We start from the raw sequence: 56,662 nt of genomic DNA, 5'->3' as shown, positions 1-56,662 counted from the left end.
GCAGAAGGCGCTGCCGGAAAGCTGGCAATTCCTCGCCATGCCGGACGCGAAACAGCGCCAGCAGGTGCTGGACACTTTCGGCATCGTCGTGCTGCCGGCCCCGCTGGGCGAGTTCGAGCACAACGCCGCCTTCCACCTGGTGGACCAGCAAGGCCGCCTGGCGCGCGTGGTCGACTTCACCGACGGCAAGGGCGCGCTCAACACCGCGCTGGCGATGGCTGGCGCGGGGCCGGGTTCAGCCCCCGTCGCCGCAGGCAAGGCTGCCGCAGGAGCCGCGCTATGAGCGGCACCATGAGCCAAGGCGCGGCTGCCCCGGCCAAGCGCGGCCGGCCGCGCCTGCGGCTGTTCGGCCAGGTCTGCGGCGCGCTGCTGCTGGGCGGCGCCTTCCTGTTCCGCGGCCTGCTGGAAGCCACCATGCTGGGCCACATGGTGCTGCAAATCCCCATCATCTTCTTCGGCGGCCTGCTGCTGTTCGGCCGCGCCGTGCGCAACAGCGAACTGTTCGCCAGCTACGACCGCCACGGCCTGACAGGCCTCACGGCGCTGCTCCTCGTCAGCAGCTACTGGATGATCCCGCGCGCGCTCGAATTCAGCCTCACCATGCCGGGCTACGAGCTGGCCAAATTCGCCTCCTGGGCACTGCTGGGCGCGGTGCTGCCCGCCTCCATCGCGCGCGCCAACATCGTCATCCAGCTGTTCTACCTGGGGAATTTCTGCGCCATGACCGCCATCGCCGGCATGCTGTACCAGGACGTGCCCGAGCAGCTCTGCAACGCCTACCTGAAGGACGACCAGGCGCTCACCGGCGCCTTCCTCATCATCCTCGCCGTGGCCGCCGCCGTTGGCTGGTGCATCTACCGCTTTCCCGCGCTGAACGCGCCCACGCCGCCCGCCCCTGTCCGAAAGTAAGCCATGCAGTACCAGGAACTGAACACCGCCACCATCACCGCCCTGGTCCACCAATTCTACGACGGCGTGCGCGCCGACCCGGAACTGGGACCGGTCTTCGACGCCGCCATCGGCGACAATTGGGACCCGCACCTGGCGCGCATGGTGGAATTCTGGAGCACCGTCATGATGGGCACCAAGCAGTTCCAGGGCAACGTGTTCGGCACCCACATGCAGCTGAGCGGCATCGAACCGCAGCACTTCCGCCGCTGGCTGGCCTTGTTCGAGCTCACCGCCACGCGCCTGTTCGCGCCCGCGCTGGCCGACGAATTCCTCACCGTGGCCCGCCGCATCGCCGCCAGCCTGCAATACGGCTTCTTCGGCAAGGTGGTCGCGCAATAGCGTTCAGCGCAGCCTGGCCAGCGATTGCTGCGCGCGGATGATGTTCACCAGCGTGCGCAACGCGGGATGGTTGTGCCGCCGGCTGCTGTAATACATGTGGAACGGTTCGCCCCTGGCGGCGTGCTCCTCCAGCACCAGGCGCAAGCTGCCGTCCGCCAGCTCCCCGGCAATGCGCTGCTCCAGGAAATATGCCAGTCCCACGCCCGCCTTCGCGGCGGCGATCGAGGTGGCGGTGTCGTTGATGGTGATCGCGCCGGGCACGCGGATGCGGCATTGCTTGCGCCCCCGGCCCAGCTCCCACTTGTAGCTCGAATTGTCCCCCAACAGCAGCTGCAGGCAATTATGCCCGGCTAGGTCGGCCGGCTGCGACGGCTCGCCGCGCGCGGCCAGGTAAGACGGCGCCGCCGCCACCACCCAGCGCTGCGGCCCGCTGAGCGGCACGGATATCATGTCCTCCGGGACGTAATGGCCGTAGCGGATGCCGGCGTCATACCCTTCCGCCACGATGTCGATGGGCCGGTCTTCCACCACCACGGTGAGCCGCACCTCCGGGCAGAGCCGGGCGAATTCAGGCAAGGCCGGGTTGATCAGCAAATGCGCCGCGTCGGCAAAGACATTGATACGCAGCTCGCCATAGCGGCCGGCGCCGGGCGCGTCCAGTTCGGCCAATGCCAGCCCGATCTTGTCGAACCCCTCCTCCAGGCGCTGCGCCAGCGAGCGCCCGGTATCGGTCGGCGCAACCGCCCGGCTGGAGCGGTTCAGCAGCTTGGCGCCCAGCCGCTCCTCCAGCCTGCGCATGGCGTGGCTGACCGCCGACGGCGTCAATCCCAGCTGGATGGCCGCGCCCTTGAAACTGCCGGTGCGCATGATGGTGAGGAACACCCGCAAATCGGCGAGTTCGATGCGGTCGAATATGGACATGATTTTTCTTCACTATGACGATGAACCAGTTTCATCTGAAATCCTATCACGGCGCTCCCGATACCAGCTATAACTATGAGCTCGCACATAGGAGCACGACATGAAACAAAGAACATTCGGCCGTACCGGGCAAAGCGTATCGGAAATCGGCTTTGGCGCATGGGCCATCGGCGGCGCCTGGGGCGACGTATCGAAGGACGACGCGAAAGCGGCCCTGCATGCGGCGCTGGACGAGGGCATGACCTTCATCGACACGGCGGACGTGTACGGCGACGGCCGTTCGGAGCAGATCGTGGCCGAAGTATTGAAGGAACGCGGCGGACCGAAACCGTTCGTGGCGACCAAGATCGGCCGGCGCTCGTCGCCGCACGTGGCGGAGGCCTACAACCGGGAGAACCTGACCGCCTACGTGGAGCGCTCGCTGACCAATCTGCAGACCGACTGCCTGGACCTGGTGCAGCTGCACTGCCCGCCGCCGGCGGTGTACTACCAGCCGGAAGTGTTCGGCTACATGGACCAGCTGGTCGCCGACGGAAAAATCCGCCACTACGGCGTATCCGTTGAAAAGGTGGAGGAAGGCCTGAAAGCCATCGAGTATCCAAATGTTCAATCGGTCCAGATCATCTACAACATCTTCCGGCAGCGTCCCGCCGGGCTGTTCTTCGCCGAAGCCCGGCGGCGCCAGGTCGGCGTGATCGCGCGCGTGCCGCTGGCATCGGGCCTGCTGACCGGGAAAATGCACGCCGCAACCGCCTTTGCCGCCGATGACCACCGCGCCTTCAACCGCAACGGCGAAGCCTTCGACAAAGGCGAAACCTTCTCCGGCGTGCCATACGACGTGGCGCTGGCCGCCGTGGAAGAGATCCGCAGCCTGCTGCCGGGCGGCGTGGCGATGGCACAGTTCGCGCTGCGCTGGATCCTGATGGAAGACGCTGTCGGCACCGTCATCCCGGGCGCGAAGAATCCGCTGCAGGCGCAGGCCAACGCGCGCGCCAGCGCACTGCCCGCGCTGGATGCCGACACCATGGCTGCGCTGCGCAGCATCTACACCCAGCGCATCGCGCCCCACGTCCACGACCGCTGGTAAAACATTCATTCATAATGAATGTTTATGGGTTTTCATCTACAATGGCTTTGACACCTCAACCAGGAGCCTCGGATGAAAACCCTGCCGGATAACGTCGCCTTCTACAAGAGCACCGCCGAATTCACCGAACACACGGTGCCGGCGGCCCTGCAGCGCAACCACAACACCGCCGCCGGCGTATGGGGCCGCATCACGGTGCTGGAAGGCGCCATGCTGTACCACATCAGCGAGCCGGAAAAGGAAACCATCCGGCTCACGCCCGAACAGCCCGGCATCGTCGAGCCGCGCATTCAGCACGAAGTGGAGATCATCGGCCCAGTACGCTTCAGGGTGGACTTCCACCGCTAGGGCTTACCAGCGCCCTCATCACCTCGGCGATCAAGGTGGTGCCGGATGTGGTAACGACGCGCGCCCCAGCTTTCTTGGCGTCTTCACCGTATCGATCGGCGGTTCGCCGACTGCAGAAGACCAGAACAGGCATTTCCGGCATCCGGCCCTTGATCGCGGTAATCAGTTGCACGCCCGCGTCCGGTCTATGAAACTTACCTTCGAGCCGCGCCATATCCGTAATCACCGCCTGGTATTTTCCCTCTGCAATGACGCCCATCGCCGCCTCAGTGCTGCCCACCTGGTCCACGCTGATCTGCTCCCTTTCCAACTGTTCGACCAACAGGGTATTGTTGTGCGGATTGTCATCCACCCAGAGAATGCGGTGCGGATGCGCAGCAGCAGCGGCGGCAACTTGACCGGAGGCGGCCTGCGCATCCAGAGACGCCGCCGGATCCCGTTCCATCACAAGCTGCGTCACGGTTTCTTGCAAGCCGGCGATGGCGTCCTGCTGAAGGCGGGTCAACTCTCCAACTTCAATCCGCTTGCCACTTCCGAGTTGGACCTCGTTCTGCTGCTTGACTTCGATGTCCGCCTTCTTGATAACAACAGCCAGATAGATGCGTGTGAGCAGATAGCCCGCAAGAAAACCGAACACAGAGAAAAATAGCATGATGCTGCCAGCAACGGGAATACCGATGTTGTCCGCAATGCCAAGGCTGGGTGCAACAAAGCTGGCCATATCCCTGGCATAGGTGGGCAGGTTTTTCAGCTCCACCAAGCCCACGCCAACAATAATCTTGGTCAACCAGTCCGAAACTTCCACCAGATTCGAATTGATTTCACTGGGACTGCTATCGGCTGCAGTTGCATGGCGCGGCGGCGGTGCAGGCGCTGGAGCGGGAACTTGGGCCTGCCCCGCGCCCGCAGCCGGGGCAGCCACCGAGACCACCGTCTCCGCCTGCCCTACGTTCACCGTGCCGGAAGGCGGCGTGCGCGGTATGCCGAATAAGAAGCCGAGCAGCACTCCCGAGATGGCGCAGCCGAGGCTCCAGACCATGGCGATGCCGAAGTGATAACCCGGCTGGAACCACGAACCCAACGCCACGCCGCAAAGTCCGGCAACCAGCACCACGAACAAGGTCCACGGCAGGACGTCCCTACGCTGCGAGGTGCTGTCTCCATCGCGTCCCAATTTCCAGCGTGAGTTCGGCTTGCTCATTCTGGCATTCCTTTCAAAGTGTCGTGCTGTATTTTGCACAACAACACGTACTAACAAACTCTCGAAAAGTCACACCTTTCACTGCCACTCGCAGTTTGCTATGCTTGCGGCACTCAACCTTGGAGATGCTCATGCAGATCAACGCGCCCGCTTATGGATCGGACCAATCCGGCCTGGTCTGCGGCTATTTGTTCGGACGCGATCATCAGCCCCTGCCGATAGAATCCGACGCCGCGCGGGAATGGCTGGCGCAGCCCGGCCACCACGAGGGGGAATTCATCTGGCTTCACTTCAACCTGGCCAACACCGCCAGCGAAAAGTGGATGAACGAGCACGTGGCGCTGGCCGAGGAATTCTATGAAAGCCTGCACGAAGGCCAGCGCTCGACCCGCATCGAACTGGCCGACAACGCGCTGATCGCCGTCGTCAACGACGTGGTGCACGACTTCTCGTTCGACCCCTCCGACATCGCCACGCTGTGGCTCAGCGTGGACCGGCAAGTGGTGATCAGCGCGCGGCGCCAGCCGCTGAAAGCCATCGAAGGCTTGCGCCAGGCGGTGCGCGCGGGCGAGCCGATACGCTCGCCGGTGGAGCTGCTGACGCACCTGCTGCGCGACCAGGCGGACGCGCTGGTGAAGATCGTGCGCGACGCCATCAGCCGCGTGGACGGCATCGAGGACAACCTGCTGCAAGGCAAACTGAAGCGCAAGCGCACCGACCTGGGCGCGCTGCGGCGCGTGCTGGTGCGCCTGCGGCGGCTGCTGGCGCCGGAACCGGCGGCGCTGTTCCGCCTGCTGCAAAAGCCGCCCGCCTGGGTGGCCGACGTGGACAGCGAGGAGCTGCGCGCGGCCACCGAGGAATTCGCCGTGGTGCTGAACGACATGGCCTCGCTGCAGGAACGCATCAAATTGCTGCAGGAAGAAATCGCCGCGCAGGTCAACGAGAGCAACAACCAGAGCCTGTACGTGCTGACCATCGTCACCGTGCTGGCCCTGCCCATCAACATCATCGCCGGCCTGCTGGGCATGAACGTGGGCGGCGTGCCGATGGCGGACGACCCGTCCGGATTCTGGGTGGTCGCCTTCATCGTCGCCGCCTTCACCGCCATCGCCGGCTGGCTGGTGTACCGCAAGCAGCAGGACCAGGAATAGTTAGCGGGCTCGCGATGGGCTACGCGGGCCAATCCACCTGTAGCGAAGAACCTAACGCGGCGTAGCAGGCGTAACCGTTCGCAAACCGATTTCCTCCAAAAGAGCTCCCAGATCCGAAATATCAAGCACCTGATGGGGCGGATTCTTAGCCATAAATGCAGCTCGATCAACCAGCACTATGGGGATAATCGTCATCGACGAGAATTTCTCAACCGTCTTCAGCCACTTGGCTTTCTTCTCCAGCTTGACGTGAAATCCCTCGCTGTCATCCTGCCCCAACTTGGACACGGTATTGCGCAGCGCGCTCTCCGGAAGCGGATCCGAGAGCACTTTGCATTCCGCCAGCACACAATAGGAGCCGTCCGGATGGCATGCCAACACATCGATCTCGCCTGGACACATGTCCCCGGTGGCAGAGACCAATTTCTCGCTGCCCACCGACCAGACCCCGTGTTCGGTCACTCCCCCCGCGAGCCACTGCGCGCCCCGGAACGCCATAACCGATTCAACCTCGAACGGTCCTGAAATGGCTGCCTTAAAGACCGCCGGGTTCAATTTGACGCCACCCAGCCCGGTGTACCCCAGCACGGAATGCTCAATGAAGCAATTAACGGAATCCATGACGGCAAAGGGCGTTGTGACGAAAGTCCGGCTGTCCAGGCGCAGCACGGGGCGCTCCACTATCATATTGGAGCGGGTGTATTCCGCCCGCTTCCGATACCAATCTTCGTTCCAGAACAGCTTGTGGATCTCACCCTGGAGAACCTCCGGATTGACATTCAGATTGCTAAGCGCGATAGGCAATTCCTCAAACAGTGCAATGCCGTGGATCTCATCGCTTACGCCCTGCTTGACCTTTTGCGCCATAACCAGCAGTAGCAAGCGGACATGCACGCCGAGCCAGAACTGCTGCAAACGAACGTGCTCAAACAAAGTGCCTTTCAGCTCGGGAATCGCCGCAGGATCCGCGCCATTGACAACGTCGGCTGCGATATCGAGAAAGCGCCGGATGTCATCCCAGACCACCGCAAACGAATCCTTGAGCGTACGCTGAATCTCGCCACGAGGACTTGCGTATTCGGCCCACCTTTCCGTCACTTGCTGGTCCTTGTCTTCGCACAGACGTATCCCCGAGTTATGCCAGTACGCGCGGCCATATCCAAATACTTCGGCATGCTCCCGGTGTATGCGCAACTGCTCAAAAGCTGCTGCGGCCTGTACCAGCTTGAGTAGCTGCACATTGCTTTTCGACTTGGCGGAAGGACTGTTCCGGTTGCTCCAAACCGCAGCGATCGCCGTCTTCAGGGCAATTCCGATCCAGGAGCTTTCTTCATAGCGAGGCCGTTCCGTGTAATAGAAATGATCCATCGCCTCCATCAATACCGGCACAGCGTGACGCATGTCCATGAGGCCAGCCGTTGCTTTCAAATGGGCCAGCGCCTTTTCAACGGCAAGAGTCCGGTCCTTTGTCGTCGCCAGCAAGACCTCTTCGCCATTTTTATCGTGGGCCATCAATGCGGAGCGCATGAATTCTTTGTCTGCATCCGCAGCATCGAGTAGCGTCACAGCCGCTTCGCTGGCCTGCCGGTACAGCCTTGAGGACTCCTGAAATACTGCCGCCGCACGTTTTACCATTTACTCCCAACCATCCTTTTCCTTGACATTATTTCCTTGGAGAATCATATCATTTCTGAGGAAAGCGTCTTGGTAAAAGCGCGGCGTTGCCTTCTGCGGAGTTACCTTGCGCCCAGCAGCCGGTCCACCACGGGTTCCAGCGCCGCCGGGCGGCAGCCGAAGGACGCCAGGCGGCCTTGCGCTGCGGGCGCCAGGTCCAGGTCGTACGGCAGGCGGCCGGCCACCACCCACAGCCGCTCCGGCGGCAGCGCATCCAGCAGGCGGCGCTGGCCGGACACCAGCATGGCGTTGTAGGTCTGCACCACGATCTGCTGCGCGCCCTCGGCAAACGCCAGCGCTTCGCCGATTTCATTGTCCGGCGCGTCGGCCGCCAGCGCGTACTCGCGCGCGGCCGCGCCGGCCCGCCGCAGCGCCGGCAGCATGGAGCTGCGCGCTTCCTTGTTGCGGCCCGTCGCCACTTCGTCGATCTCGGTGCGGTCACGCACTTCGAAGGTCAGCAGGACCACCGGCAGCGACAGGTCCAGCGGCCGGAACGGTCCGGCCTGCGTCAGCGCCGCGTACTGGATCCTGCGCGACAGGGCCAGCGCCTGCGGCGTCATCAGCGCCGGCGGCTCGGCCGGCCGTTCGCGCCATGCCTGAACCGCGCGCGCCTGTTTCAGCTTGCGCACGCGGCGCAGCGCCTGGTCGATGCGCGCCTCGGGAATATCGCCCTGCTGCACGGCGCGCAGCACGGCCGCGATGGCGTCCTGCTGGCGGTCTTCGCGGTGCGACACCAGCACGATGTCGGTGCCCGCCAGCAGCGTGGCCACCGCGCCCGCCGCCACGCCCACGCCCTCCGAAATCGCGCCCATCTCCAGGCAGTCGGAAATGACGGCGCCGTCGTAGCCCATCTCCTCGCGCAGCAGGCCGGTGAGCACATTGCGCGACAGCGTGGCGGGCAGGCTGGCGTCCGGCTCGAAGGCCGGGAACGCCACGTGCGCGGTCATGATGGCGTCCACGCCGGCGTCGATGGCGGCGCGGAACGGCGCCAGTTCGACTTCGCGCAGGCGCTGCTGGCTGTGCAGCACGGAGGCCATCGCATAGTGCGAGTCCACGGCTGTGTCGCCATGGCCGGGGAAGTGCTTAACGGTGACGATGGCGCCCGCGCGCTGCTGGCCGCGCATGGCGGCGATGCCGTAGCGGATCACGGTGTCCGCGTCCTCGCCGTAGGCGCGCACGCCGATCACCGGGTTGAGCGGATTGTTGTTCACGTCCAGCACCGGCGCGAGCAGCATGTTGACGCCGATCTGGCGCATCTCGTCGCCGTTGACGAAATTCATCTGCTCGCAGTCCGGCACCGAGCCGGCGGCCTGGAACGCCATCGCGGCCGGTATCGGCGTCACGCCCTGCTCGATGCGCATCACCATGCCGCCTTCCTGGTCCAGCGCGATCAGCAGCGGCTCTTCGCTCACTTCCGCATTGATCTCCTGCAGGCTGCGGCACAGCGCGGACACCTGCTGCGGCGTATGCACATTGCGCCGGAACAGGATCACGCCCCCCACCCGCTGCTCGCGTATCAGCCGCGCAATGGCGGCGTCGGGTTCCAGCCCGTCGAAGCCGACCATGAACAGTTGTCCGATTTTGTGCGCCACTTCGTCTGCCATTTCCATACTCTCCTCGTGTAAAAATTATTCGTTCCAGCCGCGCAGGCCGAGCAGCCGTTCACCCAGCCCGCTCAGCTGCGCGGTGGCGTAGCAGGTCTGCTCCTTGCGGCGCGGGTCGCCGTGCAGGCTGTATCCTTCCGGCGCCAGCCGCTCGCGCCAGGAACGGACGCGCCACGCGCGCAGCTCGGCGTTGTCTTCCTGCGCCGGCATCATCGAGATGTATTGCGCCATGCGCACCTTGTCCGCCGAGCGGTTCTGGCGGATGCCGTGACACAGCTTGCTGTTGAAGATCAGCAGGTCGCCCTTCCTCAGCGGCACCCGCACGTGCGGCAGCGCCGCCACCTGGGGGCGGTACCAGTCCCAGTCGTCCGGCTGCTGCGCGCGCCAGGACGCGTAGTTGCGGAACAGTTCGGGGATGCAGACGAAGCCGCCCACCTCCTCGTCCACCTGGTCGCTGATGGACAGCACGCCCTGTACATTCTGCGGGTCGGTATCGGGGTCGTAGTCCCAGTGCATGAAGCTCTTGAACTCGAAGCCAGGCTCCGGCGGCAGGTTCAGGTTCACGCGGTCTATCGACACCCAGAGGTCTTCGCGGCCCCACACGTCCACGAACGCGTCGTACACGCGCTGCGACTGGCGCGCGTCCCACAGGTGCTGGTGGTTGTACAGCTCCACCATGCCGGCGTTGAAACTCAGCTCGGTTTTGCGCAGGCGCGACTTCTCCGGCGGATACCAGGTCGACGGATCGCGCGGGTCCATGTCTTCAAAGTCCCACATCAGGCGTTCGATCTGCGCCACCTTCTCCGCAGCCACCGCCTGCCCGATCACCACGTAGCCGTTGTTCGTCCAGCATGCCCAGTCCCGCTCGGACAGCACCCGCAGCGGTTCGCCATGCAGGCGCTGGTTCAGCCGCGCGGCGCCGGTGCCGACGGTGGAAAGGTTGCGGCGCGCGATACTCTTCTTGCCGATGGATTCGATGCTTTGCATATCAGTCCCCGCGTAGTTGGTATTCAAGGAAATGCAGCTGGTCGAAGAACAGCTCGTAGGCGTAGCTGAAGCTGTCGCACACGGTGAAGCCGCGCCGCAGGTAGATCGGCATGGCGGCGCTGCTTTCCCATACCGTCAGCACGATGCGCGGACAGGCGCGGCTGCGCGCCTGCCGCTCGATCTCCGCCAGCATGTGGCCGAACCAGCCGCGCCCCTGGCAGCGGCCTTCTATCGCCAGGCTGCCGACGAAGTAGTCTTCGTCACGCGCGTTGCGGGCGATGAAGGCGTCGTAGGCGGCGTCCATGGCCTTTACTTCGTCGCGGTAGTGCGACACGGAGTGGACGGCGGCGAACTCGCGCACGGTGGCAGCGGTGAAAAAGCCGGCAAAGCCGCTATTGCCTCCGCTACCGCCTCCGCCGCCACGCTCCACCATCGCGTGCACGTGCCCGATGTAGGGCTCGATGTTCTGCAGGCGCTGCAGGTCGCGCAGCGGCAGGCGCAGCTTGTTCGCCGCCGAGCAGTACTCCAGGTAGCTGGTGGAGAACAGCAGCTCGGCCATGCGGTCGCGCGCTGCGTCACCCAGCGCGGCGCCGGGAACGAAGGCCACCGGCGCCGCGCCGGCAGCCGGGCCGCCTGCCGCGAGCAAGGCCGGGGTTGATCTCGGCCTCGGCACCGGCCCCGGTACGGCGCTCATTGCGCGCTCCTGCGGCCATCCGGCGGCGTGCCGTGGCGCGCCAGGCGCAGCACCACGTGCTCGCGCTGGCCGCTGCCGCGCGTGGGGCACCAGTAGTCGCCGCCGAGGATGCGGTCCGCATTGCGCGCCAGCAGATAGGCGGCGAACAGCGTATTCACGCGGTCCAGCAACTGGTCCTGCGACAGGAAGGAATAGTAGTTGCAGCTTTCCGGCTGCGCGCGCAACTGCGGCGCGTACGCCATGCGCGGCACTTCGCGGAACCAGGCCAGCTCCGCCAGCGTCTCCAGCTCCAGCGCGTGCTCCAGCCGCCAGCCGCGCCGCTCCAGCGCGGCCACGCAGTCCGCATAGCTGCGCTCCTCGTCGTCGCTGAAGGGAACGGGCTCACCGGTGATCGCGTCCACCCGCAGGCGCATGCCGCGCAGGCCGCCCACCACCGCCTCCGGCTGGCCGTCGTGCAGCACCGCGTGGCGCCGCGTCATGTCGTGGTAAGCCAGGAAGGTCTGGCCGATGTGGCGGTGCCATTCACCGTAGGTGGCCTGGTGCAGCAGCGCCGCGTAGTTCTGCAGCGCGCCGTTGCACACGCCGCTATCCGCGCTGACCGGGGGATGCGGCATGCCATCCAGGTTGCGGTCCATGGCCGTGAGGATCTGCCGCAGCGCGCCGTTGCCGCGCCGCGCCACCAGCATGCCGTTTTCATCCTTGATCAGATTGAGCCACGACACGAAGGTGGCGTTGATTTGCTGCGTTTGCGGGTCGAAGGCAAAGTTCACATAGTCCGGCACTTCCGGCTTGGCCAGGAAGGCCGTGGCGGCGCGGTAAGGCATGGTGTCCGCGTCCAGGTAGATGCCGCCCGCCTCGTACAGGATCAGCAGGCGGAAATAGTCCGCCAGGTTCACATAACAGCGCGCAGCGTGCAGCTGTTCGAACAGCGCCAGCCGCTGCGGCGCGCGCGCCTGCGCCAGCTTGCGCAGCGAATGCACGGCCAGCACGTCGCGCCCCACCACGTAGCTGCCGATGGCCCAGCCGCCGATATCGCGTCCGACGCGGAAGGACGGGTCGCCGCGCAGCTGGGCCGCATCCCACACCCACAGCACCAGTTCGTATTCGGGATCGTCCGGCGCCTGCACTTCGGCGATGGCCGATTCCCACTGGCAGATGGCCTGCCGGGCGCCGTCCGGCAAGGCGCCGCCCATCCAGATGCGGTGCATCAGCAGCTCTTCCGGCGCCAGCGTCTGGGTCGGGATGCCGATCAGCGACGATACGCGCCGCGCGTCGAACAGCGCAAACTGTTCGCGCACCAGCTGGCGCAGCTGCTCCAGCTGCCGCCGATAGCCCTCCTCCAGCAGATGCAGGCGGGCGCTGTGTTCGCACTGCGCGCTGGGGTCCTGGCGGCAGAATGCCTCCCATTGCTTGCAGGTGACGAAAGCGGACTTTAAATCTTTAATCAAAACTTCATACTCAAGATCGAAACTCATCAGATTCTCTCCAGGCAGTCGGTGACAAAAGAAAGCAGCGTTACGCGGTGTCCGCCACCGGTAACGCGGTTGGCGCGGTTGGCGCGGCACTGCCCGCAGCTTCGCGCGCCGCGTGGCGGCTGGCGACACGGCGCAGGGCGAGGAACAGGAACACGCCAAGCGGCGCGTTCATCAGCGCATAGGCGCCGAGCGCGTAGTCGAAATGCGCGCAGACCGCGTTGTACAGCTCCAGGCCGGCGGCCAGGTAGAGGCAGTACAACAAGCTCATGGCGCACGAGGTCAGGTTCATGGAGACACCGGTGGCGGTGAGCGCGATGCGTATCAGCGCGCCGTTGAACAGGCCGAAGCCGGCCGAGTAGACGAACATGCAGAGCACGAACACATGGCCCTGCCGGTACAGCAAGGCGGCGCCGGCCATGCCCGCCAGCGCCAGCGCCCCGCCCTGCCGCAGCAGGCGCGCCAGCGAGAAGCCCTCGCCCAGGCGCTGGATCGCCAGCGTGCTGCACACGAAGCCGCAGAAGATGGCGCACTGCCAGGCGATGTAGGTGCCGTAGGAAGCGTCCATGCGCTGCAGGACGATCGCGGGAGACAATCCAATCCACGCCGTCAGCGGCGTGATGGCGCAGGCCGCGACAAAGATGCCGAACATGAACGTGCGGTTGGTGAAGATGGCGCGGTAGCTGGCCGCGAGGCTGCGCGGTGCGGCCGGGACGGCGGCGCCCGCCGTGGCGGCGGCAGGGACGGTGGCATGCCCGGGCATGGTACGGAACAAGCCCACCCAGGCCACCGCACCCAGCACAAACGCGATGCCGAAAATCGCGCGCCAGTCCAGCACCGTGATGACGGCGCTGCCGACGACAGGCCCGATCAGCGGCGCGAACACGGTGGTGTTGCCCATCAGGGAAGTCATCTTCACTGCCCGCTCATCGTCCAGCAACTCGTGCACGGCGGCGTAGCCGATAAAAATGAAGCACGAGCCCATGCCCTGGAAGAAGCGGATGGCGAGGAACTGCGTGATGGTCTGCGCGAACGGCACCAGCAGCGTGGCGGCCAGGAACAGCGCATTCCCGGCCAGCATGACCTTGCGCTTGCCGATGCGGTCCGCCACCGGCCCCAGGAAAATCTGCAGCGTGCTGCCGCCCAGGATGTACAGGCTGAGCGACAAGCCGATCGCGTGGCTGGACGACTGGAACTCGCGCACCACCTGCGGCATGGCCGGCATGATCATGTCGTTCGACAGGTAGACCGCCATTTCATACAACAGGAAAAACAGGCAGAAATACAGCAACCGCTTATTCGTTTGCGCCATTGCGCCCCCTTTGCAAGTCAGCCACGGACAACACCAAGTCACTACAACTTTGCAATTTGGTATCTAACTGGACTGTATACTATCGCAATTGGTAATGCATTGGTATTTATTTTTTGCTATTCCTGCGAGGAATTAGCTGTGTCCGGACGGATCGTGCCGGGCCGCGTACGCATCGCGGACGTGCTGGGAGATGTAGGTGCTGAGGCCACTGCCGCTGCGCGCAAGGCGCTGCATGCGCTGGACATGGGCGCGCCCCGCGCTGGCGACGGTATAGGTATAGACCGCGCCGCCGGCGAACTGCACGTCGATGGCGTCGGGCCGGATGGCATAAGCGGTCACGCCGGAGGTGCCGCTGAGGTCTCGATAGCGCTCCATCGCGCCAATGTAGCGCGCGGCGCACCTGCACGGCGCGCAGATCGCGCCCTGCAAGAGCAAGCTCCGCCATTAACAGCGGGCGCCGGACGGTGTATTACGAAGCAGCCGCGTCGCCTTTGTGCACTTCATAGCGCAACTCCGCCATGCCGGCGCCCATCTGGCGCACCGACATCAGGCGCAGCACGGGGCTGAGCACCCTGCGCGGGAACAGCGGCTTGCCCTTGCCGAGGGTGGCGGAGCCTATTTGCAGGATCAGTTCGTCCAGCAAGCCGGCGTCGTAGAACTGGCCGGCGAGGTCGCCGCCGCCGACGATCCAGATGTTCTTGCCGCCGGCGGCAGCCTGCATCTCGGCGTGCACGCTGCGCACCTCGCCGCTGACGAAACGCACATCCGCGCCTTCGATCAAGGGCAGCGTGCGGCTGGTGAACACCCATGCCGGCTGCGTGTACGGCCACGCGGCACCCACTTCCGCGATCACTTGCCCGGCGTTGCGCGCCATCCACTCGTAGGTTGCAGACCCCATGGCCAGCGCGCCCACGTCCGCGATGAATTCGGGGTAGCTGGAATCGTTCACGTCGCCCAGCGGGAACAGCCAGTCGAGCGAGTCGTCCTCCGTGGCGAGGAAGCCATCCAGGCTGGTGGCGGAGAAGTACTGGGTTTTCATGCGCGCAGCTCCCGGTTTTTATTGCGTTGCCACTATCTTGAAGGTCCCGCCCGACGGCGCTTCTGCATCCTCGATGGCCACGTTTGATACCACGGCGGCAGGCGGGCCGCGCCTGGCCCAGGCGATGATGGATTCGACCGCATGCACGTCGCCATCCACCAGGGCTTCCACAGAGCCATCCCTGCGGTTGCGCACCCAGCCTTGCAGGCCCAGCGCCGCCGCTTCGTTGGCCAGCGTGGCCCGGTAGCCCACGCCCTGCACCCGCCCTTCAATGATCAGCCGCTTTGCCATCGCCATCCCCCATCGCCGCAAGATGGTTATTCTAACAAGATCGTGCGGGGACCCGCGCTCCCCACGCAGTGGCTTAGCGCGCCAGCGGGTTCGGCGTCGGCTCGGCCACCTTGTGCAGCAGGTTGCGGTCGATGTGGTGGAAGGGCTCGTCCTCTTTGCCGCGGATCAGCATCACGGTGTCTTCCTCGTAGCCCCAGGTGCCGTCGTCGTTGATGGTGACCTTGATGCGGTACTCCACCGTCTTGAAGCCGAACTCCAGGAAGGGGTTGGAACGGATACCGTAAGTATCGGACTCGCGGTAGGCCACCAGCTCGAAGCTCTTCGCGTCCGGCGCGGCGGTGCCGGAGGCCATGGCGATCTGGCCGCGCGGGATGGCCAGGGTCTGGATCACGGTGTTGGTGGCCGGTTCCCACAGCCAGTAGCCCACCTGCTCGTGGTAGGTCTTTACCTGGTCCGGCTTGGTGATCAGGATGACGTAGCGCAGGCCGTAGAACAGCTGCGGGCCGTTGGTCACCGGGTCGATCGGCTGCAGCTCGATGCGTTCCACGTAGGCCTGCTTGCGCGGGCCGTCCGCCTTGGGCTTGATGTCCAGCCCGCGCTGGCCTTCGAAGATGCCGGCCATCGCGGTCAGCGGCCCCAGGTTGGCCAGGGTGTTGACGTCCACATTGGACGGTTCGGTGTAAATATCGTTGGAGAATTCTTGGCTCATGGCTGCTGATGTCGGAAGATGCAATTCAGCAATTGTAGCGCATGGGGCAAAGGCCCTGCCGCCGCGCCGTCAGCCGGCCGCCTCGGCCTGCCCTTCCAGCATGGCCCGGATCAGTTCCGGCGCCACCGGGCGGCTGAACAGATAGCCCTGCATGTCGTCGCAGCCGCTCTCGCGCAGGAAGCTGCGCTGCTCCACCGTTTCCACGCCTTCGGCGATCACGCGCAGCTGCAGCTGGTGCGACAGCGAGATGATGGCGCGCGCGATGGCCTGGTCGTCGCTGCTCACGTCCAGGTCGCGCACGAAGGACTTGTCGATCTTCAGGCTGCTGATCGGGAAGGACTTGAGCGCGGCCAGGCTGGAGTAGCCGGTGCCGAAATCGTCGATGGACAGCGAAACGCCCATCGCCTTCAGTTCCCGCATCTTGTCGATGGCCTGCTGCAGGTCGCGCATGAGCATGCTCTCGGTCACTTCCAGCTCCAGCCACTGCGGCGCCAGGCCGCTCAGTTCCAGCGCGCGCTGCACCCGCATCACCAGGCGCGCGTCGTCGAACTGGCGCGCCGACACGTTGACCGAGATCGTCACCGGCGCCAGCCCGGCCAGCTGCCAGGAACGCGCCTGGCGGCAGGCTGTCAGCAGCACCCATTCGCCGATCGGCACGATGGCGCCGCTCTCCTCGGCCAGCGGGATGAACTGGTCCGGCGCCATCATGCCGCGCACCGGATGCTGCCAGCGCAGCAGCGCTTCCACGCCGAACACCAGGCCGGTGTCCAGGTTCACCTTGGGCTGGTACTGCACGCGGAACTGCTCCTCGGCCAGCGCGGTGCGCAAGCCATCCATCAGCTCCAGCTTTTCCTCCAGCGTGGAATTCATTTCCTGCGTGTAGAACTGCACATTGTTCTTGCCGGTATCCTTGGCGCGGTACATGGCCGCGTCCGCGTTCATCAGCAGCGTGTCGGCGTCGCTGCCGTCGCGCGGATACATGGCCACGCCGATGCTGCAGCTCACCTGCACCGGCTGGCCGCCCAGCACCACCGGGCGGATCACCGCCTCGCGGATCTTCTCCAGCAGCAGCATCAGCGCGCCGCCGCTGTCGCGCTGCTCCGGCAGCACCAGCACGAATTCGTCGCCGCCGAAGCGGCCCACCGTGTCGTGGCGGCGCACGCAGCCCACCATGCGCGCCGACACCTCGGACAGCAGCTGGTCGCCGGCGGTGTGGCCCAGGCCATCGTTGACCAGCTTGAAGCTGTCCAGGTCGATGAAAGCCACCGCCACTTCCAGGTCGTTGCGCTCGCCGTGCAGGATGGCCTGCTGCAGGCGGTCCGCGATCAGGCTGCGGTTCGGCAGGCCGGTCAGGCTGTCGTGGTGCGCCATGTGGACAATGCGTTCCTCGGCCAGCTTGCGCTCGCTGATGTCGCGCACTATGGCGACCACGCCGCCGTCCACGCCCACCACCTGCCAGTGCAGCCAGTTGGCGTGCAACTGCGGCATGCCGTTGCGCTGCTCCTCCTGATACACCCCGCCCACCTGGGCGATATGGGCCAGCGTTTCGAATTTGCCGCTCACGCGCACCTGCGGCAGCCAGGAGCAGAAGGTCATGGCCTTGAGCTGCGCGCGGGTCAGGCCGGACAGCGCCTCGGCGCGGCCGTTGGCGTCGGCGATGTCGAAGTCGGTCACCATGCCGCGCCGGTCGCGCACGGCGCGCAGCACGAAGAAGGCGTCCATGCTCGCCTCGGAGGCGGCGGCGTAGGTTTCCTGCGCATTGCGGATGCGGCGGCGCGCCATGGCGCCCTGCCAGATCCACACCCACAGCAACCCGGCCAACAGCAGCAGCACGGCGCTGGCCACGCCCGCTTCCCACAGGCTGGCCACGCGGCGGCGCTCGAATACCGCCAGTTGTTCGCGTTCCGACAGGCCGGCCAGCGCCGTCAGCGCAAAGCCGTGCAGCGGACGCGCCATCGTGTAGCGCGCCACGCCGTCCCAGGAATTGGACAGGCTGGCGCCCACTTCGGCGCGCAGGTCCAACTGCTGGCCCCAGGTCACCTTGTCGCCCACGCGCAGCGCGCGCACCACGCCGTCGTTGCCCACCAGCGCCAGCGCGCCCTGCTCGCCCTGGCGGCGGCGCTCGTAGCCGCTGGTGAAGTAGGCCGGATCGACTTCGATCACGGCCACGCCGGCGAACTGGCCGGCCGCGTCGTCCAGGCGGCGCGTGAAATGCAGGCGGGCGTCGCCGCTGGCGGCGTCGCGCTGGGTTTCGCCGACGATGGCGGATTGTCCCGGCGTCTCCCGGTGCAGCGTGAAATATGGCTGTTCCGCCACCGACACCGGCCGCGCCACCGGGCTGCGGGCCACCACGCGGCCCTGCGCGTCGGCAATACTGATGGAGAACACCAGCGCGGACGGCAGCAAGCCATGCCGGTTCAGCTCCGCCAGCGCGTCCGCCGCGCCCTTGCGCTCGACCGCGTAGGCGATCACCTTCAGGCTCTGGTCGATGCCGCCCAGGTTGCGCGCCACCTGCGCCTCGTAGGTGTCCACCAGTTCGCGCACCGAATCGGCGGCGCCCCTGGCGGCCACTTCGCGCTCGATGCCGATGAAATGGAAAGTGAAGGCCCAGATGGCGCCCAGCAGCAGCACCGTAAACAGCGGCAGCGTCACATAGGTTTCCAGCCCGAGGCGCAGCCAGCGCGCGCGCTTGGCGGCGCCGCTCTTGTGATCCTGCGGCGCCATCACTTCACCACCAGGACGGCGCGGACGCTGGAGTTCAGCGCGGAGCGGTCGATATAGCCGATGAGCGCGGGGTCGGCGGCAACCATGCGGCGCACGGCGGCGTTGCCGGCCGCCTCGCGCGGCGGCTGGCCACGCCCGGTGAACATCATCTTGGTCCAGTGCGCCTTCATCAGCTCCGGCGTGCGCGCCGCCACTTTGCCGTAGAACTCATTGCGCGCGGGCGAGCCCAGCTTCTGGTCCACCGCCACCGCCTCGCGGCCGTCGGGGTAGCGCGCCGCCTCGGCCAGGAAAATCTCCGCCACCTGCCGCGCCTGCAGCGCGGTGACCGGGCTGCGGGCCGACACGATCACCACCAGCTCGCGCGCCCCCGCGTGCGCCGGCCACGCGCAGGCGCATAGCAGGCAGCATAGCAACCTCGTAGCCAGGCGGCGGGCGGACGGGACTTTCAACATGATGTATTTTTGTATTTCTGCGACAGAGCAACATGCCAGCCGCCTGGGCGGAGGCTAACCAAAGGTAACCGGCGAGGACAGGCGCATGAGAGGCCTGCCGTGGGGAATCCAGCGTGAAACCGGCACTTTATCGCAGCTGCTAGTAACTGTCGATCACTTTCTCCGTAGAACTACTTATGTTTATTATGTAAATATTAAGCTGCTGTAAAACACCATGTCCTTAATGGGGTGCCTCTTATCAGAAACCTAAGTTATACTAAGGGAAACGCCTACAGGGACGACGACACTATGCAAGCCTCACTGAAAGACATTTTCTTATCGGTGCTGAAATATTGGCCACGCCGCAAGGGCGCGGCGGCCGCCAAGCCTGCCCAGCCGGCTGCGGCGCCCAAGCCACCAGCCATTCCTCTACGCCTGATCGGCGCCGCCATGGGCGAGCAGGTGGACGAAGACGCGGTCCGCACCGAAACCACGGCCTGGATGAAAGCCAGCGGCCAGGGCAAGCTGGACGCCAGCCCTGAATTCTGGCGCGCCCTGGCGCGGGCCACCTCCGCCACGCGCGAACTGGCCGCCGTAGCCGGCGCGCACCGCGGCCTGGCGCAGCCGTCCGAAGCCGCGCTGCCCAAGCTGCAGCTGATCGCGCTGCTGCCGGCGGAGTGGAAAGGACCCTGGCGCGACGCCGCCGGGCGCTGGCTGCAGCACCAGTTGGTGAGCGCCGGCTGGCCGCTGCAACAGGTGGAGCGCAACGCGCGCCGCAACCAGCATCCCACGCAAGTGCTGTCTGCCCTCAAGCACAGCACCGAACCCTGCCTGGCCGTGCTGCTGGCCTGCGGCGCGCAAGCCGACGAAGGCGCTGCCGCCTTGCTGCTGGCGGACGGCGAACAGGCCGCGCTGCTCGGCCCTGGTCCCTACCCCTTGCTGCAATCGGTAGCCGAAGGCCGCGAGGGCCAGGTGCCGCCAACCCCGGCGCCAGGCTGCGCCGTGCTGCGGGAACTGGCCAGGCAAGCCGTCCCTGCGCGGCCGGTGCCGGCGCCGGTATCCATCGCAGCCGAGCTCGGCATGCAGAACGCAGGCTCCGCAGTTTCCTCCCCAGCCTGATCCCTGCCACGCCGCCGCGCGAGCGGCGGCATGCGCCCCCCCCGATTCAATTGAATCGCGCTTGCAACGGCTGAGCTTCTAAGGTGTAATGCCGGACGAAATCATGTTTTATTTACAAGCATAAACCCATGAGCGCGTCCCCCGCCGGCCTTTACACTCAACAAGCGCGATTACTACGCCTTACCACACCCATCGGCGGCGAAACGCTGCTGGCCGAATGCGTGCGCGGCGAAGAAGGCGTGGACCGGCCGTTCCGCTTCGACGTTTCCACGCTGTCGCTGCAAGGCGATGTGGCGCTGCGCACGCTGCTGGGCCAGCCCGCGCTGCTGGAACTGCAAACGCCGTCCGGCCCGCGCCACTTCCACGGCCACGTCACCAGCGCGGAAATGAGCGGCGCGGACGGCGGCATGGCGCGCTACCGCCTGCTGATCGAGCCGTGGACAGCCTTCCTGGCCCACACGCGCGACAGCCGCGTTTTCCAGGACATGACGGTGTTCGACATCCTGGACGCCGTGTTCAGCCGCTGGCAAGGCCAGGGCAAGCTGGCGCCGGCCTGGCGCTACGACCTGCGCGACCGCTCGGCCTACCCGCGCCGCAGCCTCGCCACGCAGTACCAGGAAAGCGACTGGGCCTTCGCCCAGCGCCTGATGGCCGAGGAAGGCCTGTTCCACTTCTACCTGCACAGCGGGGACGCCGCCTCGCCCATGCTGGGCAGCCACGAATTGCTGATCGCCGACCACAACGCCGCCTTCCTCCCCAATCCGCAGCCGCTGGTGCGCTACACGCAGCCCGGCGCGGTCATGCGCGAAGACAGCATGGACCGCTGGCGCACCGAATTCCGGCTGCAGACCAACGCGGTGGAGCTGCAAAGCTGGGACTACCGCACCTTGGACAGCCGCGCCGCCGGCGCCAGCGGCGCGCAGGCTGAAGGCGTGCCGCTGGTCAGCCGCGACGTACCGGGCGCCTACTCCTACGCCACGCGCGAGCAGGGCCAGCGCCTGGCCAACGCCGCCCTGGAGGCGCTGGAAGCGGGCACTGAAATGTACGTCGGCGCGGGCACGGTGCGCACGATGGCGCCTGGCACCACCTTCACGCTGCAGGAGCACGCGCTTGCCGGCGGTGGCGGCGGCAGCGACACCTATGCCGTGCTGCGCGTGGTGCACCTGATGCACAACAACCTGGGTGCTGAGATAACCGGCGGCGCCGTGCAGCGCCTGGGCAGCAGCCTGCTGTCGCTGGCCATCGGCGACGAGGAGCAGGCCAGCATCCACGCCGCGGGCGAAGGTGCTGGAGAGCGGCCGCTGTACCGCAACCGGGTCGAAGCGATTCCCGGCGCCACGCCCTACCGCACGCCGCACAGCGGCGCCGACGGCCTGCCGCTGCGGCCGCGCCCCACGGTGCGCGGCCAGCAGACCGGCGTGGTGGTCGGCCCGGCCGGTGCCGTGGTGCACACCGACCGCGACCACCGGATAAAAGTGCAGTTCCACTGGCAGCGCGGCGACGCGGGCCAGAGCCGCCTGGCCCACCCGGCGCCGGACAGCCACGGCGGCGCGCCCGGCGACGACAGCGCCGGCACCTGGCTGCGCGTGGCCACCCCGCTGGCCCCGGTGGCCGGCGCCAACTGGGGCGCCGGCAGCCTGCCCCGCGTGGGCCAGGAAGTGCTGATCGACTTCCTGGAGGGCGACATCGACCGCCCGGTGGTGATCGGCGCGCTGTACAACGGCCAGGGCAGCGACAACGCGGCGCAGAACAAGGTAGCCCAGGGCAGCTCGCCGGCCACCGGCAACGCGCCCGCCTGGTTCCCAGGCAGCGGCGGCGCGCACGCCCACGCAGCCGTGTTCTCCGGGCTGAAAAGCCAGGCCATGCAAAGCAGCCAGGCCGGCAGCGGCGCCTACAGCCAGCTGCTGTTCGACGACAGCGAAGGCCAGCCGCGCGTGGCGCTGCAGCAGCACGCCGCGCCGCACACCGGCACCGCCGAACTCAATCTCGGCCATCTGCGCCACCAGAGCGACAACGAGCGGCTGCAGCCGGCCGGCTTCGGCGCCGAGCTGAAAACCGCCCACGGCCTGGCCCTGCGCGCCGCGCGCGGCATGCTGCTGTCGGCCGACCGGCGCCAGGACGCGGGCGGCGCCCAGCTCGACTCGCGCGAAGCCGTCACGCAGATCGAAAGCAGCCACCAGCTGGCCGCCGCGCTGGCGGACAACGCGCACCAGCACAATGCGGACAGCAAAGCCGGCGCCGGCAAGGACGCCCTGCCCGCCATCGGGCAGCTTGAACACAGCGCGAAGGTGGCCTCGGCCGCCGAAGGCGCCAGCGGCGGCGGGGCCGGCGGCGGCAGCGCCACCGCCTACAGTGAAGGCCAGCTGCAGATTTCCGCGCCCGCGGGCATTGCCGCGCTCACGCCCGCCAGCGCCGTGCTGGCCGCCACGCTGACCTCCAGCGTCACCGCGCAGGACGCCGGCTTCGCCGCGCAGGGCAACGCACTGCACGCGGTGCGCTCCGGCATATCCCTGTTCAGCTACGGCAAGACGGACAAGCCCGACAAGCCGAACCAGGAGACCGGCCTGCGCCTGCACGCGGCGGCCGGCAAGGTCAGCGCCCAGAGCCAGTCCGGCCCCACGCGGGTGACGGCCGACCGGGCCATCACCGTGGCCAGCAGCGGCAAGTCCGTCAGCGTCGGCGGCAAGACCCGCGTGCTGATGACGGCGCAGGGCGCCTGGATCAAGCTGGAAGGCGGCAATATCGAAGTGCACAGCCCGGGCAAGGTGGAGTTCAAGGCCAGCATGAAGAACCTGGCCGGGCCGCAAAGCGCCAGCGCGCGCCTGCCCAGCTTCCCGGGCGCCTCCCTCAAGGATGCGGCGCCCTGGATCGGCCTGGAACGCAAATACTTCGACGGCACGCCGGTCAAGGGCGCGCCCTACAAGGTCACGTTCGCCAACGGCTCGGTGCGGCGCGGCAAACTCGACGACGACGGCAAGGCGCGCCTGGAAGGCGTGGATCCCGGCACCGCCAGCATCGACATCGGCGAGGATGCGCGCGAGTGGACCATCAGCGAACCCGATGAGCATATCGCCAACCCGGCGTACGGCCAGGACCTGAGCGCCGAACAGGCGATCGAACTGGCCCGCCTCTTGAATCCAATGAAATCATGAACGAGCTCGAAGCGGCAATCGACTGGTTCTGGGGTGTCCTCAAGGGCGACTTCGAGGAAGAGCAGACCACCAGCCAGATCATCGTCGGCACGGTGATCTCCATGATCCCCTTCATCGACCAGGTGGCGGACCTGCGCGACATCGTCGCCAACCTGCTCAATATCCGCAAGGACCCGGGCGACGCGTGGAAATGGGTGCTCCTGGTCATTACCCTGATCGGCCTGGTACCGACATTGGGCAGTGCGCTCAAGGGCGTGTTCAAGGTGGTGTTCAAGTTCGCCAAGAGCGGTGGCAAGGACGCCGCCAAGGCGCTCGAATCCATCCTCGCCATCCTGCGCGGGGCCGGAAAGGGCGACCCGGTGGCCTACCTGCGCAAGCTGCCGTTCGACCAGTACGCGCGCGACGTGATGAAGCACTACAACGACATCATGACCGGCTTGCGCAGGGGCATCAACAAGGCGGTCGATTATATGTCGTCGCGCTGGCTGCGCTGGGCGCTGGGCAGCACGGCGCGCAAGCTGCGCCTGGTGGAGGCGGAGCTGCAGCGCCTGCAGCAGATGGGCCACGACCGCATCCCCGAAGCGATGAAAGCGCTCAAGCGCAAGGTGGACGAGCTGCTGGCGCATGCCCAGCCGGCGCGCGTGGAAGGCGGCACCGGCAAGGTCAATACGCTGGCCCACAGCAGCAAGCCGCTGATGCGGCTGGAATACGAGGTGGGCGTCAAGCGCATCGGCGACGGCGTGGCCGGCATGCGCAAGGCGGGCAAGTCGGAAGAAGAGATTGCGCGCTGGGCGCACAACCAGCGGCGCGCGCTCGGCAAGCGTTTCAAGGACCAGACCGACCCGCAACTGCGCGAGGTGATCTACAAGCGCAATCTGAAAACCTACGGCGACGAGCTGGGACCGAGCTACGACGACCTGAAGCGCGGCTACCGCATCGACGCCAAAGGCAACCACATTCCCATCGGCCGCACCGGCAAGCCCAAGACCGACGCCCAGATCGCCGAAGGCGCCGCCAGCGCGGGTGGCGACGACTTCCCATGGGATAAGATACTGGAGTTCGGCAAACTGAAAAAAAGCGGCAACCAGCGGGCAGCCGACGCGCTGCTGGCGGAAATCAACGCCATCGTCAACCCAGTGAAGAAATAGGAAGCACAGCATGCAGATTTACCGCCACCACACGGCCGACGACGTGATCGAGCTGGATCAGGCCAGCGGCATGTGGCACTACGTGGAAGAAGACGACGCGCTCGCGCCGGGCGAACTGGCCATCGCGTGGCGCCACAGCTACCCCGTGGCCGGCAGCTACACGATCGAGGACGGCCACCGCTACTGCATGTACTGGAGCGCAGCCAAGGTGCTGCTGCTGCGTACGCCCGACGAGAAGGAATACCCGCTGTTCCGCTACCTGGGCGACGAGCGCTACGAAGACCTGCGGCATGGCATGCGGGTGGAGCTGGGCGCGGCCGAGGAGCGCGACGGCGCTACGCGCGCCGGCTACAACACCCTGCGCCTGACAGCGGCCGACGGCAGCGTGCTGCACGAAATGAGCTACCACGCCCAGCCCTACCTGGACCTGTATCTGTCGGACTTCACGGCCGCCGACCGCGACCTGGGCAGCTGGGACTTCTTTGTCGATCTTAAGCGCGGCATCGAGGAAATGGAAGCCATGTCCGTGTCCGGCACGGACGCGCAGGCGCTCCCTGCCGGCAGCGCCCTGCCGGACAGCGGCGGCGCCGCGCTGCTGCAGGCGCGCTCAGGGCAGCCCTGCCCGCGGGCCGGCAGCTGGGTGATAGCCGACCGCCTCGCCGCGCGGCGCCGCTTCGCGCAGGGCGAGACCCTGCCGGAACACGGCGGCCAGCCCGCCACGTGGCTGTGGGTGGACGCCTGAGCGGCCCCCTGGGGCCCGCCCTGGCGGGCCGGCCGCTCAGCCCTTCAATTTCCCAAGAATCTGTATCTTCAGGTCTTCCGGGCTGAAGCCCTGCAGCAGCGGAATCATGCCGTCCGGTCCCGTCACGCCTTCGATGCGCGCGCCGTTGGCCTTGGTGATGGCGTAACGCATATTCTTCACCGGGTCGCCGGCCGGATCGAGCAGCTGGAACTGCTCGTCGAACTTCATGGCGCCGCGCGGCAGGGCCGGCATGTCCGCGCCCATGCTGGCCGGGCCGGAAAAGCTCTTCTTGCCCGCGTGGATGGTCAGCTTGGCCGGGCACGCCACCAAGATATTGCCGTCCGCGATGGTGATGCTGGCGCCGCCCGCAGTTGACAGCTTGATGCTTTTCGCCGCCGACCAGTCCACCTGCGCGGCGGCGCTGGCGATGGTCAGGTCGTCGCGCGCCTGCGCCGCCAGTGTGCCGGCCTGCGCCTGCACGTCGATGGCGTCCTTGGCCGCGATCAGCTGAAGGCCAGCGTTGCCCTCGCCCGCCTTCACCGCCCCGCCCAGCACGCCGATGGCCTGGCCGGCGTGCACGCGCAGCTTGCCGCCGGTGCTGAACTGGCTGTCGGCGCCGCTCATCACCGTGGCGCTCTCGCCGCTGGCCAGCTGCAGGCTCTGGCCGGCCGTCACGCCCAGCCCCGCTTTCGCGCTGATGGCCGCCAGCGGCGCGCCGCTGTACGGCAGCTTGCCGTCGCCGGGCGCCGTGCTTCTCGCCTGTGCGTCCGCTTCGGCCTGCGCCAGGCTGGCGTCGCCCACCATGCAGGACAGCGCCGTCTGCAGCGCCTTCAGCGGCGCCGCGCCTTCGTCCAGCAGGCTGGCGCCGGCCCGCGCCGCGCCCGCATGGCTGGCATAAGCCACCGTCTGGTGCGTAGCGGCGGCCTTGCTGAAGGCCTCGCCCAGCTGGACCGCCTGCTTGATCAGCGCGATGCCGGCCGCGTTGTCGCCGGCCGGCTCGCGCGCGCCGGCCGCGTGGGCGATGCCGTAGCTGCTCACCAGCAGGCCCGCACCTGCCCGCACCGCACCGCAGGCGTCGGTGCGCAATTCGGCGCCCAGGCCGCGCAGGCTGCCCCGGTAGTTGTCCGCGCCGTGCACCAGGTGGCCCAGGTTCAATTCGCTGGCCGCGTGGCTGCAGCGCAGCTGCACGCGACCTTGCGCATCCGTGTCGTCGAACAGCAGCTGGCTGTAGCCGGCGCCGCCGAATTCCTTGCTGCGCACGCCCCACTGCGCGGCTGCGCTGCGGTGATCCGCACTGGCAGCCGCTGCGCCGTGCCACAGCGGCGCGTGGCCGCCGGCCAGGTTGCCCTGCGCGGACGGCGCCAGGTCGTGCGCGCGCGTGAACACGCCGCCGGCATCGGCGCCGGCACCGGTGCCTGCCAGGCCGCCCGGAGTGGGCGACACACCGCCCTCGCCCTGGCCGTTGTACAGCGCGCCGACGATGACGGGACGGTCGATATCGTTCTCCAGGAACTGCACCAGCACTTCCTGGCCTATGCGCGGCAGGAACTGGCTGCCCATGCCGCCGCCCGCAGAGCGCTGCGCCACGCGCACCCAGCAGGCGGCGCTGCCGGACTGCCAGTGGAAGCGGATGCGCACGCGGCCCAAGCGGTCGCAATACAGTTCATCGGCGCCCTGCGCAGAGCTGCCGCCGTCCGGCCCCACCACGATGGCGCTCTGCGCGCCCATCGCCGTCGGACGCGGATGGGCGCGCCCGCCGCTGCCTGGCAGTTGCGGGCGCCACGGCGTCTGCATGGCCACCGCCTCGAAATGGTTGGCGTAGCCGGTCTGGCGCGCCTGCGCCACGGTCGACGCAAAGCCGTCCGGCCAGTCCTGCGCCGCGTATTCCTGCAACAGCTCGGGGATGGGGCCGAACAGTTCCGCCAATCCTTGCTGCACCGGCGCCGGCAAGTTGTTGACGCCCACGCTGAGCACGCGCAGCACCGTGTAGCCTTCGGGCGCCCCCGCCAGCGGCGACTGCGCGATGCGCAGCATGCTGCCGGCGCGCAGCGTGCGCACCGTGGAGCGGCCCTGCCACAGCTGGCTGCGCGCTTCGCGGCCCTGCATCTGGATCTCCGCGTAGCGCTGCGCCAGGCCGGCGTTGGCCCATGCGTACTGGCCGGGGAAGTCGTAGTCTTCCAGCGGCGGCAGGCTGGCACTGGCGGGCAGCGTGGACGGCGCGGCCGCGCCCACGGCGCGCTTGCCTTTGTAGTCGTAGCTCAGCAAAGTCGCCAGCGACGAAGCCACCTTGCGCCGCGATTGCAGCGCCTGCACCGTGTCCTGCTGCTCGCCGGGACGCACGCCATGAAAGCGCACGCCCCCGCCCGCCGCGCTGCTGGCGTCTTCGGGAATCGCGCTGCGCTGCAGGGTATCGGCATGGATGACCACGGTACAACCGTCAACGCTCTCTTCAAAGCGCCAGCCCAGGCCCTCCTCGGCCAGCAGGCGGCGCACGAAACTGAAATCGGATTCGCGGTACTGGCAGCAGTAGCTGCGCGGCGGCACGCCTTCCATGAAAGGAGCCGTGTCGTCGCTGCAGCGCCACAGCGCGGCGGCGCCGTAGGCGTCGAACACCTCGGCCACGATATCGAGTACCGGCGCGTCCTGCCATACGCGACTGTTGCGCACCTGGGTCAGGCGCCACAGCCATGGCGTGAGGCGTAGCCGATAGCGCGCCAGGCCGCCTTCGCTGCCCAGCATGGCCGCCTGCGTGATCTCGCCGCCGAAAGCGGCGCGGCTGCCGTCGGCCAGCGACACTTCCAGCGCGGCCGGCTTGCCGAGCAGCTTGCGCAAGTCCACGAAGGCGCTGGTGGAAAGCACGATGATGTCGCGCGCGCCGGTTTCCTGCATCTGCTCGTCGGACACGAAGGCTTCCACCAGCAGTTCGCCGGCGTCGGGCAAGGCTGCGTCTTCCGGCAGGCGCAGCGCGTACAGCCGCGTGGCGCTGGAAAACTGCGCCAGCCCCGCAGCGACTTGCGCCACGGCGGCCAGTGTCATGGGAACGCTCCTTCAACCGCTGCGGTCACCACCGGTTTGCACAGCGGGTCGTCCTTGGCGCTGGCGCAGGTGCGGGTGCGGCATTGCTCGGCGCCCTTGGGGCCCAGCTGGCGGCACTGCTTCAGCTTGGCCGACAGCGTCTCGGGCTGCTTGAGCGGGCGCGTGGTGTGCGTATGGGCCACCAGCGCGGCCAGCAGCGCGACGTCGGTGTCGGGCGCGGAGGCGGGAGCCGCAGCGGGCTTGGCCTTGGCCGATGCGGCCTTGCTGTTGCGGGCGGCAATCCTGGCGGAGGTCTTGTCGCCGGCGCGCGCGGCCTTCTCCTTCTCGCGCGCCTTGCTGTCGTTCTTGGCCAGCTTGGGCGCGGAGGATTTGGCTTTTGCCGGCGAGGGAGCGTTCAGCATTTCGCGCAGCGACTGCTGCGGCGCCGGCGTTTCGTCTTGTATGGTGGCGGCGGTGCTGGCCTTGGAAGGCGCCGCCAGCGCGGCCACCAGGTCGGCGCTGTTGCCGGGCGCGGGGCCGGGCGCCGCAGCCGCGTTGGGCGCGGCGCTGCCGGCGGCCAGCGCGACAGCCGTTGCGGCAGCTGTAGCAGCAGCGGTGCCCGCATCGGGAGCCGGCGCGACCGGTGCGGTGGCGGCATCGGCCGCGAGGGCTGCGGCTGCGGGCGGCGCCGGCGGTGGCACGGCCTCAGCCAGCGCCTGGTCGGTGGCGCTGCCGGGTTCTGCCGCCAGCCAGGCGGCTCCGCCGCCGAGCAGCGCCACGATCAGCGCGGCGCCGCCCCACAGCATGCCCTTGCCGGCAGGCTTTGCGCCGGAGGCAGGCGCGGCAACGGGCACGGGCTTCTTCCCGCCATCCAGATTGCCCAGGATATTGGTCCGGGCTGCTTCCGCCTGCGGCTCGGCAGACAAAAGGCTGGGCCGGGCTGCTCCCGGCCTACGCGGCTCGTCGTGTTGCAAAGTTGCCTCCTTGGTAATTTTCGCGACTTTACCTGAAACAAGAAAATCGTGGCGCATAGCAGAACGGCAACGGAACGCACCCCGCGCACCTTGGATATTTCAATCGTGCGCGGCATTGTCAGAAACTAAATATATACTCACAGCAATGCTTTTAAGATAATTTTTGACCAAGCGGCGAGGTACAGCGTGTTTCTTCTGGCGGTGGCGATGTATTTCCTACTGGCATGCCTGCTGAGCTGGCTGGTGCTGTTTCCCGCCGGTCGGGAATTGCTGATGGGCACGCTGGAACGGGCCGGATTGCGCTGGCGCCGCCGGCTTGCGGCGCTGGCGCAGCGCCAGGAAGACGGCGCGCTGGCATTGCAGCGCACCGGCCGCGCGCAACTGGCCGAATGGGGCGCCTTGCTGCGCCGCCACTATCTGTTGTGCGGCGCCGGGCTGGCCCTGGTGTGCGTGCCGCCGCTGGTGGCGCTGCTGGCCGGGACAAATCCCAGCCTGAGGGGCTTCGAAGCATCCACGCGGGAGATCAATCCGCAGGTGGCGGGCCTGCTGGAAGGCGAGCAGCTGGTGCCGCCGCCCGCGCTGCCGCCGCTGGCCTTCACCACCGCCGAAGTGCAGCTGGCGCGGCCGATGATCGCCAGCGCCAGCCGCGACTGGGCCATGCTGGACAAGGCTTACGCGCAGCGCCTGCTGATGGCGTTCCGCATCATGAAGGAGCGGCACGGCTACGACATGGCGCTGCTGGAAGGCTACCGCAGCCCGGAGCGCCAGAACACGCTGGCCGCGCTGGGACCGGGCGTGACCAACGCGGCGGCCTTCCAGAGCTGGCACCAGTACGGCCTGGCGGCGGACTGCGCCTTCGTCCGCGACGGCAAGCTGGTGATCAGCGAGCAGGACCCGTGGGCCATGCGCGGATACGAACTATATGGAGAAGTGGCCGAATCGCTGGGCTTGACCTGGGGCGGCCGCTGGAAGATGCGCGACTTCGGCCACACGGAACTGCGTGTCGCCGGCGTCATGAAACGATAGACAGGAGAACAAGATGGCCGGGCCATTCATCAGGTTGGGAGACAAGCACTCGCACGGCGGCGCCGTGGTGGAAGCGTCGCCGCACAGCGACAGCGGCGGCATCGGCATCGCCCGCATCGGCGACAAGGTGGTGTGCCCGCTGCACGGCGCCATGGTGATCGCCACCGGCGACGCCACCATGCTGGTGGACGGCAAGCCGGCCGCGCGCCAGGGCGACCTGACCAGCTGCGGCGCCACGCTGATCGCCAGCCAGCAAGCCACCACCGACAAGGTATAGCACGCATGAACGCCTGGCTGAAAGGGATACTGCTGTCCGCGCTGGCCTTCGGCGGCAGCTGGTCCGGCGCCGTCTGGTACTGGCGCAGCACCAACCGCATGCCCGACACCGGCGACCTGGCGGTCTACCTGGTGGCGCTGCCGCTGTCGCTGCTGCTCGGCTACTGGCTGGTGCGCAAGGGCGCGGCCGCCTGGAGCGCGCGCGCCTCGGAGCCTGCCGCACCGGCGGGGGGCGGTGCCGGCGCCGGCGCAGATGCAGGTACCGCCACGGCGGACGGCGGCGCAGCATCGGCAGCAGCGCCGGCGGCCAGCCTGGCCATCGCCGCCGCCGCGCTGCACGCGCCGCACGGCGAGAACGCCGCCGCGCTGGCCGGCGCCATGGCGGACAACAAGGCCCGCCCTGACCTGGACAAGGAGCTGTACGACGACGACGGCTACCCCGTCATGTGCGCGCGCGCCGCAGGCATCGACGAGAAAAGCGCCGAACAGGAAATTACCGAATGGCTGGCCGCGCAAGGCCTGCCCGTCTTGTATGCGCGCGACGAATTCTGGCGCGCCATGGCGCTGGCCACGCCGGCCATCCGCCACCTGGCAGAAGCAGCCGCGGCCCACCCGCGCGTGGCCGAAGCCGCGGAAGCAGACGACAATGCCCGCAACGGCCGCGCCACCGCTGCACAAGCCGCGCGCGCCCTCAACGCCGTGCCCATGCTGCAGCTGATCGCCCTGCTGCCGCCCGAGTGGAACAGCCAGTGGCGCGACGTGGCGGGCCGCTGGCTGAGCCATCATATCGAACAAGCCGGCTGGCCGCAGCAGCGCATCGCCGTCAACACGCGGCCCGGCCAGCATCCCGGCCCGGTGCTGGCCGCGCTGCAGCACAGCACCGAGCCATGCGTGACGGTGCTGCTGGCCTGTACCTCCCACCTCGGCGACGCCACCGTGGACGCCTGGGCCTCGAACGGCAGCCTGTTCACGGCCGCCCGTCCGCAAGGCGCCATGCCGGGCGAAGCCGCCGCCGGCCTGCTGCTGCTGGACGCGGAACAAGCCGCCCTGCTGGATGGGGCCCCCTATCCCGTGCTGGCCGCCGTGGCCGCAGGCCAGCGCCCGAAGGACGCGGACCAGGCGCGCAGCGGCAGCTGCACCATGCTGAAGGAACTCGCGCAGCAAGCCCTGAAGCCGCTGCCGGAGGGCGCCGAAGTGCCGCTCATCGTCGCCGACACCGGCCACCGCAGCACGCGGGTGATGGAGCTGATGGCGGCGGCCCACGCCGTGCAGCCCAAGCTCGATCCGGCGCAGGACATCCTCGCGCTGGGCAACGCCACCGGCCAGGCCGGCAGTGCGGGCTTCCTGGCAGCACTGGCGCTGGCCCGGCACGAAGTGCAGGAGCGCGGCGCAGCGGTGCTGTGCATGGCCAATGAAGATCCCTACCTGCGCTGCGCCGCCCTGATCCGGCCGGCGGCAGACGACATAAAGAATGCAATGTCCGCAACACCAGCTTGACCTCAACCAAGACCAATATGACTACCCAAACACTCCGGCAATTCTTCACCTCGCGCGCCTTCCTGCTGCTGGTCGGCTGGATCGCGCTGGCCGCCTTCCTGCTGATCGGCGCGGCGCTGCTGCAGCAGCCCGCCTCGCTGGCCTGGACCCTTTACGCGGTGGCGCTGGCCATCGGCGCGGTGGTCTGGCTACTGAGGCGACAGCGCCATCAGCGCAAGTCGCGCCAGCTGGGCGACATGCTGGAGCAGCAGGTCAACCAGGCTTCGCCCAAGGCGGACGCGCTGCAGCGCCAGGAAACCGACGCGCTGCGCAAGCGCATGCTGGACGCCATCGCCACCATCAAGCAGTCCAAGCTGGGCCAGTTCTCCGGCAACGCCGCGCTGTACGAGCTGCCGTGGTATATGGTGATCGGCAACCCGGCGGCGGGCAAGAGCACCGCCATCGCCAGCTCCGGTCTGCAGTTCCCGTTCGCCGACAGTAAAATCGTGCAGGGCGTGGGCGGCACCCGCAATTGCGACTGGTTCTTCACCACCGACGGCATCCTGCTCGACACGGCGGGCCGCTACTCGGTGGCCGACGAGGACCGCGCCGAGTGGTTCGGCTTCCTCGACCTGCTGAAGAAATACCGCAAGAAGGCGCCCATCAACGGCGTCATCATCGCCGTCAGCGTGGCCGAGCTGGCGGGCAACCGCCCGGAGTTCGCCATCAACCTGGCCAAGAACCTGCGCCAGCGCGTGCAGGAAGTGACCGAGCGCCTGGCGGTGCACGCGCCGGTGTACGTGGTGTTCACCAAGGCCGACCTGATCAACGGCTTCAACGAATTTTTCCAGGACAGCGAACTCGGCGAGCGCGACCGCGTCTGGGGCGCCACCCTGCCCTACAGCCAGCACACCACCAGCGCCCAGGTGCTGGACCAGTTCGACGCGCGCTTCGACGAGCTGCACGACGGCCTGAAAGACATGAGCCGCGCCAGCATGGCGCTGCAATGGCGCGAGCGCATGCCGCCCGGCGTGTTCACCTTCCCGCTGGAATTCGCTTCCATCAAGGGGCCGCTGCGCACCTTCATCGCCACGCTGTTCGAGGAAAACCCGTTCCAGTTCAAGCCGGTGTTCCGCGGCTTCTACTTCACCAGCGCGCTGCAGGAAGGCGAAGCCGTGTCGGCCTCGTCGCAGCGCGTGGCGCAGCGCTTCGACCTGAAACTGCAGCCGCAGCACGCGGACGGCGCCTATCAGCAAAAGGGCTACTTCCTGCTCAACCTGTTCCGCACCGTGATCTTCGCGGACATGAACCTGGTGGCGCAGTACGCCAGCCCGGCGCAGACGCGCATGCGCTACGCCGCCTTCTTCGCCGCCACCGCCTTCGTCGGCCTGGCGCTGGGCGGCTGGAGCTGGTCGTATATGAACAACCGCCAGCTGGTGGCCAATGTGGAAGCGGACCTGCAGCAGGCCGTGCGCCTGCAGGACAAGCGCTTCGACCTGCAATCGCGCTTCCAGGCGCTGGAAGTGCTGCAGGACCGCATCGAGCAGCTGGACAACTACAAGCAGAGCCGCCCGCTGTCGCTCAGCCTGGGCCTGTACCAGGGCCAGACGCTGGAACGCAAGCTGCGCGAAGAGTACTTCCACGGCGTGCGCGAAGTGATGCTGACACCGGTTGGGCAGTCGCTGGAAGCCTTCCTGGCGGAAGTGAACAACAGCACCGAGCCGATGCAGCCGTCGGTGCGCACCGCAGCCCCCGCCGACGCGGCAGCGCCGGCAGGCGCAGGTACTGCTGCCACCGTGGCCCAGGGCTCCCAGCAATTCAAGGACGCCTCGCCGAACAACGCGGAAGACGCCTACAACGCGCTGAAAACCTACCTGATGCTGGGCGATAAATCGCGCGCCGAAGCCGGCCACCTGAGCGACCAGCTGACCCGCTTCTGGCGCGTATGGCTGGACGCCAACCGTGGCGCCATGCCGCGCGAACAGATGATACGCAGCGCCGAGCGCATGATCTCCTTCCACCTGGCGCAGATCAACGACACCTCCTGGCCCACGCTGGACAACAAGCTGGCCCTGGTGGACCAGAACCGCGACAAGCTGCGCCGCGTGGTGCGCGGCATGCCGGCGCGCGAACGCGTGTATGCGGACGTGAAGGCGCGCGCCGCCACCCGCTACCCGTCCATGACGGTGGCGCGCATCGTCGGCGAGCAGGACAAGGAGCTGCTGCTGGGCAGCTACGCCATCCCCGGCAGCTTCACGCGCGAAGCGTGGGAAGGCTATGTGCAGGACGCGTTCCGCGAAGCGGCCAACCGCGAACTGCAAAGCGCGGACTGGGTGCTGAAGACCGCCTCCAAGGACGACCTGACGCTGGAAGGCAGCCCTGAGCAGATCCAGAAATCGCTGGTAGACCTGTACAAGAACGACTACGCGAAGGAATGGCAGAAGTTCGTGCAGGGCGTGACCATCCGCGACCTGGACGGCTTTGACACCGCCGCTTCCGCCATGAACCGCCTGGGCGATCCGCAGCTGTCGCCGCTGAACAAGCTGATCTCCACCGTGTACCAGCAAACCTCGTGGGACAACCCTTCGCTGCTGGACGCCGGCATGCAGCGCGCGCAGCGCGGCGTGTCCGGCTGGTTCCGCGAAACCATCCTGCGCCAGAAGCCGTCGCAGATCAATGTGAACCTGCCGGCCGCCTCGGCGCAGAACGCCGCGCTGCCGCTCGGCCCCGTCGGCCGCGAATTCGCCGGCGTGGCGCGCCTGGTGGTGGCCAAGGACAACGACGCCTCGCTGATGCGCGGCTACATGGAGCAGCTGGCCAAGCTGCGCGGCCGCTTCAACCAGATCAAGAACCAGGGCGACCCCGGCCCCGGCGCCAAGCAGCTGATGCAGCAAACGCTGGACGGCAGCGGCTCCGAGCTGGCCGACGCGCTGCGCTATGTGGACGAGCAGATGCTGACCGGGATGACGGACGCGCAGAAGCAGTCGCTGCGCCCCATCCTCGTGCGTCCGCTGATGCAAACCTTCGCCGTCATCGTGCGTCCGGCCGAGCAGGAGATCAACAAGGTGTGGGCGGCGCAGGTGCTGACGCCGTTCCGCCAGAACCTGGCGCTGAAGTACCCGTTCGCCACCGAATCGAAAGCCGAGGCCAGCAACGCCGAAATCGGCGAGATCTTCGGACCGGACGGCGCCATCGCCAAGTTCTTCACCACCACCGTCGGCCCGCTGGTGGTGCGCCGTGGCGACACGCTGAGCAGCCGCACCTGGGCCAATATGGGCATCAACCTGGCGCCCACGGTGTCGGCCAGCTTCCCGTCCTGGGTGGCGCCGCTGAACGCGGGAGGCGTGGCCAATGCCGCTGCTTCCAGCGAAGGCGACGCGCAGACCCGCTTCGACCTGCAGGCGCTCGGCTCGGTCGGCGCAACCGAATTCACCATCGAGATCGACGGCCAGGCGCTGCGCTGGCGCGGCCAGCCGCAGCCCTGGGTGCACATGGTGTGGCCGAACCCGCAGGGCGTGCCCGGCGCGCGCATCACCGCCATCACCCCGGAAGGCCGCCCGGTGGTCCTCCTGAACGAAACCGGCCACTTCGGCCTGAAGAAAATGATAGACGCATCCACCCGCAAGAAGAAAGACGGCGGCGTGTTCGAACTGACCTGGATTAACGCCGGCGTCACCGTCACCGCCAACCTGAAAATCAACGCCACCCCTGCGCCGCCGCCGGCCCCGGTGCCGCAGCAGGCCTCAGGGTTCAAGCGCCTGCGCCTGCCGGACGCCGTGGCCATCCCGGCCGTGGCGGAAGCGCCCGCCGCCGCACAGGACGCCGCCCCGCGCGCCGCGCCGGCAGCAGCCACCGGCGCACCTGCGGGTTCGCAGGGCGCGCCTGCCGCTGCTCCCGTCCCGGTTCCTGCCCCGGCTCCCGGCACGGCGCCGCCGCAGCCCGGCCAGCCCGCCCCGGCGGCCCGTCCGCGCATGACCGCGCCGCAGCAGGCGCAGCCCCAGTCCACCATGGCCGCCAACGGCGCGCGTATCGCGGAGGTCCAGCAATGAGCCGCAACGTCACCCCCGCCGCTATCGGCTACTTCGGCAAGATCCCCAGCCGTGGCGACTTCGTCAAAGGCAGCGACAACCCGGCCCTGATCAAGGTGCTGGACGACTGGCTGGCCCAGGCCATGGACCTGCTCAGCGCCGACGCCCGCTGGAAGCTCACCTACGACGCCCTGGCCCCGCTGCATTTCGCCTTCGTCGGCCCGCGCCGCCGGCATGCCATCGGCGGCCATATCGTGGCCAGCAGCGACCAGTCCAGCCGCCGCTTCCCCTTCCTCATGATGAGCAGCATGGAAGCGCCCGAACCGGCCGGCTTCGTGCCCAATGCGCCGCTGGTGCTGAGCCGCCTGTGGACCCGCCTGGAAACGCTGACAGCAGGCGTGCTGCAGGCGTCCGAGCCCACCTCCGCGCTGCAGGCCGCCGCCGCCCACATCGTCGAGCTGGACCTGCGCCCCGCCGCCTACGACGCGGCCTTCAACGACTTCATGGAGATGCAGACCATCGGCGGCCTGGACGCCATGCTGTCGCAGGCCGGCTTCGCCGGTTCGGTACGCCAGATGCTGCTCGCGCTGGGCATGCTGCTGCAGCCGGTGCTGGCCAGCAGCTCCAGCCGCCTCGAAAAGAGCCTGCTGCTGCCGCTGCCGAACGACCCCATGTACCGCAACCTGGTGGCCGCGTACTGGATGCACCTGATCACGCCATTCCTGGTGCGCGCCGACTTCGAACTGGCCATCTTCCTGACCCGCGTGGCGCAGCGGCCGGTGCTGGTGCTGGGCTTCAGCGGCGCCTCGGCGCAAACGCTGCAAGCCATCATGGACCCGCAGGTGGGCCTGGAGCACCACATCGCCTTCGACCAGCTGGACTGGGTGGAAGACCATGTGGACTCGGACTACGCCAGCAAGAAGGCCTCCACCTATCTGTCGCAACCCAATCTGTCACTCAAATCCGCGCTCGACTCGCTGCACGCGGCATTTATCGGAACCTGATCATGCGCTACACCGCTCTCCTACTCCTGGCGCTCGCCGCCGCAGCGCAGTTGCCGGCCCAGGCCCAAGGCCAGGCGCCCGCCCCACAACCGGGCCAGGTGCTGGCCACCGGCACCGTGGCCGACGAAGCCAGCAAGGCCAGCGTGCTGGCCAAGCTGCGCGAAGTCTACGGCGCCGACAAGGTGGTGGACCAGATCTCGGTCGGCCAGGTGGTCACGCCGGCCAACTGGAACGCTTACGTGCAAAAGCTCATCACGCCGGACCTGAAGCAGATCAGCCGTGGCCAGCTGAAGATCGACGGCAGCACCGTCACCCTGCGCGGCGAAGTGGCCAACGAAGCGCAGCGCCAGGCGCTGGCCAGCGCGGCCGCGCTCAGCCTGAACCCCACCTACACCGTCAACAACGGCCTGCGCGTGTCCGCCAGCGACCAGGGCATACTGGACAGCGCGCTAGCCAACCGCATCGTCGAATTCGAAAGCGGCCAGGCCAGCCTCACCCCGTCCGGCCGCAAGGTGCTGGACGAAATGGCAGCCGCCATGCTCAAGCTCAAAGGCCGCAAGGTGGACATCATCGGCCACACCGACAGCGTGGGCCTGCGCGCCACCAACCAGGGCCTGAGCCAGGCGCGCGCCGAGGCGGTGAAAGCCTACCTCGCCAGCCATGGCATCAATGGCGACCTGCTGAGCGCCTCGGGCCAGGGACCGGACCGGCCCGTGGCCAGCAACGACAGCGCCGAAGGCCGCGCGCGCAACCGCCGCATCGAATTCCGCCTGGCGCAGCAATAAGTTAGCGATTAGGACAGCCACCATGTTTTCAGCAGAACAAATCCTCAAGCCCGTCAGCGACGCCCAGCCCGGCGGCTACGACCTGGCCTTCTCGCCCGAACTGGACGCCATCGCCCAGGCGCGCATTTTCGACGACCCCTCGCTCGACCAGGGTGAATGGGTCACCGACTTGAAAGAGGCCGACTGGGGCTTTGTGGTGGAGCGCTGCGCGGTGCTGCTTGAAACGCGCAGCAAGGACTTGCGGCTGGCCGTCTGGCTCGCCGAAGCCGGCGCCAAGCGGCACCAGCTGCGCGGCTTGGCCGAAGGCTTCCGCGTGCTGGCCGGCCTGTGTGAACAGTACTGGTACAACGGCCTGTTCCCGGAGGCGGACGGCGACAACGAGCAGCGCATCGGCAACCTGAGCTGGATACTGGCGCGCACGCCCGCGCTGCTGCGCGCCATTCCGCTCACCGAAGGCCGCGGCAGCGCTTACTCGATGGTCGACTTCGAGACCGCGCGCAAGCAGGCCGGCAACGGCGGCCCGCCGCCCGGCGGGCTGAAACTGGCCGACCTGGAAGCGGCCCGCCGCAACAGCTCTCCGCAGTTCCGCGAAGCGCTGGCTGCGGACGCCGCCGCCTGCGTGGAAGCCTTGCGCGCCTTCGAGCAGGCCGCCGACGCGCGCCTGGGCGACGACAGCCCCGGCTTCTCGGCCGCGCGCGAAGCGCTGCAAGCGCTGATCCACGTGCTGCCGCCCAGCGCCGCCACCGCCGCCGTCCAGCCAGCCACCGAAGGAGACACCATGAACGATGCGGGCCACGCAGCCCACGGCGAAGGCCTCGCCAACGGCCACGCGCAGAACGGCCACACGGCGCACGGCGCGCCGGTGCAGCTGGCCCCGTCCGGCGCGCCCGGCGCCATCCAGAACCGCGCCCAGGCCGTGGCGCAACTGCGCACGGTGGCCCAGTTCTTCCGCCGCACCGAGCCGCACAGCCCCGTGTCCTACTTCGCCGACAAGGCCGCCGACGCCGCCGAGCAGGACCTGCACAGCTGGCTGCGCTCCGTCATCAAAGACCCCGCCTCGATGGACCACATCGAAGAACTCCTCGGCGTCAAAGGCCGCCCGCAGGACTGAGCACCTCCAGGTCCGCACCTCCAGCTCCCCATTTCGATATATTGATCTACAATGTATCTACAATGAGGATGGCATATGGAACTATCGGTTCAAAAGTGGGGCAATAGCGCAGCCGTGCGGCTGCCGTCGGAATTGCTCGGCATGCTCAAAGTCGCGCTGGGCGACAAGCTGGTGGTCGACGTCAGGCCGGACGGAGTACTGTTGAAAGCGAAACGTCCCACGTTTTCGCTGGACGAGCTTGTCGCACAGTGCGACAGCGCTGCGCCGGAGCCTGCCGACATGGCGGCCTGGAGCAATACCAAACCGGCAGGCCGCGAAACATGGTGAGACGCGCCAAATTCGGCCGCGGCGACATTGTGACGGTGGGCATGGAACCGGTTGAGGTGCGCGAACAGCGAGGCGAATCCCGTCCGGCACTGGTGCTGTCCACCAGCGTATTCAATGCGCTAGGCCTGGTTCTGGTTGCGCCCATCACCCAAGGCGGCGACTTCGCGCGCCACGCCGGATTCGCCGCATCGCTGAGCGGCGCGGGAACAAGAACGCAAGGCGTGGCACTCGTCAATCAGATCCGTATGCTCGACCTCGAGGCGCGGGCCGCCAAACGGATTGAGACCGCTCCGGAGTTCGTTGTTGAAGACGCGTTGGCGCGTCTTCGGGCCATTATCGACTGACAGGGGGAGTGCCATGCTACACGGCAGCTGTTTATGCGGGGGGGTGATTTACCGGGCCGAGGGGCCGGTGGAGCGCGCCAGCCATTGTTACTGCACCATGTGCCAGAAGCAGCATGGTGCGGCGGCGGGCTCGTACGCGAACGTGGCCAGCGCCGGTTTCGTCATCGAACGCGGCGCGGAGCTGGTGACCGAGTACGCATCATCCGACCATGGCCGGCGCGGCTTCTGCAGCGTCTGCGGCTCTAATCTGTACTGGCGCAGCACCCAGGCGCCGGACCGCATCGCCGTCACGCTCGGCACGCTGGAGCCCGAGTACGACGGCCCGGTGGAACGCGAATGGTATCCCGAGAATAAGCCCGGCTGGCTCCCGGCCAGGCAAACCTAGGGCGTCTTAGCGGATGGTGTACTTGAACTTGCCATCCTTGTTGGCGCCCACCTTGATTTTACCGATCGCGGCGCCCTCCGCCATCTTGGCCAGGACGGATTCGGCGATCTCCGGCAGCAAGGTGCCGTTAAGGATGTGATCGACGTTGCGCGCGCCGGAGTCCACTTCGGTGCAGCGCGCCAGCACGGCGTCCACCAGCGCTTCGTCCCAGTTGAACTCCGCCTTGTGGTTGGCGGCGATGCGCTGGCCGATGCGGCCCAGTTTGAGTTCGATGATCTCGGCCAGCACGTCATCCGGAATCGGATAGAACGGGATCACCTTCAGCCGTCCCAGGAAGGCGGGCTTGAACTGCTTGCTCAGCTGCGGGCGGATCATCTCTTCCAGCGCGTCCGCCTTGGGCAGCTCTTCGGCGCTCTTGTTCAGGCAAGCCTGCATCAGCGTTGAAGACGCTACATTCGAAGTGAGGATGATGATGGTGTTGCGGAAGTCGATCTCGCGGCCTTCGGCGTCGTCCATCACGCCCTTGTCGAACACCTGGAAGAACAGCTCCAGCACGTCCGGGTGGGCCTTCTCCACTTCGTCCAGCAGCACCACGCTGTAAGGATTGCGGCGCACCGCTTCGGTCAGCACGCCGCCTTCGCCGTAGCCCACGTAGCCCGGCGGCGAGCCTTTCAGGCCCGACACGCTGTGCGCTTCCTGGTATTCGCTCATGTTAATGGTGACCAGCTTGCGCTCGCCGCCGTACAGCACGTCGGCCAGCGCCAGCGCGGTCTCGGTTTTGCCCACGCCGGACGGGCCGACGAACAGGAACACGCCCTTCGGCTTGTTCGGGTCGTCCAGGTTGGCGCGCGAGGTGCGCACGCGCTGCGCCACCGCTTCCAGCGCATGCGGCTGGCCCAGCACGCGCTCTTCCAGCATGTCCTTCAGCTTGAGCACCGTCTTGATCTCGTCCTTGACCATTTTGCCGAGCGGGATGCCGGTCCAGCCGGCCACGATGCCGGCCACCACGTTGCCGTCCACCTGCACCGGCACCATCGGCGTTTCGCCCTGCAGCGCCTTCAGCTCGTCCAGCAAGGCCTGCACGTCCTTGCCCTGGCTTGCGTCAACCTGGCCGCCCGCCTCCAGTACCACGCGCGCCGCCTTGATCTGCTCCGTCAGCTGCTTTTCCTGCTCCCAGCGCGCCGCCAGTTCGGCGTGCTGCTTGCCGGCCGCCTCGTTGTCCCCGCGCAGCTGCTTCAGGCGCTCGCAGTGCACCGCGCCGCCGCCCGCAGCCTGCTCGCGCTCCAGCGACGCGATCTCCGCGCTCATGCGCTCCTGCCTGCGCGCCAGGTTCTCCAGCAAGGCCGGCGTGGCGTTCTGGCCCAGCGCGACCTTGGCGCAGGCGGTATCGAGCACGCTGATGGCCTTGTCCGGCAGCTGGCGGCCCATGATGTAGCGGTGCGACAGGCGCACCGCCTCGGTAATGGCCTCGTCGTACACGCGCACGTTGAAGTGCTTCTCCATCAGCGGCGCCATGCCGCGCAGCATGGCGCAGGCCAGCTCCTCGCTGGGCTCTTCGACTTTCACCACCTGGAAACGGCGCGCCAGCGCGGCGTCCTTCTCAAAGTATTTCTTGTACTCGCCCCAGGTGGTGGCGGCGATGGTGCGCAGTTCGCCGCGCGCCAGCGCCGGCTTGAGCAGGTTGGCCGCGTCGTTCTGGCCGGCCTGGCCGCCCGCGCCTATCATGGTGTGGGCTTCGTCGATGAACAGGATGATGGCGTGCGGGCTCTTGCGCACTTCGTCGATGACGTTCTTCAGGCGGTTCTCGAACTCGCCCTTGACGCTGGCGCCGGCTTGCAGCAGGCCCATGTCCAGCGTGTGGATCTGCACGCCCTTCAGCACGTCCGGCACGTCGCCTCCGGCGATGCGCAGCGCCAGGCCTTCCACCACGGCGGTTTTGCCCACGCCCGCCTCGCCGGTCAGGATCGGATTGTTCTGGCGGCGGCGCATCAAGATGTCGATGGCCTGGCGGATCTCGTCGTCGCGGCCGATCACCGGATCGACCTTGCCGTCGGCGGCGCGTTGCGTCAGGTTGGTGGTGTACTGGTCCAGCGCCGGCGTCTTGCCGGGCGCGTTGGCGGCGATGTCGCCCACCGGGTCACCGCCTTCCATCTCCGGGCCGCCCGCCTGCGCGGCCGGCACGGCTTCCTGCGAACCGTCCGCGATCTCGTCCAGCTTGTGGCGGATCTGTTCCAGCTCGAACTTGGCGAACAGCTTGGAGCTGCGCTGCGCCAGCTGCGACAGCTCGGAATCGGTCAGCAGCGCCTGCAGCAGGTGCGCGCTGCGGATCTGCACGGCGCGGCCGGACTGGATGTCGAGCGACGCGATCAGCCAGGCATTCTCCATCAGCTTGGGCAGGCGCGCCGAGAACACCGGCGTGCGCGTGTTGCCATTCTTGAAGCGGCTCAGTTCAGACTGCAGGTCCGCCTCCAGCATGCTCACGCTGATGCCGCTGCGGCGCGCGATCACCACCAGGTCGCTCTTGGGCTGTTCCAGCAGGGCCAGGAACAGGTGCTCGATATCGACTTCAAACTGGCCCAGCGACACGCAGATGCCGGCTGCGCGCGTGGCGGCGATGCGGCAGGTATCGTTCAATTTGCCGATCAGCGTTTTCAGGTTGATGCTCATGGTGCCCTACTCCTTTTTGTAATGTATGTATTTCGTACCGCACGTCGCTGCGGTCCTGCGCCTGGCCGCCGGTCAGCACGAAGCTGTCCCAGCCCAGGCGCCCGCCGCTGCGCTCATCGCTCAAGCTGGTGCCCTGCACGTCCGCCGCGCGCAGCACCAGCTGCACTTCGTACTCCAGGGTCAGCCCGGTAAACATGGCCAGCATGCTTTTCAGCGCCCTGGCCGCCTTCCCGCCCGGCAGGAAGGATTCGAAACTGGCGCGGTCCAGTGGGCCGATCACCAGCCGCATGCGCAGGTCGCGCTGCCACACGCGCGCCCCCGCCAGCGCGCCGCCGCCCAGCACCGCGTTGCTGCCGCCCAGCGTGCTTTGCTGGGTGGGCGGCACGTCGTACCAGCAGCCGATGAACTGCGTGATGCGCACCTGCTGGTTGAAATACTCGGACAGCACCCGCGCCACCTGCGAGGCCGAGGCGGGCTTCTGCCGCACGGCGCTGGCGAAATAGCCCAGCGACTCGTCCAGCACGCCGTCGCCGTGGTCCGACATGCGGCGCCGCAGCGAGGCGTTGCCCAGCCCCGCCAGCGACAGCAGCAGCGGCAGGAAACCGTCCTTGCCGCTGCCCTGGTACTTCAGCTCCAGCCGGTACTTGCGCCACGCTTCGTAGAACAGGGCCAGCGCGCGGCTGGAGAAGGTGTCCAGGAAGGCGCGCGGGCCGTCGTCGCGCTGGTACAGCGCGTGCGCGGCGATGCGTTCCGTGTAGTGCGCCGGCAGCGTGCCGCTGCTGCCGAGGAAGCCCATGAAGGTGGGCGTCATGCGCACGTACTTCAGCTCCGACGTTTGTAAAGCTTCGCCCAGCGCGCGCGCGTCGCGCGGCAGCTCGCGCGGCTCGGGGTGCAGCGACTCCAGCTCGCTGGCCGGGAAAGACAGCGAGGTGGAATTCTGGAAGCGCAGGAAGTTCGCCACCGCGCCCTCCTGCGGCACGCCGCGCTTCCTGAGCCACAGCTCCAGCATGCGCACCGCCTGGAAGTACTCGAAACGGTAAGGCTCGGCGAACAGGCGCTCGATTACAGCAGGCTCAAATCGCCGCTTCGTGGCAAGCATCGCAGCAGTTCCTCTCCGGTTTTATGAGACAGCACGACAAGCTGCGTGAAGCTGTTGGCGTGCACGTAGAGGCCGAGGAAGCGCTCTATCACGTGCGCAAAAGCGTGGATGCCGCTGCCGACGAAGGCTTCCTCGTCGATGGTGAGCCGCACTTCCACGCCGCGCACCAGGCAGGCAAAGGGATTCCCCGGCAGCCATGTGTTGGCCGCCTTGTGGGCGATACCGAGCACGCCGCCGATCTGGCGTTGCGTGGCCGGGGAACGCGGCAAGTCGTACAGGGTAAGCATTTCGCGGAAGGCGTCCAGCCCGTCCTCGTCCAGCGACAGGTGGTTCAGCGACAGGTGCGAGATCAGGCGCCAGTGCGCGCCGCGCCCGCGCTCGAAGCGCTGCGAGGCGGTCGGCTTGCGCAGCAGGCTGATGGCGCGCACGCTGGAGCCGCCTTCCATGAACAGGTCGCCGCCGCGCATGCCGTAGGACAGCATGGACGGCAGGTCGCGGTTGGTGCAGCTCAGCTCCAGGCTGAGGGTGTCGGTTTCCACCTCGGCCGGGTCGAAATCGATATCGACGATGGTGATCTCGGTTTCAAAGCCGGGGCTCTTTTCCGCAATGGTCTCGTTGCGGCGCGCCACCCAGTAATGGCCGCTCTTTTCCGGCGCCTGGCCGTGCTTGAGCGAATAAAAGGGGCGGAAGGTGGTGATGGATTCGCCCTGCGGCGTTTGCCGCACCAGGCGCACCGAGTCGATGGCCTGCACCTCGTAGGCGAAGGCGCGGCGCGCGTCGGCCAGCACCGGGTAGCTGGCGGTGGTGTGCGTCAGGCGGATCGGCTCGCCGCGCTGGCGGAACAGGTTCACCACCGGCGTGCAGCCCAGCAGCACGTTGTTCGGGTTGAGCGTGCCGAGCATGCGCGCCACGTTCGAATCGGTGCGCAGGCCGGACAGCGCCAGGTGCAGCGTGACGCTGCGCGCGCCGGACGGCAGCGCGGCGCCGAGCTTGGCCAGGTCGATGTCGAAGAAGTTGAACTTCTCCGGGAAGCAGAAGTACTCGGTCAGCAGGCGGTAGGCCGCGTGCGAGCGGGCCGAGAAATCGATCAGCGATTCGTCTTCCTCGAAGCCGGCCGGCGTCAGCGGCGAAGCTGGCAGCTGCACCCAGCGGCCGCTGCCGTCCGCTTCCGCGTAGGCCGCCACGGTGCGCATGAACAGCGCGTCGCGCAGGGCCGCGCAGAAGGACGGCTCGCCGTCGATGAAGAAGCGCAGCTTGCCCAGCCCCAGCTGCAGCGGGCCGGCCTGCTCGGAGGTGGCGGCCAGCGTAATGCTGATGCTGGAGGTGGCGCCGGGCGGCGCGCGCAGCGCTTCAGGCAGCGCGATGATGGGGTCGAACGACGCCTGCGTGAGCGCCAGCGGCGCCACCGTCACCGGGTAGGCGGTGCGGAAGGTGCAGGCCGCGCCGCGCACCGGGCGCGACGTGAGCTGCGTGCCGCGCGGGATTTCGCTGGCGGCGGTGAGCTGCGCGGCGGCGCCGCTGTAGTCCATGCGGGCGATCGAGCAGGAGGGGAATGGCCGCAGGTAGTGCGGGTACATCACCTCGAACATCGCTTCGGTGAATTCGGGGTAGTCGTCGTCCAGGCGCTTGGCCACGCGCGAGTTGAGCAGCGCGAACGATTCGATCATGCGTTCGATGTGCGGGTCTTCGCAGACCTCGCCGCCGACCAGGAGCCGGCCGGCGATTTTCGGGTAGCGCTCGGCGAATTCGCGCGAATAGCGGCGCAGGAAACCGAGCTCCCGTTCGTAATAAGGTAACAGCTGTTCCAAGTCAGGCTCCCGGCGACGCCGCGCGGCGCGCCTTGCTGATGGTGTAATGCAGGCTCGATGGTTGCAGCACTGCGTCGAAATTGACGGGTTCGTGGGTGGCGCTGGCAACCAGCAGCGCGGTGATGTTGAAGCCGAGGCGGTTGATGGCGCCCTCGCGCACTTCCAGCGAGGCCTGCACGTTGCGCAGGCGCGGCTCGTGGCGCAGGATGGCGCGTTCCAGCGCGCGGCAGATGTAGGCCCGGTCGTCGGTGCTCGACAGCGACAGGCCGGCGAAGTCGCTCAGGCCGTAGCTGGCGATGGAGCGGCCGCACTCCGGAAAGCGTTTCAGCAAATCCTCGCGCACCACGGCGCGGGTGTTGAGCAGCGCTTCTAGGTCGCGCGCCACCGCATCCTTCATCTCCTCGATGGACAGCCTCGCAACGGTGCCCGAGCTGCCTCCGGCACCGTGCGCTGGCTCGTCAAGGAGCCGGTCGAACAACCCTGGCGTGTAACCCTTTACTGCCATGACGGTCCCTGGCTAAGTTGTTCGACCATACTGCACATGCTTAGGCCGTCTTGTTGGCCGACAGATCCCAGCCGCCCGAGGTGTTGCCGCCCGAACCGCCGCCCACTTTTTGCTGGGTGTACTTCCACTTCACTTTCGAGTACTTGATCGACACGTCTTCGCTCAGGATGTTGCCTTCAGCGATGGCCGGAGCGACGGAGCCGATCAGCACGTTTTCCAGTTCGATTTCGAAGTACTTGATGCGCTCGCCCTGGCCGTCGGCGCGCAGGAACTCCAGCTTCGCCTTCGGAATGGTTTTGCCCGAAGAGCAGGTCTGCAGCAGGATGGGCGTGGCCAGGTCGGCCAGCTTGTGCACGACGATGTCTTTGTGTTCGGTACGCTCGGCGGTGTGGCCGCCGCCGGTCGACGCGGTGGCCGACTTAGGCTGCAGCACTTCGAACTGGACCGATTTGACTTCGATCCAGTCTTTGTGTGCGTTGTCGGTGGACTCGCCTTTGATACCGTCGATTTGCAGGTAGACGTCGATTGCCATGGTATTCCTTTCAGTTGGTGATGGACTTTAAAAAAATCAGGATTTGGTCGAAGCAGGCAGCTCCGCGACCAATCGGAGCGAAACAGAAAGCTCGTCGAGCTGGAAGTGGGGGCGCAGGAACGACACGGCGCGGTAAACGCCAGGCCGTCCCGGCACCTCCGACACCTGCACCGACGCTTCCCGCAGCGGGAACTGGGCCTTCTGTTCCTGCGTTGCGTTATCGTCGAGCAGCACGTACTGCGTCAGCCAGCGGTTCAGGAAGTCCTCCACGTTGGAGGCGGCAGCGAAGCTGCCGATCTTGTCCCGCATCATGGCCTTCATGTAGTGCGCGATGCGCGACACGGCGAAGATGTACTGCAGCTGCGCCGACAGCACCGCGTTGGCGTTGGCCGAGTCGGTGTTGTATTTCTTGGCCTTTTGGGCCGACTGCGCGCCGAAGAAGGCCGCGTAGTCCGTGTTCTTGCAGTGCACCAGCGAGATGAAACCGAGGTCGCTCAGCTCCTTCTCGCGGCGGTCGGTGATGGCGATCTCGGTCGGGCACTTGAGCGCCACTTCGCCTTCGTCGGTCTTGAAGGTGTGGGTCGGCAGGTCTTCCACCAGGCCGCCGCCTTCCACGCCGCGGATCGCCGCGCACCAGCCGAAGTCCTCGAAGGCCGCCGTCAGCTTGGTGCCGAAGGCATAGGCCGCGTTGCACCACAGGTATTTCTGGTGGTCGGTGCCGTCCACGTCCTCGACGAAGTTGAAGCCCTCGGTGGTGGCGCCGTCGGCCGGATTGAACGGCAGGCGGCCCAGGAAGCGCGGCAGGGTCAGGCCGACGTAGCGCGAGTCTTCCGATTCGCGGAACGACTTCCACTTGGTGTACTCCACGGTGTCGAACACCTTCGACAGGTCGCGCGGCTTGCCCAGGTCGCTGTAGCTGTCCAGGCCGAACAGCTCCGGCGAGGCGGCGCTGATGAAGGGCGCGTGCGCGGCAGCCGCCACGTGCGACATCTGCTCGATGAAGTACATGTCTTCCGGCTGGCGGGTGATCTCGAAGTCGCCCAGCAGCGCGCCGAACGGGGCGCCGCCGAAGGTGCCGAATTCCTCCTCGTAGACCTTCTTGAACATGGTGCTCTGGTCGAATTCGAGCGCGCTCTGGAAGTCCTTCACCAGCTCCTTCTTGGTCGCGTTGAGCAGCTTGATCTTCATGTTGGTGCCGGTGGCGCTGTTCTTGACCAGGTAGTGCAGGCCGGTCCAGCTGCTTTCCAGCTTCTGGAACTCGGGCGCGTGCATCACGGCCGACAGCTGCGCCGAGATCACGCGGTCCAGTTCCGCCACGCGGGCGTCGATGGTGGCGGCCAGGTTGTCGGACACGACCACCGTGCCCTCCATCACCTGGTTCACCAGTTCAGAGATCAGGTCCTTGGCGCGCGCGTGCTCCACGCTGGACTTGGCCACCTTGCTCTGCTCGACGATCTGGTCCAGCAGCGCGGATTCGCTGGCGTGCGCCGGCGCGGCGCTCAGTTCGGTGCTCAATTGGGCGGACATGGCTTATTCCTTCGCTTCAGGCTTGGCGCCGCTCAGCTGCGCCAGTTTCTCGGTGCTGCTCAACACATCGTTCAGGATGTCTTCCAGCTTGTCGTTGCCGGCCAGCTTGTTGCGCAGGTCGGCCAGCTTGGTGCGCGCCTCCAGCAGCTTGCGCAGCGGCTCGACCTGCTGCACCACGGATTCGGGACGGAAGTCCTCCATCGACTTGAACTTCAGGTCCACCGCGAACTGGCCGCCGTCCTCGCCAAGCTCGTTGCTCACGCGGTAGGCGGCGCGCGGCTCCACGCCCTTCATCACCTCGTCGAAGTTGTCGCGGTCGATGCCGACGAACTTGCGTTCCTTCAGGCGCTTTTGCTCCACTTCCGAGTTGCCGCCGAAATCGCCGACGACGCCCATCACGAAGGGCAGTTCCTTGCTCTCGATGGCGTCGCCGATTTCAACGTCGTAGCTCATCTGCACGCGCGGCGGACGGATCTTGGTCAGGCGCTTCTGGACACTTTCACTTTTAGACATGGTTTTCCCCTGTTCGACTGGTTACGGGTTATTTCAGGCCGCTGAACGGATCGGCGCTGGATTCCTGGCGCGCCTTGGCGCCCTTCTTGGCGGTGCCGCCGCGCGCCGCCGGCGGCTTAGCGGCGGAGGCCTGCGCCGGCTGCGGCGGCACCAGCACGGTTTCGCCCAGGCTTTCGCGCAGCAGCTTGGCCAGGTCCTGCGATTCGGTGCGCAGCGGTCCGCTCAGATTGTTCTGGCGGCTCAGGTCGGCCAGCGCGCGGGTTGACAGCCGCAGGCCGCTGATGGCGATGATGCTGTTGGCCAGCTGGTCGTTCGGATCGCGCACCAGGATTTCCTGCGCGCTCACGATGGCTTCGCCGTACTGGCCGGCGTCGTAGCGGGTCTGGGCGATGCTGACCCAGGGTGCTTTTTCAGCCGGGAAAGCGGCGGCGGTCTGTTTCCACAGCGTAACGGCCTGCTCCTTTTGGCCGGACGAGGCTGCCTGGCTGGCCTTTTCCATCAGCGCGCTGACGGTCGGCTTGGGGATCTCCGGCACTTGCGGCACCGTGTTGCACGCGCTCAGGATGACCGCGCAGCTGGTAGCGCCGGCCAGGCGGCGCAGGGTATGTACAGGTTTCATGCTTTCCTCGGACTGACTTGCAAAAAAGAGATATTCAATTGCTAACTTGTTACTTCGGCGACACATTATCAGAAATTTATTTTTGTGCGCGTTCAATTGAATTTCGCCTGGAAACTTGCTGATCGTGAAGGCCGCGCACGATTGCCGTGCTCGCTTGCGACATGTTTCCTAAAGAAATGTTAGTGTTCTGCTACTTATAAAATTTCTGTTTTGATAACATGACAAACAAGGTACTTTGGGGCGAAGGATTGTTCCTGCGGCCGCAGCATTTCCAGCAGCAGGACCGCTATCACGAGCACCGCCTGCACGAGAGCGTGAAGGCGCTGCACCCCTACGCCTGGGGCGTGAACCAGATCGAGATCGACCGCGAAGCGCTGGCCAACAACGCGCTGCGCCTGCTCGAACTGTCGCTGCGCTTCCAGGACGGCGAGCTGTACGACGCGCCCGGCGTGGACGAGCTGCCGGACACGGTGGACCTGAGCCAGCTGCCGCAGCACCAGCAAAGCGTGACCTTCTACGCCGCCCTACCCGCCTTCAAGCCCTTCGGCGGCAACTTCGGCATGGCCGGCCAGACCGGCCCGGGCAGCAACGGCGTGCGCTTCGTGCAGTCCAACGCGGACACGCCGGACCTGTACACGCAAGCCGCGCAAGCCCAGCTGAGCTACCTGAAAAAAGCCGTGCGCCTGGTGCCCGACCACGAACCGCGCGACTCCTACACCCACTTCCCGCTGCTGCGCCTGCGCCGCGCCGCCAGCGGCGGCTTCGAGCTGGACCCGTCCTTCGTGCCGCCGTCGCTGTCGATCCGCAGCGCGCCGCTGCTGTTCCTGCAGCTGCGCCGCCTGATCGACGCGCTGCAGGCCAAAGTCAGCGCGCTGCAGGGCCACCACCGCGAACCGAGCCGCCACGTGATCGAATTCCGCTCCGGCGACATGTCCTCGTTCTGGCTGCTGCACACCGCCAGCACCGCCTTCGCCGGCCTGACGCACTACTTCCACCACCCGGCGCTGCACCCGGAACGCCTGTACGAGCAGCTGCTGTCGCTGGCCGGCGCGCTGATGACCTTCTCCAAGAGCTGGAACCTGTCCGACCTGCCGCCCTACCAGCACGCCGCCCCCGGCCCGGCCTTCGCGCGCCTGCACCAGATCATCCGCGAGCTGCTGGACACGGTGATCTCGTCCAAATACTTCGCCATCGCGCTCAACGAAATCAAGCCGTCCTACCACCACGGCATGCTCGACAGCGGCAAGATCGACGACAAGACCACCTTCTACCTGGCCGTCTCGGCCGACCTGCCGGCGGTGGAACTGGTGGACGTGGTGCCGCTGCGCTTCAAGATCGGCGCGCCGGACGACGTGGAGAAATTCGTGCTGTCGGCCATGCCGGGGGTGCGCATCCAGCACGCGCCGCAAGTGCCCGCCGCCATCCCGGTGCGGCCGGACGCCTGCTATTTCGCCATCGAAGGCAAGGGCCAGATGTACGAGCGCATGCTGCAAGCCCAATCGATTTCCATCTATGTGCCGTCCGGCCTGCGCGATTTGAAGCTGGACCTGCTGGCCGTTACTTCCTGAGCGGAGACCAAACAACATGAGCAACGTGGCTGCACCTTCCCTCGCCCCTTCCCTGTTCTCGTCCGGCGCACCGGCCGCGCCGGCGTCGAACAAACCGCAATCGCTGCAAGACCTGATGTATGACGGCTTCTACGCCCTGTTCATGCTGAAGAACGGCAGCGGCCCGCAGGACAACGCCGACTTCGCCGCGAAGATGACCCAGTTCCTGGACGAATTCGGCCGCAACGCGCGCAAGCACAACGCCTCGCCGGACGACATCGACGCCGCCAAGTACGCCTTCTGCGCGGCGGTGGACGAGATCATCCTGCGCTCGCCCTATTCCATCCGCGACGCGTGGGAACGCCGCCCGCTGCAGCTGCAGCTTTTCGGCGACCAGCTGGCCGGCGAAAACTTCTACATCCGCCTGGAAGCGCTGCGCGCGCGCGGCGCCGCCCACGTACAGGCGCTGGAAGTGTTCCATATGTGCTTGCTGCTGGGCTTCCAGGGCCGCTACATCCTGGAAGGCTCGGAAAAGCTGACCTACCTGACCAGCCGCCTGGGCGACGAAATCGCCCAGATGAAGGGCAAGCGCGGCGGCTTCGCGCCGCACGCCGAGCGCCCGGACCAGGTGGCGCACAAGCTGCGCAGCGACCTGCCGCTGTGGGTGCTGTGCTCCGTGTTCGCGCTGGTTTGCGTGCTGGGCTACATCGGCCTGCGCACCTCGCTGGGGCGCCACACCGACGAGCGCCTGCACGCCTATAACGACGTCGTGAAAATGGCGCCGCGCGTGGCCAACCTCACCATCACGCTGCCCTGATGGCACCGGCATCCCCGCTCAGCCCTGCGCTCGGCGTGTTCGGCACGGGCCTGAGCCAGCACGCCCGCCTGCTCACGCTGGCCAGCGCGCAGGAACGCGCCCTGCCCGAATCGCTGATGGCCGAGCACTTCACGGCGCGCGAGGGCGTGAACGAACTGTACGCCTTCGAAGTGCACGCGCTCAGCACCTCCACCGACCTGGAACTCGACCAGTTCATCGGAGAAGAGCTCACCCTCACGCTGCTGCAGCCGGACGGCAGCCGGCGCGCCTGGCACGGCCTGTGCACCGAAGCGGCCTGGCTGGGCGCGGACGGCGGCGTGGCGCGCTACCGCCTGCTGCTCGAACCGGCGCTCGCGCTGCTGCGCCTGCGCCGCGACAGCTACATCTACCAGGACAAGAACGCGCAGGACATCATCACCGAACTGCTGCAGGACTACCCGCAGGTGCGCTTCTCCTTCGACGTGACGCAGGAACTGGCGCCGCGCCCCATCTGCACCCAGTACCGCGAAAGCGACTTCGACTTCTTCGAACGCCTGCTGGCCTCGGAAGGCCTGAGCTGGCGCTTCGAGCACGACCCGCCCGGCGCGGAAAGCGACAAAGGCGACGGCCAGTCCAAGCACAAGCTGGTGATCTTCGACAGCAAAGCCCAGGCGCCCGCCATGCCCGGCGGCGCCGAACTGCGCTTCCACGGCGTGCGCGCCACCGACACCGACGACGCCATCGACCGCTTCGCCGCGCGCCGCCAGGTGCAGCCCAACGCCGTCAGCATCGCCAGCTGGGACCCGGCGCAGTTGCTGGCGCCGTCGGCCGAGCAGCAATCCAGCCTGGACGCCGGCGAACTGCCCGCGCTGGCCATCTACGACGGCAGCGGCGAGCGCATCGCCAGCGGCAAAGAGACCGGCCACGGCGCCGCCGACCCGCACAGCCTCCTGATGCTGCAGGCGCTGGAACTGAACAACAAGGTCTTCGAAGGCAGCGGCGCCGTGCGCCGCCTGGCCCACGGCCACAGTTTCCAGCTGGCCCAGCACGAACGCTACGCCGACGGCGCCAACAGCTTCAAGGTGCTGTGGGTGGAACACGAAGCGCGCAACAACTTCGACGCATCGATCAAGGGGGGCCCCGCCTTCGGCGTGGAAGCCGGCACCTACCGCAACAGCTTCGGCTGTGTGCGCGAAGCCTTCGCCATCGTGCCCGCAGCCACCGCCGCGCCACACGCCAGCACCGCGCTCGGGCCGCAGACCGCCATCGTGGTCGGCCTGGCCGACGCCATCTCCACCACCACGCGCGACCACCAGGTACGCGTGCAGTTCGCCTGGCAGCGCGGCGAAGGCGCCAACGCCGGCGGCATGGCGCACAACACCGACGCCAAGGGCAGCGCCCCCGGCGACGAGCGCACCGGCACCTGGGTGCGCGTGGCCGAAGCGCTGGCGGGCCCCAACTGGGGCACCCAGTTCACGCCGCGCATCGGCACTGAAGTGCTGGTCGACTTCATCGAGGGCGACATGGACCGCCCGGTGGTGGTGGCCCAACTCTACACCGGCAGCGACGCGCCGCCCTTCGCGGCGGGCGTGGACGCGGGCGTGAACCACGCCGGCACCATCTCCGGCATCCACAGCCAGAACTTCGACCGCAGCGGCTACGGCCAGTGGCAGCTGGACGACACGCCCGGCCAGGTGCGCACGCGCCTGGCCAGCAGCAGCGCCGCCACCCAGCTCAACCTGGGCTACCTGGTCCAGCAGGCTCCCGGCTCCGCGCAGCGCGGCAGCTACCGCGGCGCCGGCTTCGAACTGCGCACCGACGCCTGGGCCGTGCTGCGCGGCGCCGAAGGCGTGCTGCTCACCACCAGCGCGCGCAACGCCCAAGGCAGCGGCGTCACCTCGACCCAACTCGACACCGCCGAAGCGTTGGCGCAGCTGAAAGCCGCCGAAGAACTGGCCAAGCAATTGGGCGACGCCGCCAGCGTGCAGCAAGCCCTCACCAGCAAGGACGCCGTCGCCGCGCACAAGGACTTCATCACCCAGGTCGATCCCCAGCAAAGCGGCAAGCACGCCGGCGCCGTCAACGGCCAGCAGGCTGTGAAAGCGCAAGCCGGCTCGCGCGAAGCGGATAGCGCCAAACCGGTGGAAAAGTTCGGCGTCCCGCTGGTGCTGATGGACGCCCCGGCCAGCATCAACTGGGCCACCCCCGCCTCCACGGTGCTGTTCGCAGGCAAGCAGCTGCAGTGGGTCACACAGGGCGACCTGCACCTCGCTGCCGCGCACACCGTGTCCTCGGTGGCCGGCAACGCGGCCGGCTTCTTCAGCCACGCGGGCGGCATCCAGGCCTTTGCCGGCAACGGCCCGGTGTCGCTGCAGGCCCACACCGGTGAGCTGGAGATCCTGGCCGATAAAGAGATCACCATCATCTCGGTGAACGACAGCATCGAGATCAAGGCCAGCAAGAAGATCGTGCTGCAGGCCGGCCAGTCCAGCATCACGCTGGACGGCGGCGACATCACCTTCGCCTGCCCCGGCAACTTTACCGTCAAGGGCGGCCAGCACATCTTCGACGGCGGCGGCAGTGGCGCGGCCGGTTTGCCCGCCCTGCCGACCGGCAGCGCCATCTGCATCGAATGCCTGAAAAACGCGGCGGCCAAGGCCAGCAGCTTCCTGGTCCGCTAAGCGCTAAGAAAAAAATATGGACAACCCAACCCACACCTACGCCCTGCTCGACTGCTCCCAGCACGACCGCGCGTTGAGCGAGCTGACTGCGCGCTTCCCCGACGTGCAATGGAGGTCGTTGTTCGACGGCACGCCCGAAGAACACCTGACCGCCGCCGCTCCGCTGCTGATCGCCACGCCTCGCGAGCACGAAGCGCTCATCAAATGGCTGGCGCAGCTGGAACAGGCCGCGCCCAGCGTCAGCTGGATAACCAGTCCCTACGCGCTGCCCGTGCTCGCGCCCATGCTCACGCGCCGCCTGAACTGCGAAATCGACGACGGCCAGCTAGTCGTGCTGCGCTTTTACGACCCGCGCATTCTGCTCGGCCTGCCCTCCGCCTTGGACGCACAGCAGAAGCGCTACTTCTTCGCCCCCGTGAGCGCCTGGAGCGCGCTAGAACCGCGCCGCCGGCAGCGCTACAGCATCGACATCGTGGCCGCCACGCCGGCCGACATCGCCCGCTACGCCTTCGCCCCCATCAGCCTCACGCTGGCCCAGCGCGACCAGCTGATGTACTTCGACAAGGAGAACCTGTACGACAGCATCGTCCGGCATTGGGAAGAGACCTGCCCGGACGACATCGCCGGCATCAAGCGCGGCATGCTGCGCGAAGCGGCCATCGCAGCGGTCAGCCGCGCCAGCGGCTACGGCATCACGGATCCCAGCGCCCAGCACCTGTTCGCAGGTCTGATGATGACAGTGTCGCCTTCCTTCGACGACAACGCCATGGTCAAAGCCCATCTCAGCAACCCCGATGTGCCGCAGGCCGAACGCCTGAGCCGGATGATCGCGCAACTGCCGGAGCAGGCGTGGGAGCAGATCGTCAAGGCCAAGCGCTACGACGCCCTGTTTGAGCTGGCGCCTGGCCAAACAGGTGCGCAGTCATGATGAACCTGCAAGACATCACCAAAAAACTCTCGGACGCGACAACTGCGCTGGCCAAGGCCGACAACGACCTGAAGCTGGAAATCGCCGGCGCCGCTGCCGACGCGGCGGGGCTGGTCGATCCCACACCGGCTTCCGACATTGTCGGCGCCGGCATCTCGATCGCCCGGGGCGACTACTGGGGCGCAGCGCTCAGCACCGTCAGCATGGTGCCTTATTTGGGCGACGCGCTGGCCAAGCCCGCCAAAGCCGTGCGCGCCACCAAGGCCATCATGGGGCTGGAGAAAAAAGTCGCTGCGCTGACGCAAACCGTTGCCGACCTGACGAAAGCAAAAAAACAAGCCGAAGCAGCCGAAGTGGCAGCCAAGGAAGCTAAAATTGCGAAAGAGGCTGACGCTGCGAAGGATGCGGCCGCGCAGCAGGAAAAAATCGCGTCAAAGGATGGGAAAGACTGCAAGGATTGCAAATCCACTGATAAAAAAGATGTCGCCAGTGGGGCGGCTAAAACGGAGATTAAGAATGGCTATAAGTACACACTTGATGCAGAAGGCCGAGTAACCAGAATCCAAGGGAAATTGACTAGCAACCCTGCCCAAAAAAGAAACACCAAAGCACAACTTGCTGCCGGAGGAGATTCCAGGCTCGCTACGGATGAAGGTGGTCATTTCATCGGAAGACGCTTCGATGGACCAACAGAGGATTTGAATCACTTTGCGCAAAACATGAACCTCAACCGAGGAGCATATAAATCATTAGAAAACAGTTGGGACAAAGCATTGAAGGAAGGCAAAGAAGTACTGATTGACATTGTACCAAGCTACCCTGGCGATTCAAAAAGACCGAGCTCTTTACTTATTAAGTACACAATTGATAAACAACCCTTCCGAAAGAGCTTCTTCAATCGGCAGGGCGGAATATAGAATATGATGGAGTTAAAATGAGTAACGTTTTAGAAGATTTGTACCAGAAAATTGGCGAGGAAGCATTATCTTCGGTCGACGATTTGAATGGCAGGCTATTAATCTATGCTGAAGTTGAGGATGGAGCCCTATCTGATGGCATATTGTACGAAAAAGGTCCAAGGAGCACACCAACCTTTAAGTTCTGTTCAGCCCAACTTAACGCCATGATTTATTCCCTTTGGGAAGAATGGCAGAGGGATCCCAAAAACAAAGAATGGAAAGGGATTGCCTACTTTATAGAGAACGGGGATTTTACGCTAGACTTCACGTACCCTGATCAAATGCGAAGTGATGAAGACATGCCAGAGCGGCGGCCAAGGGTATTTAAAAAATACTTCGGAGATGTGGAGATCGACTACTCTGACCCTGACTAGTTGTTTAGTCCGTGTGATCATATTCCTTGTCGCAGCTGGCCTTTGTTTCGCGCAAAGGCTATGCTCGAAGAGTTGATCGCGGACTTGGCGCCACGCTAGCTGGACCAATGCAAGACCGCCCTGAAGCCGTCGAGAACATTAGGGAGGCGCTGATCAATTGAGCTTTTCGGCAGAACTGGACGTGTTCAGCGTTCCAGTTGTGGTCTCGAAAACTCAAAGAAGGGCATAAAAAGCGGCAAATTCGCCCCCGAGTCTGCTTA

At 66.7% G+C, this 56,662-nt stretch carries 50 protein-coding genes (1 of these 50 cut by a window edge); 26 read left to right on the top strand and 24 right to left on the bottom strand.

Translation table 11 applies throughout. The features are described 5' to 3' along the window. The 3 genes in view from AC56DV_RS27190 to AC56DV_RS27180 are tightly spaced (at most 3 nt apart) and all read left to right on the top strand, a layout consistent with a single transcriptional unit that may run on beyond the window. On the top strand, nucleotides 1-283 hold the end of the coding sequence (locus AC56DV_RS27190) for an SCO family protein (protein ID WP_496317341.1). Its footprint begins 422 nt before the window's first position; the window shows 283 of its 705 coding nt (coding positions 423-705); its start codon lies off the left edge, out of view; its stop codon occupies nucleotides 281-283. Beyond that, complete coding sequence (locus AC56DV_RS27185; protein WP_496317340.1) at nucleotides 280-909, top strand: hypothetical protein; 630 nt, start codon at nucleotides 280-282, stop codon at nucleotides 907-909. The genes AC56DV_RS27190 and AC56DV_RS27185 overlap by 4 nt, the downstream gene beginning before the upstream one ends. A gap of 3 nt (nucleotides 910-912) precedes the next feature. Beyond that, nucleotides 913-1,290, top strand: a complete 378-nt coding sequence (locus AC56DV_RS27180) for a group III truncated hemoglobin (protein WP_496317339.1) — start codon at nucleotides 913-915, stop codon at nucleotides 1,288-1,290. Nucleotides 1,291-1,293: 3 nt separating this feature from the next. Here the strand turns inward: AC56DV_RS27180 and AC56DV_RS27175 are convergent, their stop codons facing one another. Continuing rightward, nucleotides 1,294-2,211, bottom strand: coding sequence for a LysR family transcriptional regulator (locus tag AC56DV_RS27175; protein ID WP_496317338.1), 918 nt, complete (start codon nucleotides 2,209-2,211; stop codon nucleotides 1,294-1,296). A 100-nt stretch (nucleotides 2,212-2,311) separates the two neighbouring features. Here AC56DV_RS27175 and AC56DV_RS27170 point away from each other — a divergent pair, with 100 nt between their 5' ends. Together AC56DV_RS27170 and AC56DV_RS27165 are read left to right on the top strand one after the other, a co-directional pair. Further along, complete coding sequence (locus AC56DV_RS27170) at nucleotides 2,312-3,298, top strand: aldo/keto reductase (RefSeq protein WP_496317337.1); 987 nt, start codon at nucleotides 2,312-2,314, stop codon at nucleotides 3,296-3,298. Between the two features lie 72 nt (nucleotides 3,299-3,370). Further along, complete coding sequence (locus AC56DV_RS27165) at nucleotides 3,371-3,646, top strand: TehB family protein (protein ID WP_496317336.1); 276 nt, start codon at nucleotides 3,371-3,373, stop codon at nucleotides 3,644-3,646. Here the strand turns inward: AC56DV_RS27165 and AC56DV_RS27160 are convergent. Continuing rightward, nucleotides 3,624-4,847 (bottom strand): response regulator, encoded by a 1,224-nt coding sequence (locus AC56DV_RS27160; protein ID WP_496317335.1) that lies wholly within the window; start codon nucleotides 4,845-4,847, stop codon nucleotides 3,624-3,626. The genes AC56DV_RS27165 and AC56DV_RS27160 overlap by 23 nt on opposite strands. A gap of 131 nt (nucleotides 4,848-4,978) precedes the next feature. Here AC56DV_RS27160 and AC56DV_RS27155 point away from each other — a divergent pair, with 131 nt between their 5' ends. Further along, entirely contained in the window at nucleotides 4,979-5,998 is a 1,020-nt protein-coding gene (locus AC56DV_RS27155; protein WP_496317334.1) for a transporter, read from the top strand. A 51-nt stretch (nucleotides 5,999-6,049) separates the two neighbouring features. Here the strand turns inward: AC56DV_RS27155 and AC56DV_RS27150 are convergent, their stop codons facing one another. From AC56DV_RS27150 to AC56DV_RS27095, 12 genes are all read right to left on the bottom strand, one after another. Next, the gene (locus AC56DV_RS27150; protein WP_496317333.1) at nucleotides 6,050-7,633 is read right to left on the bottom strand and encodes a hypothetical protein; all 1,584 of its coding nucleotides are present in this window, start codon (nucleotides 7,631-7,633) and stop codon (nucleotides 6,050-6,052) included. Between the two features lie 101 nt (nucleotides 7,634-7,734). Further along, nucleotides 7,735-9,276: a beta-N-acetylhexosaminidase gene (gene nagZ / locus AC56DV_RS27145; RefSeq protein ID WP_496317332.1), complete on the bottom strand. Its 1,542-nt coding sequence runs from the start codon at nucleotides 9,274-9,276 to the stop codon at nucleotides 7,735-7,737. Nucleotides 9,277-9,300: 24 nt separating this feature from the next. Next, the gene (locus AC56DV_RS27140; RefSeq protein WP_496317331.1) at nucleotides 9,301-10,263 is read right to left on the bottom strand and encodes a phytanoyl-CoA dioxygenase family protein; all 963 of its coding nucleotides are present in this window, start codon (nucleotides 10,261-10,263) and stop codon (nucleotides 9,301-9,303) included. A gap of 1 nt (nucleotide 10,264) precedes the next feature. Further along, entirely contained in the window at nucleotides 10,265-10,957 is a 693-nt protein-coding gene (locus AC56DV_RS27135; protein ID WP_496317330.1) for a GNAT family N-acetyltransferase, read from the bottom strand. Further along, entirely contained in the window at nucleotides 10,954-12,432 is a 1,479-nt protein-coding gene (locus AC56DV_RS27130; protein WP_496317329.1) for a glycosyltransferase, read from the bottom strand. The genes AC56DV_RS27135 and AC56DV_RS27130 overlap by 4 nt, the downstream gene beginning before the upstream one ends. A 40-nt stretch (nucleotides 12,433-12,472) precedes the next feature. Further along, nucleotides 12,473-13,741, bottom strand: a complete 1,269-nt coding sequence (locus AC56DV_RS27125; RefSeq protein WP_496317328.1) for an MFS transporter — start codon at nucleotides 13,739-13,741, stop codon at nucleotides 12,473-12,475. 132 nt (nucleotides 13,742-13,873) lie between these two features. Next, the gene (locus tag AC56DV_RS27120; RefSeq protein ID WP_496317327.1) at nucleotides 13,874-14,170 is read right to left on the bottom strand and encodes a hypothetical protein; all 297 of its coding nucleotides are present in this window, start codon (nucleotides 14,168-14,170) and stop codon (nucleotides 13,874-13,876) included. Between the two features lie 40 nt (nucleotides 14,171-14,210). Further along, a complete protein-coding gene (locus AC56DV_RS27115) occupies nucleotides 14,211-14,780 on the bottom strand; it encodes a dihydrofolate reductase family protein (RefSeq protein WP_496317326.1) in 570 nt (189 codons plus the stop codon). Nucleotides 14,781-14,798: 18 nt separating this feature from the next. After that, nucleotides 14,799-15,071 carry an acylphosphatase gene (locus tag AC56DV_RS27110; RefSeq protein ID WP_496317325.1) on the bottom strand — a complete coding sequence of 91 codons (273 nt, stop codon included), beginning with the start codon at nucleotides 15,069-15,071 and terminating at the stop codon, nucleotides 14,799-14,801. A 73-nt stretch (nucleotides 15,072-15,144) separates the two neighbouring features. After that, nucleotides 15,145-15,780, bottom strand: coding sequence for an FABP family protein (locus AC56DV_RS27105; RefSeq protein WP_496317324.1), 636 nt, complete (start codon nucleotides 15,778-15,780; stop codon nucleotides 15,145-15,147). 69 nt (nucleotides 15,781-15,849) lie between these two features. Continuing rightward, nucleotides 15,850-18,504 carry a bifunctional diguanylate cyclase/phosphodiesterase gene (locus AC56DV_RS27100; protein ID WP_496317323.1) on the bottom strand — a complete coding sequence of 885 codons (2,655 nt, stop codon included), beginning with the start codon at nucleotides 18,502-18,504 and terminating at the stop codon, nucleotides 15,850-15,852. Beyond that, the gene (locus AC56DV_RS27095) at nucleotides 18,504-18,956 is read right to left on the bottom strand and encodes a phosphate ABC transporter substrate-binding protein (protein WP_496317322.1); all 453 of its coding nucleotides are present in this window, start codon (nucleotides 18,954-18,956) and stop codon (nucleotides 18,504-18,506) included. The genes AC56DV_RS27100 and AC56DV_RS27095 overlap by 1 nt, the downstream gene beginning before the upstream one ends. Nucleotides 18,957-19,244: 288 nt before the next feature. On the opposite strand from AC56DV_RS27095, the gene AC56DV_RS27090 reads away from it, so the two are divergent. From AC56DV_RS27090 to AC56DV_RS27075, 4 genes are all read left to right on the top strand, one after another. Continuing rightward, nucleotides 19,245-20,054, top strand: coding sequence for a hypothetical protein (locus AC56DV_RS27090; RefSeq protein ID WP_496317321.1), 810 nt, complete (start codon nucleotides 19,245-19,247; stop codon nucleotides 20,052-20,054). A 128-nt stretch (nucleotides 20,055-20,182) separates the two neighbouring features. Continuing rightward, nucleotides 20,183-23,206 carry a type VI secretion system Vgr family protein gene (locus AC56DV_RS27085; RefSeq protein WP_496317320.1) on the top strand — a complete coding sequence of 1,008 codons (3,024 nt, stop codon included), beginning with the start codon at nucleotides 20,183-20,185 and terminating at the stop codon, nucleotides 23,204-23,206. Then, on the top strand, nucleotides 23,203-24,354 hold the full coding sequence (locus tag AC56DV_RS27080; RefSeq protein WP_496317319.1) for a hypothetical protein: 1,152 nt from the start codon (nucleotides 23,203-23,205) through the stop codon (nucleotides 24,352-24,354). The genes AC56DV_RS27085 and AC56DV_RS27080 overlap by 4 nt, the downstream gene beginning before the upstream one ends. A gap of 10 nt (nucleotides 24,355-24,364) precedes the next feature. Further along, on the top strand, nucleotides 24,365-25,096 hold the full coding sequence (locus AC56DV_RS27075) for a hypothetical protein (protein WP_496317318.1): 732 nt from the start codon (nucleotides 24,365-24,367) through the stop codon (nucleotides 25,094-25,096). 36 nt (nucleotides 25,097-25,132) lie between these two features. Here the strand turns inward: AC56DV_RS27075 and AC56DV_RS27070 are convergent, their stop codons facing one another. Both AC56DV_RS27070 and AC56DV_RS27065 read right to left on the bottom strand, forming a co-directional pair. Beyond that, entirely contained in the window at nucleotides 25,133-28,132 is a 3,000-nt protein-coding gene (locus AC56DV_RS27070) for a type VI secretion system Vgr family protein (RefSeq protein ID WP_496317317.1), read from the bottom strand. Then, the gene (locus AC56DV_RS27065; RefSeq protein WP_496317316.1) at nucleotides 28,129-29,037 is read right to left on the bottom strand and encodes a hypothetical protein; all 909 of its coding nucleotides are present in this window, start codon (nucleotides 29,035-29,037) and stop codon (nucleotides 28,129-28,131) included. The genes AC56DV_RS27070 and AC56DV_RS27065 overlap by 4 nt, the downstream gene beginning before the upstream one ends. A gap of 255 nt (nucleotides 29,038-29,292) precedes the next feature. Here AC56DV_RS27065 and AC56DV_RS27060 point away from each other — a divergent pair, with 255 nt between their 5' ends. From AC56DV_RS27060 to AC56DV_RS27015, 10 genes are all read left to right on the top strand, one after another. After that, complete coding sequence (locus tag AC56DV_RS27060) at nucleotides 29,293-30,111, top strand: M15 family metallopeptidase (RefSeq protein WP_496317315.1); 819 nt, start codon at nucleotides 29,293-29,295, stop codon at nucleotides 30,109-30,111. A 13-nt stretch (nucleotides 30,112-30,124) separates the two neighbouring features. Then, nucleotides 30,125-30,388 (top strand): PAAR domain-containing protein, encoded by a 264-nt coding sequence (locus tag AC56DV_RS27055; RefSeq protein WP_496317314.1) that lies wholly within the window; start codon nucleotides 30,125-30,127, stop codon nucleotides 30,386-30,388. 5 nt (nucleotides 30,389-30,393) lie between these two features. Further along, nucleotides 30,394-31,884, top strand: coding sequence for a hypothetical protein (locus AC56DV_RS27050; RefSeq protein ID WP_496317313.1), 1,491 nt, complete (start codon nucleotides 30,394-30,396; stop codon nucleotides 31,882-31,884). Nucleotides 31,885-31,901: 17 nt separating this feature from the next. After that, a complete protein-coding gene (gene tssM / locus AC56DV_RS27045; protein ID WP_496317312.1) occupies nucleotides 31,902-35,912 on the top strand; it encodes a type VI secretion system membrane subunit TssM in 4,011 nt (1,336 codons plus the stop codon). Further along, the gene (gene tagF, locus AC56DV_RS27040; protein ID WP_496317311.1) at nucleotides 35,909-36,895 is read left to right on the top strand and encodes a type VI secretion system-associated protein TagF; all 987 of its coding nucleotides are present in this window, start codon (nucleotides 35,909-35,911) and stop codon (nucleotides 36,893-36,895) included. The genes tssM and tagF overlap by 4 nt, the downstream gene beginning before the upstream one ends. Before the next feature lie 2 nt (nucleotides 36,896-36,897). Continuing rightward, the gene (locus tag AC56DV_RS27035; protein ID WP_496317310.1) at nucleotides 36,898-37,680 is read left to right on the top strand and encodes an OmpA family protein; all 783 of its coding nucleotides are present in this window, start codon (nucleotides 36,898-36,900) and stop codon (nucleotides 37,678-37,680) included. A gap of 22 nt (nucleotides 37,681-37,702) precedes the next feature. Next, on the top strand, nucleotides 37,703-38,791 hold the full coding sequence (gene tssA, locus AC56DV_RS27030; protein ID WP_496317309.1) for a type VI secretion system protein TssA: 1,089 nt from the start codon (nucleotides 37,703-37,705) through the stop codon (nucleotides 38,789-38,791). A gap of 75 nt (nucleotides 38,792-38,866) precedes the next feature. Continuing rightward, complete coding sequence (locus AC56DV_RS27025; RefSeq protein WP_496317308.1) at nucleotides 38,867-39,118, top strand: AbrB/MazE/SpoVT family DNA-binding domain-containing protein; 252 nt, start codon at nucleotides 38,867-38,869, stop codon at nucleotides 39,116-39,118. Beyond that, a complete protein-coding gene (locus tag AC56DV_RS27020) occupies nucleotides 39,112-39,462 on the top strand; it encodes a type II toxin-antitoxin system ChpB family toxin (RefSeq protein WP_496317307.1) in 351 nt (116 codons plus the stop codon). The genes AC56DV_RS27025 and AC56DV_RS27020 overlap by 7 nt, the downstream gene beginning before the upstream one ends. A 13-nt stretch (nucleotides 39,463-39,475) precedes the next feature. Further along, the gene (locus AC56DV_RS27015; RefSeq protein ID WP_496317306.1) at nucleotides 39,476-39,847 is read left to right on the top strand and encodes a GFA family protein; all 372 of its coding nucleotides are present in this window, start codon (nucleotides 39,476-39,478) and stop codon (nucleotides 39,845-39,847) included. Between the two features lie 6 nt (nucleotides 39,848-39,853). Here the strand turns inward: AC56DV_RS27015 and tssH are convergent, their stop codons facing one another. The 8 genes from tssH to AC56DV_RS26975 are packed head-to-tail and all read right to left on the bottom strand — an operon-like array spanning nucleotide 39,854 to nucleotide 49,117. After that, nucleotides 39,854-42,514 carry a type VI secretion system ATPase TssH gene (gene tssH / locus AC56DV_RS27010; RefSeq protein ID WP_496317305.1) on the bottom strand — a complete coding sequence of 887 codons (2,661 nt, stop codon included), beginning with the start codon at nucleotides 42,512-42,514 and terminating at the stop codon, nucleotides 39,854-39,856. Beyond that, nucleotides 42,414-43,613, bottom strand: a complete 1,200-nt coding sequence (gene tssG / locus AC56DV_RS27005) for a type VI secretion system baseplate subunit TssG (protein ID WP_496317304.1) — start codon at nucleotides 43,611-43,613, stop codon at nucleotides 42,414-42,416. The genes tssH and tssG overlap by 101 nt, the downstream gene beginning before the upstream one ends. Next, nucleotides 43,577-45,421 carry a type VI secretion system baseplate subunit TssF gene (gene tssF / locus AC56DV_RS27000; RefSeq protein ID WP_496317303.1) on the bottom strand — a complete coding sequence of 615 codons (1,845 nt, stop codon included), beginning with the start codon at nucleotides 45,419-45,421 and terminating at the stop codon, nucleotides 43,577-43,579. Before tssF ends, tssG begins: the two co-directional genes overlap by 37 nt. A gap of 1 nt (nucleotide 45,422) precedes the next feature. Further along, the gene (tssE, locus tag AC56DV_RS26995; RefSeq protein ID WP_496317302.1) at nucleotides 45,423-45,926 is read right to left on the bottom strand and encodes a type VI secretion system baseplate subunit TssE; all 504 of its coding nucleotides are present in this window, start codon (nucleotides 45,924-45,926) and stop codon (nucleotides 45,423-45,425) included. A gap of 40 nt (nucleotides 45,927-45,966) precedes the next feature. Then, a complete protein-coding gene (locus AC56DV_RS26990) occupies nucleotides 45,967-46,458 on the bottom strand; it encodes an Hcp family type VI secretion system effector (RefSeq protein ID WP_056391891.1) in 492 nt (163 codons plus the stop codon). A 36-nt stretch (nucleotides 46,459-46,494) separates the two neighbouring features. Further along, the gene (tssC, locus tag AC56DV_RS26985; protein WP_496317301.1) at nucleotides 46,495-47,985 is read right to left on the bottom strand and encodes a type VI secretion system contractile sheath large subunit; all 1,491 of its coding nucleotides are present in this window, start codon (nucleotides 47,983-47,985) and stop codon (nucleotides 46,495-46,497) included. Nucleotides 47,986-47,988: 3 nt separating this feature from the next. Continuing rightward, on the bottom strand, nucleotides 47,989-48,498 hold the full coding sequence (gene tssB, locus AC56DV_RS26980; protein ID WP_496317300.1) for a type VI secretion system contractile sheath small subunit: 510 nt from the start codon (nucleotides 48,496-48,498) through the stop codon (nucleotides 47,989-47,991). Between the two features lie 28 nt (nucleotides 48,499-48,526). Then, entirely contained in the window at nucleotides 48,527-49,117 is a 591-nt protein-coding gene (locus AC56DV_RS26975) for a tetratricopeptide repeat protein (protein ID WP_496317299.1), read from the bottom strand. Nucleotides 49,118-49,335: 218 nt separating this feature from the next. Between AC56DV_RS26975 and tssK the strand changes: the two genes are divergently transcribed. Genes tssK through AC56DV_RS26945 form a run of 6 tightly spaced genes read left to right on the top strand, consistent with a single transcriptional unit; the run spans nucleotide 49,336 to nucleotide 56,402 of the window. After that, nucleotides 49,336-50,685 carry a type VI secretion system baseplate subunit TssK gene (tssK, locus tag AC56DV_RS26970; RefSeq protein ID WP_496317298.1) on the top strand — a complete coding sequence of 450 codons (1,350 nt, stop codon included), beginning with the start codon at nucleotides 49,336-49,338 and terminating at the stop codon, nucleotides 50,683-50,685. Between the two features lie 16 nt (nucleotides 50,686-50,701). Beyond that, nucleotides 50,702-51,481 carry a type IVB secretion system protein IcmH/DotU gene (gene icmH, locus AC56DV_RS26965; protein ID WP_057156817.1) on the top strand — a complete coding sequence of 260 codons (780 nt, stop codon included), beginning with the start codon at nucleotides 50,702-50,704 and terminating at the stop codon, nucleotides 51,479-51,481. Continuing rightward, a complete protein-coding gene (locus AC56DV_RS26960; RefSeq protein WP_496317297.1) occupies nucleotides 51,481-54,141 on the top strand; it encodes a type VI secretion system Vgr family protein in 2,661 nt (886 codons plus the stop codon). The genes icmH and AC56DV_RS26960 overlap by 1 nt, the downstream gene beginning before the upstream one ends. Nucleotides 54,142-54,157: 16 nt before the next feature. Beyond that, nucleotides 54,158-55,069 (top strand): DUF4123 domain-containing protein, encoded by a 912-nt coding sequence (locus AC56DV_RS26955; RefSeq protein WP_496317296.1) that lies wholly within the window; start codon nucleotides 54,158-54,160, stop codon nucleotides 55,067-55,069. Continuing rightward, complete coding sequence (locus AC56DV_RS26950; protein WP_496317295.1) at nucleotides 55,066-55,986, top strand: DNA/RNA non-specific endonuclease; 921 nt, start codon at nucleotides 55,066-55,068, stop codon at nucleotides 55,984-55,986. The genes AC56DV_RS26955 and AC56DV_RS26950 overlap by 4 nt, the downstream gene beginning before the upstream one ends. A gap of 17 nt (nucleotides 55,987-56,003) precedes the next feature. Beyond that, entirely contained in the window at nucleotides 56,004-56,402 is a 399-nt protein-coding gene (locus AC56DV_RS26945) for a hypothetical protein (protein ID WP_496317294.1), read from the top strand. Nucleotides 56,403-56,662: the final 260 nt, after the last annotated feature.

The organism is Massilia sp. BGA-UO-ETr-WB1 (assembly GCF_059567845.1).
This window is presented reverse-complemented; position numbering and strand designations above follow the sequence as displayed.

Coding starts and splice junctions, on each gene's coding strand:
- AC56DV_RS27185 (WP_496317340.1), top strand. CDS start 280: ATGAGCGGCACCATGAGCCAAGGCGCGGCTGCCCCGGCCAAGCGCGGC.
- AC56DV_RS27180 (WP_496317339.1), top strand. CDS start 913: ATGCAGTACCAGGAACTGAACACCGCCACCATCACCGCCCTGGTCCAC.
- AC56DV_RS27175 (WP_496317338.1), bottom strand. CDS start 2,211: ATGTCCATATTCGACCGCATCGAACTCGCCGATTTGCGGGTGTTCCTC.
- AC56DV_RS27170 (WP_496317337.1), top strand. CDS start 2,312: ATGAAACAAAGAACATTCGGCCGTACCGGGCAAAGCGTATCGGAAATC.
- AC56DV_RS27165 (WP_496317336.1), top strand. CDS start 3,371: ATGAAAACCCTGCCGGATAACGTCGCCTTCTACAAGAGCACCGCCGAA.
- AC56DV_RS27160 (WP_496317335.1), bottom strand. CDS start 4,847: ATGAGCAAGCCGAACTCACGCTGGAAATTGGGACGCGATGGAGACAGC.
- AC56DV_RS27155 (WP_496317334.1), top strand. CDS start 4,979: ATGCAGATCAACGCGCCCGCTTATGGATCGGACCAATCCGGCCTGGTC.
- AC56DV_RS27150 (WP_496317333.1), bottom strand. CDS start 7,633: ATGGTAAAACGTGCGGCGGCAGTATTTCAGGAGTCCTCAAGGCTGTAC.
- nagZ (WP_496317332.1), bottom strand. CDS start 9,276: ATGGCAGACGAAGTGGCGCACAAAATCGGACAACTGTTCATGGTCGGC.
- AC56DV_RS27140 (WP_496317331.1), bottom strand. CDS start 10,263: ATGCAAAGCATCGAATCCATCGGCAAGAAGAGTATCGCGCGCCGCAAC.
- AC56DV_RS27135 (WP_496317330.1), bottom strand. CDS start 10,957: ATGAGCGCCGTACCGGGGCCGGTGCCGAGGCCGAGATCAACCCCGGCC.
- AC56DV_RS27130 (WP_496317329.1), bottom strand. CDS start 12,432: ATGAGTTTCGATCTTGAGTATGAAGTTTTGATTAAAGATTTAAAGTCC.
- AC56DV_RS27125 (WP_496317328.1), bottom strand. CDS start 13,741: ATGGCGCAAACGAATAAGCGGTTGCTGTATTTCTGCCTGTTTTTCCTG.
- AC56DV_RS27115 (WP_496317326.1), bottom strand. CDS start 14,780: ATGAAAACCCAGTACTTCTCCGCCACCAGCCTGGATGGCTTCCTCGCC.
- AC56DV_RS27110 (WP_496317325.1), bottom strand. CDS start 15,071: ATGGCAAAGCGGCTGATCATTGAAGGGCGGGTGCAGGGCGTGGGCTAC.
- AC56DV_RS27105 (WP_496317324.1), bottom strand. CDS start 15,780: ATGAGCCAAGAATTCTCCAACGATATTTACACCGAACCGTCCAATGTG.
- AC56DV_RS27100 (WP_496317323.1), bottom strand. CDS start 18,504: ATGGCGCCGCAGGATCACAAGAGCGGCGCCGCCAAGCGCGCGCGCTGG.
- AC56DV_RS27095 (WP_496317322.1), bottom strand. CDS start 18,956: ATGTTGAAAGTCCCGTCCGCCCGCCGCCTGGCTACGAGGTTGCTATGC.
- AC56DV_RS27090 (WP_496317321.1), top strand. CDS start 19,245: ATGCAAGCCTCACTGAAAGACATTTTCTTATCGGTGCTGAAATATTGG.
- AC56DV_RS27085 (WP_496317320.1), top strand. CDS start 20,183: ATGAGCGCGTCCCCCGCCGGCCTTTACACTCAACAAGCGCGATTACTA.
- AC56DV_RS27080 (WP_496317319.1), top strand. CDS start 23,203: ATGAACGAGCTCGAAGCGGCAATCGACTGGTTCTGGGGTGTCCTCAAG.
- AC56DV_RS27075 (WP_496317318.1), top strand. CDS start 24,365: ATGCAGATTTACCGCCACCACACGGCCGACGACGTGATCGAGCTGGAT.
- AC56DV_RS27070 (WP_496317317.1), bottom strand. CDS start 28,132: ATGACACTGGCCGCCGTGGCGCAAGTCGCTGCGGGGCTGGCGCAGTTT.
- AC56DV_RS27060 (WP_496317315.1), top strand. CDS start 29,293: ATGTATTTCCTACTGGCATGCCTGCTGAGCTGGCTGGTGCTGTTTCCC.
- AC56DV_RS27055 (WP_496317314.1), top strand. CDS start 30,125: ATGGCCGGGCCATTCATCAGGTTGGGAGACAAGCACTCGCACGGCGGC.
- AC56DV_RS27050 (WP_496317313.1), top strand. CDS start 30,394: ATGAACGCCTGGCTGAAAGGGATACTGCTGTCCGCGCTGGCCTTCGGC.
- tssM (WP_496317312.1), top strand. CDS start 31,902: ATGACTACCCAAACACTCCGGCAATTCTTCACCTCGCGCGCCTTCCTG.
- tagF (WP_496317311.1), top strand. CDS start 35,909: ATGAGCCGCAACGTCACCCCCGCCGCTATCGGCTACTTCGGCAAGATC.
- AC56DV_RS27035 (WP_496317310.1), top strand. CDS start 36,898: ATGCGCTACACCGCTCTCCTACTCCTGGCGCTCGCCGCCGCAGCGCAG.
- tssA (WP_496317309.1), top strand. CDS start 37,703: ATGTTTTCAGCAGAACAAATCCTCAAGCCCGTCAGCGACGCCCAGCCC.
- AC56DV_RS27025 (WP_496317308.1), top strand. CDS start 38,867: ATGGAACTATCGGTTCAAAAGTGGGGCAATAGCGCAGCCGTGCGGCTG.
- AC56DV_RS27020 (WP_496317307.1), top strand. CDS start 39,112: ATGGTGAGACGCGCCAAATTCGGCCGCGGCGACATTGTGACGGTGGGC.
- AC56DV_RS27015 (WP_496317306.1), top strand. CDS start 39,476: ATGCTACACGGCAGCTGTTTATGCGGGGGGGTGATTTACCGGGCCGAG.
- tssH (WP_496317305.1), bottom strand. CDS start 42,514: ATGAGCATCAACCTGAAAACGCTGATCGGCAAATTGAACGATACCTGC.
- tssG (WP_496317304.1), bottom strand. CDS start 43,613: ATGCTTGCCACGAAGCGGCGATTTGAGCCTGCTGTAATCGAGCGCCTG.
- tssE (WP_496317302.1), bottom strand. CDS start 45,926: ATGGCAGTAAAGGGTTACACGCCAGGGTTGTTCGACCGGCTCCTTGAC.
- AC56DV_RS26990 (WP_056391891.1), bottom strand. CDS start 46,458: ATGGCAATCGACGTCTACCTGCAAATCGACGGTATCAAAGGCGAGTCC.
- tssC (WP_496317301.1), bottom strand. CDS start 47,985: ATGTCCGCCCAATTGAGCACCGAACTGAGCGCCGCGCCGGCGCACGCC.
- tssB (WP_496317300.1), bottom strand. CDS start 48,498: ATGTCTAAAAGTGAAAGTGTCCAGAAGCGCCTGACCAAGATCCGTCCG.
- AC56DV_RS26975 (WP_496317299.1), bottom strand. CDS start 49,117: ATGAAACCTGTACATACCCTGCGCCGCCTGGCCGGCGCTACCAGCTGC.
- tssK (WP_496317298.1), top strand. CDS start 49,336: ATGACAAACAAGGTACTTTGGGGCGAAGGATTGTTCCTGCGGCCGCAG.
- icmH (WP_057156817.1), top strand. CDS start 50,702: ATGAGCAACGTGGCTGCACCTTCCCTCGCCCCTTCCCTGTTCTCGTCC.
- AC56DV_RS26960 (WP_496317297.1), top strand. CDS start 51,481: ATGGCACCGGCATCCCCGCTCAGCCCTGCGCTCGGCGTGTTCGGCACG.
- AC56DV_RS26955 (WP_496317296.1), top strand. CDS start 54,158: ATGGACAACCCAACCCACACCTACGCCCTGCTCGACTGCTCCCAGCAC.
- AC56DV_RS26950 (WP_496317295.1), top strand. CDS start 55,066: ATGATGAACCTGCAAGACATCACCAAAAAACTCTCGGACGCGACAACT.
- AC56DV_RS26945 (WP_496317294.1), top strand. CDS start 56,004: ATGAGTAACGTTTTAGAAGATTTGTACCAGAAAATTGGCGAGGAAGCA.